Origin of the sequence: Anthropogastromicrobium aceti (genome assembly GCF_020687335.1) — a bacterium.
In the GTDB taxonomy this organism is placed as follows: Bacteria; Bacillota; Clostridia; order Lachnospirales; family Lachnospiraceae; genus Anthropogastromicrobium; species Anthropogastromicrobium aceti.
Genome location: NZ_JAJEQN010000018.1, coordinates 1 through 57,671 on the forward strand (window position 1 = coordinate 1; position 57,671 = coordinate 57,671).

55 protein-coding genes, 2 tRNA genes and 1 pseudogene (1 of these 58 running past the window's edge) are annotated in these 57,671 nt (G+C 40.0%); 52 read left to right on the top strand and 6 right to left on the bottom strand.

The annotated features are described in order from the left end of the window. The first annotated feature begins 3 nt into the window (after positions 1 to 3). The 4 genes from LKD48_RS08235 (at position 4) to nagA (ending at position 2,205) form a co-directional block, all read left to right on the top strand. Positions 4 to 76: transfer RNA gene (locus LKD48_RS08235), tRNA-Val, on the top strand. A gap of 3 nt (positions 77 to 79) precedes the next feature. Continuing rightward, a tRNA-Arg gene (locus LKD48_RS08240) sits at positions 80 to 153 on the top strand. Between the two features lie 160 nt (positions 154 to 313). Beyond that, entirely contained in the window at positions 314 to 1,045 is a 732-nt protein-coding gene (nagB, locus tag LKD48_RS08245) for a glucosamine-6-phosphate deaminase (RefSeq protein WP_308731720.1), read from the top strand. A gap of 20 nt (positions 1,046 to 1,065) precedes the next feature. Further along, positions 1,066 to 2,205, top strand: a complete 1,140-nt coding sequence (nagA, locus tag LKD48_RS08250) for an N-acetylglucosamine-6-phosphate deacetylase (protein ID WP_066559541.1) — start codon at positions 1,066 to 1,068, stop codon at positions 2,203 to 2,205. Between the two features lie 66 nt (positions 2,206 to 2,271). Here nagA and pepF read toward each other — a convergent pair whose 3' ends face one another. After that, entirely contained in the window at positions 2,272 to 4,083 is a 1,812-nt protein-coding gene (gene pepF / locus LKD48_RS08255; protein ID WP_308731721.1) for an oligoendopeptidase F, read from the bottom strand. Positions 4,084 to 4,389: 306 nt separating this feature from the next. Here pepF and LKD48_RS08260 point away from each other — a divergent pair, with 306 nt between their 5' ends. The 10 genes from LKD48_RS08260 (at position 4,390) to LKD48_RS08305 (ending at position 14,592) form a co-directional block, all read left to right on the top strand. Continuing rightward, positions 4,390 to 4,824, top strand: coding sequence for a hypothetical protein (locus tag LKD48_RS08260; RefSeq protein ID WP_308731722.1), 435 nt, complete (start codon positions 4,390 to 4,392; stop codon positions 4,822 to 4,824). A gap of 74 nt (positions 4,825 to 4,898) precedes the next feature. After that, a complete protein-coding gene (locus LKD48_RS08265) occupies positions 4,899 to 6,410 on the top strand; it encodes a flotillin family protein (RefSeq protein ID WP_308731723.1) in 1,512 nt (503 codons plus the stop codon). A 129-nt stretch (positions 6,411 to 6,539) separates the two neighbouring features. After that, a complete protein-coding gene (locus tag LKD48_RS08270; protein WP_118615718.1) occupies positions 6,540 to 6,755 on the top strand; it encodes a hypothetical protein in 216 nt (71 codons plus the stop codon). Then, positions 6,748 to 7,512 (top strand): prolipoprotein diacylglyceryl transferase, encoded by a 765-nt coding sequence (gene lgt / locus LKD48_RS08275; protein ID WP_308731724.1) that lies wholly within the window; start codon positions 6,748 to 6,750, stop codon positions 7,510 to 7,512. The genes LKD48_RS08270 and lgt overlap by 8 nt, the downstream gene beginning before the upstream one ends. Positions 7,513 to 7,570: 58 nt before the next feature. Further along, positions 7,571 to 8,056 carry a Cys-tRNA(Pro) deacylase gene (gene ybaK / locus LKD48_RS08280; RefSeq protein WP_227101467.1) on the top strand — a complete coding sequence of 162 codons (486 nt, stop codon included), beginning with the start codon at positions 7,571 to 7,573 and terminating at the stop codon, positions 8,054 to 8,056. A gap of 50 nt (positions 8,057 to 8,106) precedes the next feature. Beyond that, the gene (locus tag LKD48_RS08285; RefSeq protein WP_227101468.1) at positions 8,107 to 8,607 is read left to right on the top strand and encodes a GreA/GreB family elongation factor; all 501 of its coding nucleotides are present in this window, start codon (positions 8,107 to 8,109) and stop codon (positions 8,605 to 8,607) included. 31 nt (positions 8,608 to 8,638) lie between these two features. Beyond that, complete coding sequence (locus LKD48_RS08290) at positions 8,639 to 10,756, top strand: glycoside hydrolase family 3 C-terminal domain-containing protein (RefSeq protein WP_308731725.1); 2,118 nt, start codon at positions 8,639 to 8,641, stop codon at positions 10,754 to 10,756. 36 nt (positions 10,757 to 10,792) lie between these two features. Next, a complete protein-coding gene (gene xylB / locus LKD48_RS08295; protein ID WP_227101470.1) occupies positions 10,793 to 12,262 on the top strand; it encodes a xylulokinase in 1,470 nt (489 codons plus the stop codon). Positions 12,263 to 12,279: 17 nt separating this feature from the next. Further along, entirely contained in the window at positions 12,280 to 13,419 is a 1,140-nt protein-coding gene (locus tag LKD48_RS08300; RefSeq protein ID WP_308731726.1) for a 5-bromo-4-chloroindolyl phosphate hydrolysis family protein, read from the top strand. 18 nt (positions 13,420 to 13,437) lie between these two features. After that, positions 13,438 to 14,592: a toxic anion resistance protein gene (locus LKD48_RS08305; protein WP_118615710.1), complete on the top strand. Its 1,155-nt coding sequence runs from the start codon at positions 13,438 to 13,440 to the stop codon at positions 14,590 to 14,592. Here LKD48_RS08305 and LKD48_RS08310 read toward each other — a convergent pair. Then, complete coding sequence (locus tag LKD48_RS08310; protein ID WP_308731727.1) at positions 14,582 to 15,091, bottom strand: hypothetical protein; 510 nt, start codon at positions 15,089 to 15,091, stop codon at positions 14,582 to 14,584. The two genes, LKD48_RS08305 and LKD48_RS08310, sit on opposite strands and share 11 nt — an antisense overlap. 120 nt (positions 15,092 to 15,211) lie before the next feature. Between LKD48_RS08310 and LKD48_RS08315 the strand changes: the two genes are divergently transcribed. Then, positions 15,212 to 16,084, top strand: coding sequence for a DegV family protein (locus LKD48_RS08315; RefSeq protein WP_262538196.1), 873 nt, complete (start codon positions 15,212 to 15,214; stop codon positions 16,082 to 16,084). Positions 16,085 to 16,187: 103 nt separating this feature from the next. Here the strand turns inward: LKD48_RS08315 and LKD48_RS08320 are convergent, their stop codons facing one another. After that, positions 16,188 to 17,039: a histidinol-phosphatase HisJ family protein gene (locus tag LKD48_RS08320; protein WP_308731728.1), complete on the bottom strand. Its 852-nt coding sequence runs from the start codon at positions 17,037 to 17,039 to the stop codon at positions 16,188 to 16,190. A 231-nt stretch (positions 17,040 to 17,270) separates the two neighbouring features. Between LKD48_RS08320 and gap the strand changes: the two genes are divergently transcribed. From gap to gpmI, 4 genes are all read left to right on the top strand, one after another. Then, positions 17,271 to 18,287 carry a type I glyceraldehyde-3-phosphate dehydrogenase gene (gene gap / locus LKD48_RS08325; RefSeq protein ID WP_066559513.1) on the top strand — a complete coding sequence of 339 codons (1,017 nt, stop codon included), beginning with the start codon at positions 17,271 to 17,273 and terminating at the stop codon, positions 18,285 to 18,287. A 105-nt stretch (positions 18,288 to 18,392) separates the two neighbouring features. Further along, positions 18,393 to 19,616 carry a phosphoglycerate kinase gene (locus LKD48_RS08330; RefSeq protein ID WP_262538193.1) on the top strand — a complete coding sequence of 408 codons (1,224 nt, stop codon included), beginning with the start codon at positions 18,393 to 18,395 and terminating at the stop codon, positions 19,614 to 19,616. A 44-nt stretch (positions 19,617 to 19,660) separates the two neighbouring features. Continuing rightward, positions 19,661 to 20,413: a triose-phosphate isomerase gene (gene tpiA / locus LKD48_RS08335; protein ID WP_308731729.1), complete on the top strand. Its 753-nt coding sequence runs from the start codon at positions 19,661 to 19,663 to the stop codon at positions 20,411 to 20,413. A gap of 123 nt (positions 20,414 to 20,536) precedes the next feature. After that, positions 20,537 to 22,084 (top strand): 2,3-bisphosphoglycerate-independent phosphoglycerate mutase, encoded by a 1,548-nt coding sequence (gene gpmI, locus LKD48_RS08340; protein WP_308731730.1) that lies wholly within the window; start codon positions 20,537 to 20,539, stop codon positions 22,082 to 22,084. A 57-nt stretch (positions 22,085 to 22,141) separates the two neighbouring features. On the opposite strand, the gene LKD48_RS08345 is transcribed toward gpmI, so the two are convergent. Further along, positions 22,142 to 23,848: a carbon starvation CstA family protein gene (locus LKD48_RS08345; RefSeq protein ID WP_308731731.1), complete on the bottom strand. Its 1,707-nt coding sequence runs from the start codon at positions 23,846 to 23,848 to the stop codon at positions 22,142 to 22,144. Continuing rightward, positions 23,845 to 24,369 carry a DUF8052 family protein gene (locus tag LKD48_RS08350; RefSeq protein ID WP_066559490.1) on the bottom strand — a complete coding sequence of 175 codons (525 nt, stop codon included), beginning with the start codon at positions 24,367 to 24,369 and terminating at the stop codon, positions 23,845 to 23,847. Before LKD48_RS08350 ends, LKD48_RS08345 begins: the two co-directional genes overlap by 4 nt. A 192-nt stretch (positions 24,370 to 24,561) precedes the next feature. Between LKD48_RS08350 and LKD48_RS08355 the strand changes: the two genes are divergently transcribed. The 21 genes and pseudogenes from LKD48_RS08355 (at position 24,562) to LKD48_RS08455 (ending at position 44,856) form a co-directional block, all read left to right on the top strand. Continuing rightward, positions 24,562 to 26,007, top strand: a complete 1,446-nt coding sequence (locus tag LKD48_RS08355; RefSeq protein ID WP_308731732.1) for a DUF4832 domain-containing protein — start codon at positions 24,562 to 24,564, stop codon at positions 26,005 to 26,007. Between the two features lie 142 nt (positions 26,008 to 26,149). Then, on the top strand, positions 26,150 to 27,907 hold the full coding sequence (locus LKD48_RS08360) for an NTP transferase domain-containing protein (RefSeq protein ID WP_308731733.1): 1,758 nt from the start codon (positions 26,150 to 26,152) through the stop codon (positions 27,905 to 27,907). 24 nt (positions 27,908 to 27,931) lie between these two features. After that, positions 27,932 to 28,651, top strand: coding sequence for an NTP transferase domain-containing protein (locus LKD48_RS08365; RefSeq protein WP_308731734.1), 720 nt, complete (start codon positions 27,932 to 27,934; stop codon positions 28,649 to 28,651). A 20-nt stretch (positions 28,652 to 28,671) separates the two neighbouring features. Next, complete coding sequence (locus LKD48_RS08370; protein WP_308731735.1) at positions 28,672 to 30,183, top strand: BCCT family transporter; 1,512 nt, start codon at positions 28,672 to 28,674, stop codon at positions 30,181 to 30,183. A 70-nt stretch (positions 30,184 to 30,253) separates the two neighbouring features. Then, complete coding sequence (locus tag LKD48_RS08375) at positions 30,254 to 31,840, top strand: hypothetical protein (RefSeq protein ID WP_308731736.1); 1,587 nt, start codon at positions 30,254 to 30,256, stop codon at positions 31,838 to 31,840. A 99-nt stretch (positions 31,841 to 31,939) separates the two neighbouring features. Continuing rightward, positions 31,940 to 32,977: pseudogene (locus LKD48_RS08380) on the top strand (3-deoxy-7-phosphoheptulonate synthase); the annotation flags it as partial. Positions 32,978 to 33,200: 223 nt separating this feature from the next. Then, entirely contained in the window at positions 33,201 to 33,902 is a 702-nt protein-coding gene (locus LKD48_RS08385; RefSeq protein ID WP_308731737.1) for an L-ribulose-5-phosphate 4-epimerase, read from the top strand. Then, the gene (locus LKD48_RS08390) at positions 33,868 to 34,731 is read left to right on the top strand and encodes a hypothetical protein (protein WP_308731738.1); all 864 of its coding nucleotides are present in this window, start codon (positions 33,868 to 33,870) and stop codon (positions 34,729 to 34,731) included. The genes LKD48_RS08385 and LKD48_RS08390 overlap by 35 nt, the downstream gene beginning before the upstream one ends. A gap of 25 nt (positions 34,732 to 34,756) precedes the next feature. Further along, positions 34,757 to 35,488, top strand: a complete 732-nt coding sequence (locus tag LKD48_RS08395) for a LytR C-terminal domain-containing protein (RefSeq protein WP_308731739.1) — start codon at positions 34,757 to 34,759, stop codon at positions 35,486 to 35,488. 166 nt (positions 35,489 to 35,654) lie between these two features. After that, positions 35,655 to 35,999 (top strand): helix-turn-helix domain-containing protein, encoded by a 345-nt coding sequence (locus LKD48_RS08400; RefSeq protein ID WP_308731740.1) that lies wholly within the window; start codon positions 35,655 to 35,657, stop codon positions 35,997 to 35,999. Continuing rightward, the gene (locus LKD48_RS08405; protein WP_308731741.1) at positions 35,996 to 36,769 is read left to right on the top strand and encodes an ImmA/IrrE family metallo-endopeptidase; all 774 of its coding nucleotides are present in this window, start codon (positions 35,996 to 35,998) and stop codon (positions 36,767 to 36,769) included. Before LKD48_RS08400 ends, LKD48_RS08405 begins: the two co-directional genes overlap by 4 nt. Continuing rightward, on the top strand, positions 36,762 to 37,301 hold the full coding sequence (locus LKD48_RS08410) for a PIN domain-containing protein (protein WP_308731742.1): 540 nt from the start codon (positions 36,762 to 36,764) through the stop codon (positions 37,299 to 37,301). Before LKD48_RS08405 ends, LKD48_RS08410 begins: the two co-directional genes overlap by 8 nt. A gap of 270 nt (positions 37,302 to 37,571) precedes the next feature. After that, positions 37,572 to 37,778 carry a hypothetical protein gene (locus LKD48_RS08415; RefSeq protein WP_308731743.1) on the top strand — a complete coding sequence of 69 codons (207 nt, stop codon included), beginning with the start codon at positions 37,572 to 37,574 and terminating at the stop codon, positions 37,776 to 37,778. Between the two features lie 399 nt (positions 37,779 to 38,177). Further along, on the top strand, positions 38,178 to 38,630 hold the full coding sequence (locus LKD48_RS08420; RefSeq protein WP_308731744.1) for a DUF4869 domain-containing protein: 453 nt from the start codon (positions 38,178 to 38,180) through the stop codon (positions 38,628 to 38,630). Next, on the top strand, positions 38,620 to 39,021 hold the full coding sequence (locus LKD48_RS08425; protein WP_308731745.1) for an ATPase: 402 nt from the start codon (positions 38,620 to 38,622) through the stop codon (positions 39,019 to 39,021). The genes LKD48_RS08420 and LKD48_RS08425 overlap by 11 nt, the downstream gene beginning before the upstream one ends. 1 nt (position 39,022) lies before the next feature. After that, positions 39,023 to 39,703 carry a hypothetical protein gene (locus tag LKD48_RS08430; RefSeq protein ID WP_308731746.1) on the top strand — a complete coding sequence of 227 codons (681 nt, stop codon included), beginning with the start codon at positions 39,023 to 39,025 and terminating at the stop codon, positions 39,701 to 39,703. Between the two features lie 89 nt (positions 39,704 to 39,792). Then, positions 39,793 to 39,930, top strand: a complete 138-nt coding sequence (locus tag LKD48_RS08435; RefSeq protein ID WP_308731747.1) for a hypothetical protein — start codon at positions 39,793 to 39,795, stop codon at positions 39,928 to 39,930. A 230-nt stretch (positions 39,931 to 40,160) separates the two neighbouring features. Then, positions 40,161 to 40,430, top strand: coding sequence for a hypothetical protein (locus LKD48_RS08440; RefSeq protein WP_308731748.1), 270 nt, complete (start codon positions 40,161 to 40,163; stop codon positions 40,428 to 40,430). A 221-nt stretch (positions 40,431 to 40,651) separates the two neighbouring features. Continuing rightward, on the top strand, positions 40,652 to 42,397 hold the full coding sequence (locus LKD48_RS08445; RefSeq protein WP_308731749.1) for a DUF4062 domain-containing protein: 1,746 nt from the start codon (positions 40,652 to 40,654) through the stop codon (positions 42,395 to 42,397). Positions 42,398 to 42,466: 69 nt separating this feature from the next. Then, entirely contained in the window at positions 42,467 to 43,291 is an 825-nt protein-coding gene (locus tag LKD48_RS08450; RefSeq protein ID WP_308731750.1) for an FRG domain-containing protein, read from the top strand. A 110-nt stretch (positions 43,292 to 43,401) separates the two neighbouring features. Beyond that, positions 43,402 to 44,856, top strand: coding sequence for an SEFIR domain-containing protein (locus LKD48_RS08455; protein ID WP_308731751.1), 1,455 nt, complete (start codon positions 43,402 to 43,404; stop codon positions 44,854 to 44,856). 453 nt (positions 44,857 to 45,309) lie between these two features. Here LKD48_RS08455 and LKD48_RS16630 read toward each other — a convergent pair whose 3' ends face one another. Beyond that, complete coding sequence (locus tag LKD48_RS16630) at positions 45,310 to 45,444, bottom strand: hypothetical protein (protein WP_408628573.1); 135 nt, start codon at positions 45,442 to 45,444, stop codon at positions 45,310 to 45,312. Here LKD48_RS16630 and LKD48_RS08460 point away from each other — a divergent pair. From LKD48_RS08460 to LKD48_RS08515, 12 genes are all read left to right on the top strand, one after another. Beyond that, positions 45,426 to 46,013, top strand: coding sequence for a hypothetical protein (locus tag LKD48_RS08460; protein ID WP_308731752.1), 588 nt, complete (start codon positions 45,426 to 45,428; stop codon positions 46,011 to 46,013). The two genes, LKD48_RS16630 and LKD48_RS08460, sit on opposite strands and share 19 nt — an antisense overlap. A gap of 206 nt (positions 46,014 to 46,219) precedes the next feature. Continuing rightward, positions 46,220 to 47,671: a sugar transferase gene (locus LKD48_RS08465; RefSeq protein WP_308731753.1), complete on the top strand. Its 1,452-nt coding sequence runs from the start codon at positions 46,220 to 46,222 to the stop codon at positions 47,669 to 47,671. A gap of 168 nt (positions 47,672 to 47,839) precedes the next feature. Continuing rightward, positions 47,840 to 48,490 (top strand): hypothetical protein, encoded by a 651-nt coding sequence (locus tag LKD48_RS08470; protein ID WP_308731754.1) that lies wholly within the window; start codon positions 47,840 to 47,842, stop codon positions 48,488 to 48,490. A 38-nt stretch (positions 48,491 to 48,528) separates the two neighbouring features. Further along, positions 48,529 to 49,332, top strand: a complete 804-nt coding sequence (locus tag LKD48_RS08475) for a WecB/TagA/CpsF family glycosyltransferase (RefSeq protein WP_308731755.1) — start codon at positions 48,529 to 48,531, stop codon at positions 49,330 to 49,332. A 10-nt stretch (positions 49,333 to 49,342) separates the two neighbouring features. Continuing rightward, the gene (locus tag LKD48_RS08480) at positions 49,343 to 50,521 is read left to right on the top strand and encodes a glycosyltransferase family 4 protein (RefSeq protein ID WP_308731756.1); all 1,179 of its coding nucleotides are present in this window, start codon (positions 49,343 to 49,345) and stop codon (positions 50,519 to 50,521) included. Next, complete coding sequence (locus tag LKD48_RS08485) at positions 50,511 to 51,317, top strand: glycosyltransferase family 2 protein (RefSeq protein WP_308731757.1); 807 nt, start codon at positions 50,511 to 50,513, stop codon at positions 51,315 to 51,317. Before LKD48_RS08480 ends, LKD48_RS08485 begins: the two co-directional genes overlap by 11 nt. Positions 51,318 to 51,327: 10 nt before the next feature. After that, the gene (locus LKD48_RS08490; RefSeq protein WP_308731758.1) at positions 51,328 to 51,912 is read left to right on the top strand and encodes an acyltransferase; all 585 of its coding nucleotides are present in this window, start codon (positions 51,328 to 51,330) and stop codon (positions 51,910 to 51,912) included. A gap of 3 nt (positions 51,913 to 51,915) precedes the next feature. Then, complete coding sequence (locus LKD48_RS08495) at positions 51,916 to 52,596, top strand: CatB-related O-acetyltransferase (protein WP_308731759.1); 681 nt, start codon at positions 51,916 to 51,918, stop codon at positions 52,594 to 52,596. Beyond that, complete coding sequence (locus LKD48_RS08500) at positions 52,589 to 53,794, top strand: O-antigen ligase family protein (RefSeq protein ID WP_308731760.1); 1,206 nt, start codon at positions 52,589 to 52,591, stop codon at positions 53,792 to 53,794. Before LKD48_RS08495 ends, LKD48_RS08500 begins: the two co-directional genes overlap by 8 nt. Before the next feature lie 26 nt (positions 53,795 to 53,820). Then, entirely contained in the window at positions 53,821 to 54,648 is an 828-nt protein-coding gene (locus tag LKD48_RS08505) for a glycosyltransferase family 2 protein (RefSeq protein WP_118578344.1), read from the top strand. Positions 54,649 to 54,664: 16 nt separating this feature from the next. Continuing rightward, positions 54,665 to 56,125, top strand: a complete 1,461-nt coding sequence (locus LKD48_RS08510) for a lipopolysaccharide biosynthesis protein (protein WP_308731761.1) — start codon at positions 54,665 to 54,667, stop codon at positions 56,123 to 56,125. 34 nt (positions 56,126 to 56,159) lie between these two features. Continuing rightward, a protein-coding gene (locus LKD48_RS08515; RefSeq protein WP_308731762.1) for a polysaccharide pyruvyl transferase family protein crosses the window boundary here: on the top strand, positions 56,160 to 57,671 show its 5' portion. The gene runs 735 nt beyond the window's last position; 1,512 of the gene's 2,247 nt are visible here — the first part of the coding sequence; the start codon lies at positions 56,160 to 56,162; its stop codon lies off the right edge, out of view.

The following is a 57,671-nucleotide window of genomic DNA, read 5'->3' on the forward strand; positions in this document are numbered from 1 at the left end:
TTTGGGGTCTTAGCTCAGCTGGGAGAGCATCTGCCTTACAAGCAGAGGGTCATAGGTTCGAGCCCTATAGGCCCCATATGTACGCGTAGCTCAGCTGGATAGAGCGTCTGACTACGGATCAGAAGGCCGGGAGTTCGAATCTTCTCGCGTACATTATTGATAAGCGGTTTCTGCGAAAGCAGGAGCCGCTTTTGTAATATACCTAGTGATAAGGTTTTAGCTTTGAAAAACCGAGATATCAGTTTACTTATCTTTGTATTGATGATATAATAAAAAGACAAATATTATTTTTTTGAAAACGGAGGAAGTTTCAATGAGAATTTATTGTACCAAGGACTATAAGGAAATGAGCCGCAAGGCTGCAAATCTGATTTCTGCCCAGGTAATTATCAAGCCAGAATGTGTATTAGGTCTGGCAACCGGTTCAACACCAATCGGAATTTATGATCAGTTGGTAGAATGGTATCATAAGAATGATATCGATTTTTCCGAGGTAACAACTGTTAATCTTGATGAGTATCGCGGACTGACAAAAGAGAACGACCAGAGCTACTATTACTTTATGCATACTCATTTATTTGATCGTGTGAATATTCGCCCTGATCACTCCTTTATTCCGGACGGAACTTGTGAGGACAGCGAGTTTGAGTGCCGTCGCTATGAAAATCAGATTCGCTCTCTTGGTGGAATCGATATGCAGCTTCTTGGACTTGGACGTAATGGACATATCGGATTTAATGAGCCATCTGACAGCTTTGCACAGGTAACACATTGCGTAGATCTGACACAGAGTACAATCGATGCCAACAAGCGTTTCTTCGCGTCAGAGGCAGATGTACCGCGTCAGGCATACACAATGGGTATCGGAACTATCCTTCAGGCAAAGAAGATCCTTCTTGTAGCAAGTGGTGAGGATAAGGCAGAAGCAGTTAAGAACACATTATTTGGACCAATTACACCATATGTTCCGGCATCCATTCTTCAGATTCATCCGGACGTTACAATCGTTGCAGATGAGGCAGCATTGTCTCTTTGCAAGCTGTAAGCAAAAGAAAGGCAAACAGTATGAAAATTTTAAATGCAAAGATCTGCAGCAATGGTCAGATTTTTGATGGAGAGGTTACAGTAGACGGCGAGCGCATTGCGTCTGTTACGCCTAAAGAAACGTCGTCAAGCTCAGATGAAACAATCATTGATGCAAAAGGTATGTATGTGATTCCAGGCCTTCTCGATGTTCATTTCCATGGCTGTGTGGGATATGATACCTGTGATGCCTCAAAGGAAGCTTTTGATAAAATAGCGGAATACGAGGGCAGTGAAGGTGTTCTTGCGATCTGTCCTGCGACGATGACATATCCAGAGGATAAGCTTTCTGAGATTATGGACATTGCAGCAGATTATGAAAGTCCTGTGGGCGCAGATTTTGTTGGTCTTCATTTAGAAGGACCATTTATCAATCCTAACCGTGTTGGTGCACAGAACTCTGACTATGTACAAAAGCCAGATGCAGATATGCTTCTTCGTCTGCAGGAGCGTGCAAAGGGACGTATTCGAATCTGTGATGTTGCACCAGAGACAGAGAATGCAATTGACTTTGTAGAAAAAATCAAAGATCATGTGGCATCCGTATCTATTGCACACACTTGTACTGACTACGATACAGCAATGCAGGCATTTGAGCATGGTGCCAATCATCTGACACATGGTTTTAATGCAATGCCAGGTATTCATCATCGTAAGCCAGGTCCGCTTTCAGCAGCAGCAGATGCTGAAGCTGACGTAGAGCTGATCTGCGATAATGTTCATATTCATCCGTCAGTAGTACGTCTTGCGTTTAAACTGTTTACAGATGAGCATGTTATTTTGATCAGTGATACTATGAGAGCCTGCGGTCTTGAGGATGGCTGCTACGATTTAGGTGGTCAGCAGGTAGAGGTAAAGGGAAATCTTGCCACACTTGCATCTGATTCAGCTACAATCGCAGGAAGTGTTACTAATTTGATGAATTGTCTTCGCTGTGCAGTTAAGACAATGAAAATTCCATTTGCGAGTGCAGTAAAAGCTGCTACTCACAATCCGGCAAGAAGCATCGGCGTATTAGATGATTACGGCGATGTAGAAGCAGGAAAGTATGCAAATTTGCTTATTCTTGATGAAGAGCTTAATATTGTTCACATGATTAAGCGCGGAAAACTAGTGCGCTAATCAAAATAATTATAATTAAAAACGGACTGGCTGCAGATTATTTATCTGTTAGCCAGTCCATTTTATTTATTTGTCTTCTTCCTCTAGCTCATCAGTCAAACGGCAGATTTCATCAATCATGTCGCCAATTGTCTCAATAGTATCAAGAAGAGGTGCATCTGTTGTGATATCTACCTTTGCAAGTGCGGCAAGCTCAACAGGGGTCAGTGTGCTTCCAGCTGCAAGTACTTTCTTCCAGTCATCCACAGCAGTCTGACCTTCCTTTTCAATTCGCTTGCAGACCTGTGTGGCAACAGTCAGTCCAGCGCTGTATGTGTAGGAGTAAAGACCCATATAGTAGTGCGGCTGGCGCATCCATGTAAGCTCGGCTCCATCACAGATTTCTACATCATCGCCCCAGAAATCCTGAAGAGTTTTTTTCATGATGCTGCTTAATGTATCAGCCTGAACGCTGCCACCGTTGTCGATAATACGGTATACCTCGCGCTGATAAGCAGCCTCCATCAGATGTGTAACAAAGTTGTGATAGTAGGTGTTGCTGATCTGGCAGGAGAGTACCCAGCGGCGGAAACGCTTGTCATCATTTGACTGCAGCAGATAATGCGCCATTAAAAGCTCGTTCATAGTGGACGGGGCCTCAACAAAATATGAAGATACATCAGTGTCAAAGATGGACTGTGCGCTGTTGCAGGCACGGAAATGTCCAGCATGACCAAGCTCGTGAGCCAGTGTAAATACATCGGCCATGCGGTCGTTCCAGCTTAACAAAATAAAGGAATTAGTTCCGTAGGGGCTTGCGCAGAAACCACCAGTTGACTTGCCTTGATTTTTTGCAAAATCAACCCAGCGGTCACGATAAGCTTCACGCACCATATCTACATACTCTGGTCCAAGGATGGAAAGACCTTTTTCGATATATTCCTTAGAACCCTCAATAGTTACCTTTGGATCATATTCAGGGTCAACGGAAATTTTTAAATCAGCAAAGGTCATACGATCCAGCTTGTGAATTTTCTTTAACAGACGTGCATACTTGCGCATATGAACAGAGAGCTTTGTTGTAATCAGATCGATCTGACGGTCATAAAGCTCGCGGCTTACCTTCTGGTCAAACAAAAGACTGTCAAATACGCTTTCAAAACCGCGCAGTGTAGCCATTGTCTTTTCAGTCTGAACCTGTGAATTATAAGCGGCAGCAGTTGTGTTCTCATACTGAGCCAGTTTCTTGCTGAATGCATCAAAAGCACTGCGGCGGATTTGTGTGTCAGATTCATATTCATAGTCATCTTCAAACAGGGAGTAGCCAAGCGGATAATCCTTGTTATTAGCATGGAAGGAATCAAACTTCATGTCTGCAAGCTTAGTCATGTTGTAAATCTGATAAGGCGTGTTTAAGGTCTGAGAAAGTGCAGACAAGGCGCGCTCTGTCTCAGGATGCAGCTGATGCGGCTTACGGCGAAGTATGTCTTCAAGATAGATGCGGCTGCCGCCGGCAATTGCAATAGAAGCCTTCAGTGTTTCTTCGCTCTGCTCGGTAATTTCGCTGTTGATAAAACTTAAACGGCTGTTGATGTCAGAAATTATATTCATTACACGGTCATTTCTCTCTTGATTGTGGCTGTCATAATAATCAACCGAAACAGCCAGATCAGTATAATTGCCAGTCAGTGTCATCAGGCGAGTCATCTCCTGAAGATCATTTAAGCAGTCACAAATAGTTTCAGGCGTTGTCAGCTTTCCCTTAAAGCGTTCCTCCATAGAAGCACATAGAGCCTTCATTTTTTCAACATCCCTGTACATCGCTTCCTCAGTCGGATAAATCAGGGAAAGATCCCATGTCAGTTCAACAGGGACTTCATTTCTCATTGCTAAACTCATAAAATTTCACCTTTCTCTCAAACTATTGGCTAGTGCCGTGATTGAGCGTAGTCATCTTAAGTATATACATTTTTTAATAAAGAAGCAATCTCTTGACAGAAAATAAAAAGTATGATAATATTTTGTCAAGCAAATAAAGGGGAGTAGTGAAACGCCCATATATCTATATTTGGGGTGGGTTTGAAACCGTCAGCCGATGCGATAAGCATCCGTATCAAATGAGAAAGCGAGACTTTTATTGCGGTGTGTGCCGTGGTAGAGGTCTCTTTTTTATTATCCTAACCGTGGCACACGGAAAGGAGAGACATGAATGATTTCATGATGGAAAGAGAGATTCAAGAAGCTCTCACAGCAGGAGAAAATGCCCTGCAAAGCCTGTATGCAGCGAGTGAGCAACTAGACAGTGCAAGAAACTGGGGAATTGTCGATTTATTGGGAGGCGGATTTTTTACCGATTTAATTAAGCATTCCAAAATGGGAAAAGCAGAGAAGTATCTTTCACAGGCAAGATATTATCTTCAACAGTTCCAAAAAGAATTGCGTAATGTCGCAGCAGATGATACAATACAGTTACAGACGGGTGATTTTTTAAGCTTTGCAGATTTCTTTTTTGACGGAGTGGTAGCCGACTATCTGGTCCAGTCAAGGATCAATGAGACAAGAAGAAAAGTAGCCGAGGCAATCAGAAGAGTCGAAGAACTTACAGCAAAGTTGCGTGCAAAATATAGTTACTTCAACTAAGACAAAAATCACCAGATCAGACACATCAGTTGGGCATAGCAGCAAAGAGGATTCTAGAAAGAGAGGACAACAGTATGAAAACAGCATTGGCAGCAGTACAGCAATCATCATTTTTGGACACGGCAGCACTTCCTATTATTATCGTCGTGATCGCAATCATAGCCATTCTTGCAATATTAGCGAGCGGCTACGTTAAGGCACCGCCGGATCAGGCATACATAATTTCCGGTTTGAAAAAGGAAAGCAAGATACTTATTGGACGTGCCGGCATTAAGATTCCATTTTTAGAGAGAATGGATAAGCTGTATCTTGGACAGATGACAGTTGATATTAAGACAGAGCAGTCTGTTCCGACAAACGATTTCATTAATGTAAATGTGGATGCAGTTGCAAAGGTAAGAATCAATCCAACAACAGATGGAATTAAGCTGGCAGCAAAGAACTTCTTAAATAAAAAGCCAGGCGATATTGCACTTGATCTTCAGGATTCCCTTCAGGGTAATATGCGTGAGATCATCGGTACCTTGTCATTAAAAGTAATTAATACTGACAGAGACTCATTCTCCGATCAGGTTATGATGAAGGCGTCAAAGGATATGGATAAGCTTGGAATTGAGATCATTTCATGCAACATCCAGAATGTAACAGACGAAAATGGTTTGATCAAGGATCTTGGTGCTGACAATACATCACTCATTAAGAAAAATGCAGCCATAGCTAAGGCACAGGCCGACAGAGATATAGCTATCGCGCAGGCTGAGGCAGATAAGGCGGCAAATGAGGCGAGAGTTCTTTCAGATACGCAGATTGCACAGAAAAACAATGAGCTGGAGATTCGCAGGGCAGAACTTAAGATTATATCTGATAATAAAAAGGCTGAGGCAGATGCTGCTTACAAGATTCAGGCACAGTCACAGCAAAAGAGTATTGAGACAGAGACTGTGAACGCGCAGATTGCAAGAGCAGAGCGTGATGCCGAGTTAAAGAAGCAAGAGGTTGAGATTGCAAGACAGCGCCTTGATGCAGAAATCCGAGCAAAGGCAGATGCAGATCGTTACCGTGAAGAGCAGCAGGCACAGGCAGAGCTGTTCAAGCGCCAGAAAGAGGCAGAAGCAAAGAAGTTCGAGCAGCAGCAGGATGCAGAGGCAAAGAAAGCCATGGCAGAGGCAGTTCGATTTGCCAGAGAGCAGGAAGCAGAAGGTATCCGTGCAACTGGTCTTGCAGAGGCAGAAGCAATTCGTGCAAAGGCAACAGCAGAGGCCGAAGGTATAGATAAGAAGGCAGAGGCAATGAAAAAATATGGAGAGGCCGCAATTATCGAGATGATCATGCAGGCACTTCCAGAAATTGCAAAGAACGTTGCAGAGCCGCTGTCCAAGGTAGATAAGATCACCATGTATGGTGAAGGAAACAGTGCAAAGATGCTCCAGGATATCATAAACAGTACTACACAGGTAACAGAAGGACTGGCACAGGGAATGGGAATCGATGTAAAGGCATTATTATCAAGCATTGTCGGTGCAAAGATAGCATCAAATACACCAGAGGATCCACAAAAATCTGATTCAGACGAATACGAACAGTAAAAATTAAGGGCAGACAGCACATTGTCTGCCTTTAATTTACAACCTTTTTCATGTTGCCTTGACGGTTGAAAGATGCTGTGCTATTATGAGACTAGTCAAAAAAGAAAGGAATTGTGAAAGGAATTGTGTATGAAAGATCGTTTTGAAGCGAAGCTTATACTGTTTATCATACCGGCACTTGCCATCTGGGAAGTATTATATCAGCTTGTCATAATCAGGTTAATTCCAGCGGCAAAAAATGATACCGTTCATGGTGTAGGATTTGTCGTTTTAGTAGCTGCTGCCTGGCTGATATACCGCAAAAAAGCAGGAACAGAGTATGAGGAGGAAGATCAGGATGCATAGTATTTTATTTTCCATAGGGCCGTTTCACGTTTATGGATATGGCTTTATGATTGCAGTAGGAATTATCTGTGCATTTACGATAGGCTGTTTCCTTGCAAAGCGCTCCGGTCTTGATGATGATGCACTTTTTTCCATGGGACTAGTAGGAATAGTGGGCGGTATTATAGGTGCAAAGCTGCTTTACTATATTGTAGAGTTTCCTTCAATTATTGCAGATCCTTCTATTCTTCTTAATTTTGGAGAAGGATTTGTTGTGTACGGAGGCCTGATTGCAGGCTTTTTAAGCCCGTTAATTTACACCAGAATAAAGAAGCTTTCCTTCTTACCTTATCTTGACTGTGCAGTGCCAGGTGTAGCATTTGCACAAGGGTGCGGACGCATCGGCTGTTTTCTTGCAGGCTGCTGCTATGGAAAAGAGACATCCGCATGGTATGGTGTCACATTTCCGGCAGATTGTCTTGCACCGGCAGGTGTATCGCTTATTCCAACACAGCTGTTTTCAGCAGCAGGAGACTTTATATTTGCAATAATTCTTTTTATTTTGCAGAGAACGCTTTACAAAAAGAAGAAAAAGACATCAGGAATTGTTACAGCCGTATATTTGATGCTTTATGCAGTGGGCCGTTTTCTTATTGAATTTTTAAGAAACGATCCAAGAGGATCTGTTGGTGTATTGTCAACATCACAGTTTATCGCGATCTTTATGTTTGCAGCAGGCGCTGTTATGCTAAGCAGATTTGTAAAAAACAGCAACTGATTAAATATTTTGCCTACGGGACTACGACAGAAATATATAAGCAGAAAGGAAGACAACAATGGCAAAAGAAAAGATACCAAAAACGAATGCAATGCGCATACTTGACCGCCTCAAGATTTCTTATGAGGTGCTGTCATACCAGTGTGATGAATTTATAGATGGAATACACACAGCAGATACACTTGGGATTCCACATGAGAACTGCTTTAAGACACTCGTTCTTCAGGGAAAGAGCAAGGGATATAGTGTATTTGTTCTTCCAATCGAGGAAGAACTAAACTTAAAGGAGTGTGCAAAGGCAGTGAATGAAAAGTCAGTTGAGATGATCCATGTGAAGGACATCAACGCCGTCACAGGCTATATTCGCGGTTGCTGTACTGCCCTTGGCATGAAAAAGGAATATCCAACCATTATCCACGAGAGTGCGCTTGACTGCCCATATATATGCGTCAGTGCCGGAAAGCTTGGAGTTCAGCTAAAGCTTTCACCGCAGGATTTTATCAAGGCGACAGGTGCAAAAGCACTGAATATTATTCATGAGTAGGAAATTTAATAATACGCCAACTCGGTGTATAGAAAGGACATGAAATTCACATGGGAGAACGTTTAACGCAGGGAGATATCGATAAAATCAAAAAAGAGATAGAGTACCGCACACTCGTTGTAAGAAAAGAGGCGATTGAAGCTGTTTCAGAGGCAAGAGCGCAGGGCGATCTCAGTGAGAATTTTGAGTATTATGCGGCAAAAAAGGATAAAAACAAAAATGAGAGTCGCATTCGCTATTTAGAGAGAATGTTAAAAAACGCTACCGTTATTTCTGATGAATCACAGGAAGGCGTCGTAGGTTTAAATAAAACAATTGAGCTTTACATCGAAGAAATGGAAGAAGTACAGAAGTTTAAACTTGTGACTTCTGTGCGTTGTGATTCTATTGAGGGAAAAATCAGCATTGAATCACCACTCGGAAAAGCAATTAATGGTCATAGAGAGGGTGATCGTGTCTATGTAAAGGTCAATGAAAAGATGGGTTACTACGCAGTGATACGTTCAATCACTGACGGGGATGACAGCGAAGATGAAATCCGCCCATATTAATTACTATTAAATATGAAAGGGGTATATGAAAATGAACGATTTAGTACACAATGAGGAACGTCTTAAACAGCTTCGCGAACGCGCGAAAGAGCTGATTGGACAAATGACACTTGAGGAGAAGGTATATCAGACACTTTATAACGCACCAGCAATTGAACGCCTTGGAATTGCTTCTTACAACTGGTGGAATGAGGCTCTGCACGGTGTTGCAAGAGCCGGCACAGCAACAGTTTTTCCACAGGCAATCGGTTTGGCAGCAACGTTTGATGAAGATTTCATGGAGCAGATTGGTGATGCCGTATCTACAGAGGCGCGTGCAAAATTTAACATGCAGCAGGAGTTTGGAGATCATGATATTTACAAGGGCCTGACCTTCTGGGCACCAAACGTAAATATTTTCCGTGATCCAAGATGGGGCAGAGGCCATGAAACATTCGGTGAGGATCCGTATTTGACATCACGTCTTGGAGTGCGTTACATCGAGGGAATGCAGGGCCATGACGAAAAATATCTAAAGACGGCAGCATGTGCAAAGCATTTTGCTGTTCACAGCGGACCAGAGGGTATGCGTCATTATTTTAATGCAGAGGTGTCTAAGAAAGATCTCTATGAGACATATCTTCCAGCCTTCAAAGCATGTGTACAAGAGGGTAAAGTCGAGGCTGTCATGGGCGCTTATAACCGTACAAACGGAGAGCCATGCTGTGGAAGCAAGACTTTATTAAAAGATATTTTGCGTGATGAGTGGGGCTTTGAGGGTCACGTTACATCAGACTGCTGGGCAATTAAAGATTTCTATGAAGGTCATAATGTAACAAAGAATGCAGAGGAATCTGTTGCATTGGCAATGAATAATGGCTGTGATTTAAACTGCGGTACGCTGTTTGTTTATCTTCTTGATGCTGTTCGCGACGGTCTTGTAAAGGAAGAACGTCTTGACGAGGCACTTGTCAATCTTTTTACAACACGCATGAAGCTTGGCGTATTTGACAAGGCAGACGATAATCCATACAATAAGATTTCTTATTCAGTAGTTGATTCACCGAAGATGCAGGAATTAAACCTCACAGCAGCAAAAAGATGTCTGACGCTGTTAAAAAATGATCAGATGCTTCCGCTTGATAAAGAAAAGATCCATACAATCGGTGTCATTGGACCGAATGCCGACAATCGCATGGCATTAGTAGGAAATTATGAGGGAACTGCATCACGCTATGTGACAGTCTTGGAAGGCCTTGAGGATTATGCAAAGGAGCATCCAAGAGCAGACGGCGAGAAGATGCGCATTGTTTATTCAGAAGGATGCCATCTTTACAAGGACAGAAGCAGCAATCTGACTCAGAGCCGTGACCGTTTTGCAGAGGTGAAGGGTGTTTGCAAGGAAAGTGATGTAGTAGTTGTCTGCCTTGGTCTTGATGCCAGCCTTGAAGGCGAGGAAGGCGATACAGGAAATGAGTTTTCAAGCGGTGATAAGCTTGATCTGCGTTTCCCAGGTCTTCAAAATGAAGTACTTGAAGTGGCATACGAGAGCGGCAAGCCAGTAATCCTTCTTGTTCTGACAGGAAGTGCAATGGATCTGACATGGGCAGATGAGCATGTAAATGCCATTATGCAGTGCTGGTATCCTGGTGCACAAGGCGGAAATGCAATCGCACAGGTACTCTTTGGCGATGCATGCCCAGAAGGACGTCTTCCGGTTACTTTCTACCGCACAAGCGAAGAACTGCCGGAATTTACAGATTACAGCATGGAAGGTCGCACATACCGTTACATGAAAAATAAGCCGCTTTATCCGTTTGGATATGGTTTGTCATATACAGAGTTTTCGCTTGACAATGTGAAGCTTAGCACACAAAAGGTTACACCAGATGGTGTTGAAGTCACAGCAGATGTAACTAATATTGGACAGATGGATGGTACTCAGACCGTCTTAGTATATGTAAAGGCAGAACGCGAAGGAACACCAAATCCGCAGTTAAAGGGAATCGCAAAGGCAGCTCTTAAAAAAGGTGAGACAAAGACAGTTCACATTACGCTGCCAGAGGAAGCATTTGGACTTTGTGATGATGATGGCGTAAAGCGTGTTCATCAAGGCAGCTATACGATTTATATCGGTGAAAAGGCAGCAGGCACTGTTGTCAAAGATTAAAATAAAAAGGGAACAAAGTATTTGGAGGAAACGATTATGTATTATATTGGAATTGATCTTGGAACATCAGCTATCAAGCTTCTTTTGATGGAAGGAAACGGCAAAATCTGCAACATCGTATCAAAGGAGTATCCGCTCTCATTCCCAAATCCGGGATGGTCTGAGCAAAATCCATATGATTGGTATGATCAGATGATCGCAGGAATCAAGGAACTTGTAAACGGCTTCGACACAACAAAGGTTGCAGGAATCAGCTTTGGCGGACAGATGCACGGTCTTGTTATTCTTGATGAAAACGACAATGTTATCCGTCCGGCTATTCTTTGGAATGATGGACGTACAACAGAAGAAACTGATTATTTAAATAATGTAATCGGAAAGGATAAGCTTTCTGAGTACACAGCCAATATTGCATTCGCAGGCTTTACAGCACCGAAGATTCTGTGGGTGAAGAAGCATGAGCCAGAGAATTTTGCACGCATCAAAAAGATTATGCTGCCAAAGGATTACCTGGCATATCGTCTGACAGGCGTATTCTGCACCGATGTATCAGATGCATCAGGTATGCTTTTATTTGATGTAAAGAATCGCTGCTGGTCAAAAGAAATGTGTGAAATCTGTGGAATTACAGAGGACATGTTAGCTGGAATTTACGAGAGCTACGAGAAGGTAGGCTGTGTTAAGGAAGATCTGGCAAAAGAGCTTGGCCTTACAGATCATGTAGCAGTTGCAGCAGGAGCAGGAGACAATGCGGCAGCGGCAGTTGGAACAGGAACAGTAGGAGAGGGCAGATGCAACATTTCCCTTGGAACAAGCGGAACTATTTTTATCTCCTCTAAAAACTTCCGTGTGGACAGCAACAATGCGCTTCACGCATTTGCACACGCAGACGGCACATACCATCTGATGGGCTGCATGTTAAGTGCAGCATCATGCAACAAGTGGTGGATGGAAGAAATTCTTCAGACAAAAGAATTTGCAAAAGAGCAGGCTGATATTACAAAGCTTGGAGAAAACCATGTATACTTTTTGCCATATCTGATGGGCGAGCGTTCACCGCACAACAATCCAAAGGCAAGAGGAACATTTATCGGCATGACAATGGACACTACAAGAGCCGATATGACACAGGCAGTTTTAGAGGGTGTTGCATTTGCACTTAGAGATTCCTTTGAGGTAGCAAAATCACTTGGAATCGACATTAAGCGCACAAAGATCTGCGGAGGCGGAGCAAAGAGCCCACTGTGGAAGAAGATGATCGCTAATATTTTAAATATCAGCGTAGATGTCATCGAGAGCGAGGAAGGTCCAGGCCTTGGCGGTGCAATGCTTGCAGCAGTTGCATGCGGTGAGTACGCATCTGTAGAGGAAGCAGCAGGAAAGATCGTAAAGGTAATCGATACTGTAGAGCCAGATCCGGTACTTGCAGCAAAATACGAGGAGCGTTATCAGCAGTTTAAGCAGATCTATCCGGCATGCAAACCGCTCTTTGATATCATTGCGTAAATGAAGGGAAAATAAGTATGGACGAGAATGACTTCTCAAAGTTTGGACAAAGTATATGTGATACCGTCACAGATGCCGTGAACTCGGCTATGGAATCAATGGATTTTTCAGGATTAAGCGAGAAAATTTCATCGACAGCCGATCATATCATGCAGGAGACGGTAGGAGCATTTACCGGAAAAAATGGTCAGGGAAATAAAAAGGGAAATGTTTATGAAAAGACCGACAAAGAAAAGCTAGAGCTTAGGTTTACCAAAAAGACACCTGGAAAGGTATCAGGCATACTGATGTGCACCTTTGGCGGAATTGGCACAGCAGGCTTCGGCCTGCCGGCATTTATACTGCTTGTACTAGGACTGATCGGAAGACAGCCGCTTGTGACAAGCTGTGGCTTTTTAGGTTTCCTGCCGTTTGCCATTGCCTTTGGCATATTGTTAAAAAATGGCTGCGACCGCTTAGGACGTATAAGTCGCTTTGAGCGCTATAAAAGGTGCATTGGCACAAAGGCACTTTGCGCCGTGCGAAGCTTAAGCGGTGCTGTCGGTCTTCCTGAGAAAAAGGTGCAGAAGGAACTAGAGCGCATGATTTCACAGGGATATTTTCTGCAGGGCCATATGGATGATGAGAAGTCATGTCTGATTCTTGATGATGAGACTTATGAACTGTATTTGCATTCAAAACAGCAGATGGAGAATGCCAGACGCGAGGAAGAGCAGCAGGCAGGCAATAAAGAGGTGAGAGAAGCAGTTAGAGTGGGAATGGAATATATAAAGCAGATTCGCCAGATAAACGATGAACTGCCGCAGCCAGTGATAAGTGAAAAGTTAAGTCACTTAGAGGAGGTCATTGGACTGATTTATCTGAGTGTCCAAAAGACACCAGAGAAGATTGGCTCCATAAAGAGATTTACCGAATATTACCTGCCAAATACGATGAGCCTTGTAACAAGATACCGTGATCTTGACAGGATTGATACAGACAAAGCAAGAGAGTCCAAGGCGCAGATAGAGAATGCGCTAGACACAATCAACGACGCGTTTGACAAGCTTCTCGACAGCCTTTACGAAGATGACCGCATGAAGATTCAGACAGATATTGCTGTGCTGAAGACTCTGCTGTCACAAGAGGGGTTAGTCGATGACGGGCTTCATATGTAACCAGATGGGAGGATACTTATGGAAGAAGAGTTAAAATTAGATCAGGCAGTGCCAACGCTGACATTTGAACCATTTACAGAGACAAAAAAAGAAGCGCCGGCGCCACAGCAGGAAATGCCAAAGCCAGAGCCAATTTACGAAGAAGAAGCATTGTTAAGCGAGCAGGAAAAAAAGCAGGTAGAGGCATTTGCAGAGAAAATAGATTTGAATAATTCAACACTTGTACTTCAGTACGGTGCAGGTGCACAAAAAAAGATCGCAGATTTTTCTGACAAAACGCTTGAGAATGTCCGTTCAAAGGATCTTGGCGAGACAGGAACCATGCTGGCAAGCTTAGTAAGCGAGTTAAAGCAGACAGGAGAGCCAGAGGAAGAAAAAGGATTTTTTGCAAGTTTTTTCAAGAAATCAACTGGAAAGTTAGAGGCGCTTAAGGCACGCTACGAGAAGGCAGAGGGAAAGGTTGATGAGATTGTTGATATCCTCACAAAGCATCAGGTACAGCTTATTCAGGATGCCGCAATGCTTGATCAGATGTATCAGCTAAATCAGACCTACTTCAAGGAGCTTTCAATGTACATCCTTGCCGGAAAAAAGAAGGTCGATAAGGCAAGACAGACAGAGTTAGAGACTCTGCGCCAAAAGGCCATTGCAAGCGGCACACAGGAGGATGCACAGGCAGTAAGCGACTATTCATCTATGATCGAGCGCTTTGAAAAGAAAGTTCATGATCTTGAGCTGACTCGCATGGTTGCACTGCAGATGGCACCTCAGATTCGTATGGTTCAAAGCAACGACACCGTCATGGCGGAAAAGATTCAGTCCACTATTGTAAATACAATCCCACTCTGGAAAAATCAGATGGTCATTGCAATGGGAGAGAATCATTCCGCACAGGCGGCAAAGGCTCAAAAGGAAGTAACGGATATGACAAATCAGCTGCTGCTTTCTAATGCGCAAAAGCTAAAGCAGACAACTGTTGATATCCGAAGAGAATCAGAGCGCGGCATCGTCGATATCGAGACGCTTAGACAGACAAATGGCATCTTAATCGACACGATGAACGAGATCTTAAAGATTCAGCAGGAAGGCCGTGAACAGCGCAGACAGGCACAGGCACAGCTTGCACAGATGGAGCAGCAGATGAAAGAAAAACTGCTAGAGATCAGTAAGTAACTGACTTTTTAAGTGCGCGTGTAATTGCATCAATAAGAAGCGAAGCCGTGTACTGTGAGGAGTCAGAGTAGGTTACGCCCTGCAAGCTCTGCGAAGAAAGAATCTGTGATTCCAGACTTTGCAGTACGGAAGGGACGAGCGGATACAGCGTGGCAACTGATTGAGCAAGGTTGTGGGCACGAATCGAATTAATGTGATTTTTGTCCACACACACGACAATATCAACTGTATCACCGCCCAGAACAACAGATGCGGCGTATCTTCCAGGTATGTAAGAACCAGAAAGTGTGAAGCTTTCTGTATCCGAAAAAGACTGACTTGATACTATTGCAGAAGAAGCAGATTCAGTTATGTCTTTCGGAAAAGAACGACTCTGGTTTTTATCCAGATGCAGGGCGCTTGCGAGCAAAATAGCAAGAAGAATAACAATTACAACGATCACGGCAGTCCAGATTAAATTTCTGGATTTAAGGACAAAGATTTTTGTCTTAGAACTCATGGAAGGCTCCTGAAACTGATTGTTACAATTTATGAGGCCATTGACTGGTTTATACATGAATACATCAGCAAACAGGAGTTCGAAATAGAGAAATGCAAAATCAGACAGGAGTAGAAAACTATGAAAATAGCTATTGTTACAGACAGTAACAGCGGAATTACACAAAAACAGGCACAGGAGTTAGGCGTATTTGTACTTGCAATGCCATTTCAGATTGATGGTGAGACTTATTATGAGGACATTACGCTGACACAGGAAGAATTTTACAAGAAACTGCGTGAGGGCGGAAATATTTCTACCTCTCAGCCATCACCAGGCAGTGTAACAGATCTGTGGGATAAAATTTTGCAAGAATATGACCAGATCGTTCATATTCCGATGTCAAGTGGACTTTCCGGCTCCTGCCAGACTGCAATTATGTTGGCTCAGGAAGAAGAGTATGATGGAAAGGTCTATGTAGTCAACAATCAGCGTATCTCCGTTACGCAGCGTCAGTCAGTTATTGATGCAAAGAGTATGGCAGAGGCAGGATACGATGCAGCGGCAATTCAGAAACGCTTAGAGGAGACAAAATTTGACTCAACCATCTACATCACGCTTGATACGCTGCATTATCTTAAAAAAGGCGGAAGAATTACACCGGCAGCGGCAGCATTAGGAACAATTCTTCGATTAAAGCCAGTTTTACAGATTCAGGGTGAAAAGCTTGATGCCTACTCAAAGGCACGTACCTACAAGATTGCAAAGAACACTATGCTCGATGCCATTGCAAAGGATATTGAGGAGCGCTTCGATGGAAAGTCATCACCAGAAGATATATATATCGCAATAGCTCATACCGATAATTTAGCAGCAGCAGAGGAATTTCGTGATGAAGTAAAGGCAATCTACCCAGAACATGATATCTACATCGACCATCTGTCCTTAAGTGTAGCATGCCATATCGGACCAGGAGCACTTGCTATCACAGCAACAAAAGTATTAAAATACTGATAAGCAATCTGGTACCACGATATCTTAAAACGCAGTAAAAAACTCAGGAACAGATCATCTTGTGATCACTCCTGAGTTTTTTATGTAAAGCTTATAACAAGACTTATAATGGCAGCATTATCGGTTTTCTGTCATGAAATACTGTGTAGTAGCGGATACCGCATGATTCTAGAATAGCAGGAACCTTATCAAAAGCATATGCCGTGTGTTCAGGCTTGTGACCGTCAGAGCCGATAGTAAGAATCTCACCGCCAAGCTCATGATAGCGCTTTAACACATAATTTTCTGGATTTGGAACGCCAAGTCCATATTTAAAGCCAGCCGTATTACATTCAATTCCCTTTCCATTTTGAATCAAAAGCTTCAAAATCTCATCAATGATATCCTTATAATCAAGAATCGAATAATTCTCACGCTGATTAGGCGCATAGCGCACAATATAATCAATATGACCATACACATCAAAACAGTCAAGCTTGCGGATATTGGCAAGAGTAGCCTCATAATATTCCATAATGCCCTGTTGCTTTGACTTGCCCTCCCAGTACTGCGGATAATAAGGGTCAAGTCCATTCACTACATGAGTAGATCCAATAATAAAATCCCATGCACAAACCTCAGCAAAATCCTCAATACTGTGGTGATAATCAGTGCGAAGACCAAGCTCCACGCCAATTGAGATACGGGCACGGTCAGAATACTCAGGAATCAGGCCAAGAATCGCCTCATAATAGGCAAAAGGATTAATACGAAACGGACGAGACTCAATATTTGTATTTGTACTTTCAGATGTATTCACATCAGCCTTCTCAATCGCAGTGTAGCCAATATCGTGATGGTCAGTAATGCAAATCTCAGTAATCCCCTTATTAATAAGCGCTTCAATTTGCTCCCTGGCAGGCGTATCCGAGTCAGTAGAAAAAGATGTATGAACATGAAAATCAGATTTTATCATAATAAATGCTCCTTGCAATTCAGTTTAACGTAAGTTTCAGTAAAAAGAATACGCTGTCTACATATAAAAGTCAATCCAAACCAACTAATTAAAAAAAAAACAAGAAAAAGAAAGAAAAACACTTGATATATTTGTCGGGATAAGGTAAAATATCAGTAATTGATTATATTTTAACAAAGCAATTATGTGATAATATAATCTAATAAATTTCTTTAGGAGGAATTAAAAATCATGGCAGTAAAAGTTGCAATTAATGGTTTTGGCCGTATTGGCCGTCTTGCTTTCAGACAGATGTTCAACGCTGAAGGTTATGAGGTAGTAGCAATCAACGATTTAACAAGCCCGGCTATGCTGGCTCACCTGTTAAAGTATGATACAGCACAGGGAAAGTATCAGTACGCTGATTCTGTAGTAGCAGGAGACGATTACATCGAAGTTTGCGGAAAGAAGATCACTATCTATAAGATGGCAAACGCAGCTGAGCTTCCGTGGGGAGAGATCGGTGTAGATGTAGTTCTTGAGTGTACTGGATTCTATACTTCCAAGGCTAAGGCACAGGCTCATATCGACGCTGGTGCAAAGAAGGTTGTTATCTCCGCTCCGGCTGGAAACGATCTGAAGACTATCGTTTACTCTGTAAATGAGAAGACTCTGACCGCTGAGGATAACATCATCTCCGCAGCTTCCTGTACAACAAACTGCTTAGCACCAATGGCTAAGGCTCTGAACGATTACGCTCCAATCCAGAGCGGTATCATGTCCACCATCCATGCTTACACCGGAGATCAGATGATCCTTGATGGACCGCACAGAAAGGGTGACTTAAGAAGAGCACGTGCTGGTGCAGCTAACATCGTTCCAAACTCTACTGGTGCAGCTAAGGCAATCGGCCTGGTTATCCCAGAGTTAAACGGCAAGCTGATCGGTTCCGCACAGCGTGTTCCGGTTCCGACAGGTTCCACCACTATCCTTGTTGCAGTTGTTAAGGGCAGCGACGTTACCGTTGAGGGTATCAACGCAGCTATGAAGGCAGCAGCTTCCGAGTCCTTCGGTTACAACACTGATCCGATCGTATCTTCCGACGTTATCGGTATGAGATTTGGTTCTCTGTTCGATGCTACCCAGACTATGGTTTCCAAGCTTGGTGATGATCTGTATCAGGTACAGGTTGTTTCTTGGTATGACAACGAGAACTCCTATACTAGCCAGATGGTTCGTACAATTAAGTACTTCGCTGAGTTAGCATAAGTTTCGCTTAAGCGCAAAGACCTACGGGGTCCGGTCTGAAAGGACCGGGCCTCTTTTTAATACGAGGGCAGCAAACTGCCCCGTAATCAGAAGGGAGAAAATTCCATGTTAAAGAAGACTGTTGACGATCTTAAGAACCTTCAGGGAAGAAGAGTTCTTGTTCGTTGTGATTTCAATGTACCGTTAAAGGACGGCAAGATTACTGATGATACCCGTATTAAGGCTGCACTGCCGACCATCCAGAAGCTGATCGACGGCGGCGCAAAGGTAATCCTTTGCTCTCACTTAGGCAAGGTAAAGAATGGCCCGAATGAGAAGGAGTCCTTAGCTCCAGTAGCAGAGAGACTGTCCGAGAAGTTAGGAAAGCCGGTTGTATTCGTATCCGATTACCACGTAACTGGCGAGGCTGCAACAAAGGCTGTAGCTGAAATGAAGGACGGAGATGTAGTTCTTCTTCAGAATACCCGTTTCCGCGGTGCTGAGGAGACAAAGAACGGTGAGGAGTTCTCCAAGGAGTTAGCAGATTTAGCAGACGATTATGTATGTGACGCATTTGGTTCCGCACACAGAGCACACGCATCTGTAGCAGGCGTTACCAAGTTCATCAGCGCTAAGGGCGGCACAAACGCAGTTGGTTATCTGATGGAGAAGGAAATCGCATTCTTAGGAAATGCTGTAGAGAATCCGGTTCGTCCGTTTGTAGCAATCCTTGGTGGAGCAAAGGTAGCAGATAAGTTAAACGTTATCTCCAACCTGCTTGAGAAGTGCGATACCTTAATCATCGGTGGTGGTATGGCATTCACCTTCTTAAAGGCTCAGGGCAAGGAAATTGGTAAGTCCTTAGTAGACGATACCAAGCTTGAGTACTGCAAGGAGATGATGGAGAAGGCAGAGAAGCTTGGCAAGAAGCTGCTTCTTCCGGTAGACAGCACTGTAGCTGACAACTTCCCGGATCCAATCGATGGACCAATCGATGTAACTGTAGTACCGTCTGATCAGATTCCGGCTGACAAGGAAGGTCTTGATATCGGAACTAAGACAGCAGAGCTTTACGCAGAGGCTGTTAAGTCCGCAAAGACTGTTGTTTGGAACGGACCGATGGGCGTATTCGAGAACCCGACTCTTGCAAAGGGTACCATTGCAGTAGCAAAGGCTCTGGCAGAGACAGATGCAATCACCATCATCGGCGGCGGAGATTCCGCAGCAGCAGTAAATCAGTTAGGATTTGCTGATAAGATGAGCCACATTTCTACCGGCGGCGGCGCTTCCCTTGAGTACCTTGAGGGTAAGGAGCTTCCAGGCGTAGCAGCAGCTGACGATAAGGATTGATAAGCTTAAGAAAATCAAAGAAAAGAAATGTGAGGAACAAAAAAATGGCAAGAAAGAAGATTATTGCCGGCAACTGGAAGATGAACATGACACCTTCTCAGGCAGTAGAGCTGGTAAACACATTAAAGCCTTTAGTAGTAAATGACGAAGTAGATGTTGTATTCTGCGTACCGGCTATCGATTTAGTACCGGTTATGGAAGCAACAAAGGGAACCAACATTCAGGTTGGTGCTGAGAACATGTACTTTGAGAATAAGGGTGCATACACAGGAGAGATCGCTCCGGCTATGCTTACCGATATCGGTGTAAAGTATGTCATCATCGGACATTCCGAGAGAAGAGAGTACTTTGCAGAGACAGATGAGACTGTAAACAAGAAGGTTTTAAAGGCTTTCGAGTACGGTCTTACACCAATCATCTGCTGTGGAGAGACTCTGACTCAGAGAGAGCAGGGTATCACCCTCGACTGGATCCGTCAGCAGATCAAGATCGCTTTCCAGAACGTAACTGCAGAGCAGGCAGCAAGCGCAGTAATCGCTTACGAGCCAATCTGGGCAATCGGAACTGGTAAGGTTGCAACAACCGAGCAGGCACAGGAAGTTTGCGGCGCAATCCGCGCATGCATCGCAGAGGTGTATGACGAGGCAACTGCAGCAGCAATCCGTATCCAGTACGGCGGCAGCGTAAGTGCAGCAAGTGCACCAGAGCTGTTCGCACAGCCGGATATCGATGGCGGTCTTGTAGGCGGCGCATCCTTAAAGCCGGATTTTGGAAAGATTGTAAATTACAACAAGTAATTAATAAGTAAATATTTCCGGCTCTGGCTCTGCTTTTTGTAAGGCAGAGCCAGCGCTTTCTAAGGCTTTTTTTGAAATGAGTAAAAGCTTTTTGAAAGCGAATGCCGGCACGAAAGGAATATTATGAGCAAGAAGAAACCAACCGTATTAATGATTCTTGACGGCTATGGCCTGAATGACAAAGTAGAAGGCAATGCTGTAAAGCAGGCAAATACACCTGTTATGGACGATCTGATGGCAAACTGCCCATTCGTAGAGGGACAGGCAAGCGGAATGGCAGTAGGTCTTCCAGAAGGCCAGATGGGTAACTCCGAGGTAGGTCATTTAAATATGGGTGCAGGCCGCATCGTATATCAGGAGCTGACCCGCATTACAAAGTCCATTCAGGACGGCGATTTCTTTGAAAACGAGGCATTCCTCGCAGCAGCGAAGAACTGCAAGGAGAATGGTTCAGCACTTCACTTGATGGGTCTTGTATCAGATGGCGGTGTTCATAGCCACATCAACCACATCTATGGTCTGCTTGAGTTTGCAAAGCGTCAGGGCTTAGACAAGGTATTTATTCACTGCTTCTTAGACGGCCGTGACACACCGCCGGCATCAGGCAAGGAATATGTAACTGCACTTATGGACAAGTGCGAAGAGCTTGGCGTAGGTCAGGTAGCATCCGTTATGGGTCGTTATTACGCAATGGATAGAGATAACCGTTGGGATCGTGTCGAGAAGGCTTACCGTGCACTTCGTTTCGGCGAGGGCAAGCAGGCAAAGTGCGGCGCATGCGCAATTCAGGCATCCTACGATGAGGGTGTTACAGACGAGTTCGTTGTACCGACAGTAGTAGCAAAGGACGGCGAGGCAGTAGGCAAGATTCAGGATAAGGATTCCGTAATCTTCTTCAACTTCCGCCCAGACCGTGCAAGAGAGATGACACACGTATTCTGCGACAACGAGTTTACAGGATTTGATCGTGGACCGGCAAGACCAGACGTAACCTACGTTTGCTTCACCGATTACGATACAACAATCCCGAACAAGCTTGTAGCATTCAATAAGGAAGAAATCACCCATACCTTCGGTGAGTTTTTAGCAGAGAATGGCTTAAAGCAGGCAAGAATCGCAGAGACCGAGAAGTATGCACACGTTACCTTCTTCTTCAATGGCGGTGTAGAGCAGCCAAACGAGGGCGAGGATCGTATCCTTGTAAAGTCCCCGAAGGTTGCAACATACGATTTACAGCCAGAGATGAGCGCATATCAGGTATGCGATAAGCTTGTAGAGGCAATCAAGTCAGAGAAATATGACGTGATCATCATCAACTTCGCAAACCCGGATATGGTAGGTCATACTGGTGTACAGGCTGCAGCAATCAAGGCAGTAGAGACAGTAGACGAGTGCGTAGGAAAGGCAGTAGCAGCAATCAAGGAAGTAAACGGACAGCTCTTCATCTGTGCAGACCACGGAAACGCAGAGCAGTTAATCGACTATGAGACAGGCGAGCCATTCACCGCTCATACAACAAACCCAGTACCGTTCATCCTTGTAAATGCAGATCCAAAGTACACCTTACGCGAAGGCGGCTGCTTAGCAGATATCGCACCGACACTGATCGAGCTGATGGGAATGAAACAGCCAAAAGAAATGACAGGAAAGAGCTTGTTAATCAAGAAGTAATTTGTAATACAAAAAAGACCTCCCTCGGGAGGTCTTTTTTTAACATACACGAAGCAATTACGCCTTCTTCTTGAACAATGTCTGGCAGCCTTCTTTTGCAAGAACGAGTGACAGAAGAACAAGTAAGCTTCCGATTATTGCACGGATCCAGCTCCACATATCGACTGCGTTTGTGACGTTTGCGTAGATGGTCTGAAGAAGTGAGATTACTGTTACGATAAGCATAAATGCCATTGGGAAGATGAGCATCTTATTGTTTTTGCCGACTTTGCCAAGCCATGCAGCTACAGCTAACAGACCAAGTGCAGCAAGCAGCTGGTTGGATGCACCAAACAATGCCCAAATCTTTGCATAACCTGTCATACCAAGTGCAATGCCAAGAACTACTGTAATAATTGTAGCAAAATATGGATCTGTTAAAACTCTCTTAATGCCTGTAGCGTCCTTGTATGTCTCACCAGGTGCTAACCAGAACTCCTGGAACATATATCTAGCAAGACGAGTTGCAGTATCAAGTGAAGTCAGACAGAATGCAGAAACAGCAAGGATTAACAGTGAGTAGATAACACTCTCTGCACCAGCTAAAAATGGAATCTTTGCGCACATACGTGAGATACCAGTAGCAAATACAGCGGTAGGAGTTACGATTCCGCCTGGAACATACTCACTCCAGATATAGCCAACAGCACATACAGAGATGATTGCAAGTACACACTCAATTAACATGCCGCCGTATGCAATCGGAAGAGCATCATTTTCCTTATCAAGCTGCTTAGAAGTAGTACCAGAAGCAACTAATGAATGGAAACCAGAGATTGCACCACATGCAATAGTAACAAACAATGCCGGGAACATAGTTCCAAGAGAAACACCAGAACCAACAGTACCCTTATCAACGAAGCTGGTAAAAGCCGGAATATCAATAGTCGGATGAGCACCGAAGATTCCAATAACAGCGACGATCATCATGCCATACAGTAAGAAAGAGCTTAAATAATCTCTTGGCTGAAGTAAAATCCATACAGGTGTAACAGATGCGATAGCAATATAGATACCAACAATGATCATCCATGTATCACCGCTTAAATAAAGCGGATGCCAGTTAAGACCAATTGCCATACATGCAATGATAACAGCAACACCGATTACAGTAGCGATTGCGATATGTACATTTTTTCTGTAAACAAAGAAACCAAAAGCAATGGCGACTAAGATAAACAGAATAGAAATCATAGCAGTAGAAGCATTTGCGGAGCTGGCTGCAACATCAACTGCACCATCAGCGGTGTATGTAGCTTTAAAAGTATTTGCAACGATAGAAGCAAATGCAGCTACAACAAGAATAAGTGTCAGGTAAGCAAATGTTAAGAAAAGTCTCTTTGCACGCTTGCCAATAGAAGTTTCGATGATCTCACCGATTGACTGGCCCTTATTTCTTAAGGATGCAAATAATGCACCAAAGTCATGAGTAGCACCGAAGAAGATACCGCCGATCAAAACCCACAGCATAACAGGAATCCAGCCAAAAACAGCGGCCTGAATAGGTCCGTTTATAGGTCCTGCACCAGCGATAGATGAAAAGTGATGTCCCATAAGGACAGGAGCCTTAGCCGGAACATAATCCTGACCATCCTCCATTGTGTGAGCAGGAGTCTCTTCCTTATTCTCACCAAGTCCCCACTGCTTTGCCAGCCATCCGCCATAGAAGATGTAACCAGCAACTAAAATGGCAACGCCTACTACGAGAAGTACAACTGCGTTCATTTGTGTTTCCTCCTTTTTTTAGTGACAGAGAGGAGGGTCTGCTTTAGCGGTCGTCCCGCCCAGTTTGTGTAAATCCTTTTCGAAGTACAGTCATATGCTGCGATACGGTAATCCATCCAACCATAAAGCGACATGCGATAGTCTCTGTGACAGCGTGTCTTTTTAATAAGCTTAGGCACTTCAGGGGCTATAGACTCTGCCAGAAAAACGACAGACACATAGGTGTACATGTGGTCCTTTTTCGGTTCCACACGTGACAAGCCTTCCTCAAGCAGTGCATCGTTGTAAGTGCGAAAAGTCTCCTCATCCAAATGGCCAGTTCGTATAAAGAAGACATATTCGTGAGCTTCAGCGGCCCACAGCTGAGCTTTTTTGACCAAGACATACTTTTCAGAAAAAGAATGAAAAGCAGCCTCAGCCGCAACTGAAAGATCCTTGTAAGAGGTATCACGGATGATGTCAAAGTAGTCGCTGTAAGATAACAGCAGCCTCTCAAAAAATTCGTCTGAAGTCAATTCCATAATAACCTCCCAGCCTCTGTCAATGATAAATGTGATAAAGAAATTTTTATCCTGCTAAGCGTATCACAAAAAAAATCAAACGACAAGGTGTGAATTTAATCTAAACTTAACATATTTTATCCTTTTTTTATAAATAGCATAATTAAAATCATAATTTGTTGATTAAAAAAAGTAAGTATGGTATCCTTCTTCATGGAAAAAAAGATATCCGGGGGAAAGAAAGTGATAAAATGGCTGAAAAAACATCTTGCCTTTGACAAAAACAAAGACGCAGACATACAACTAAAAGAGAGCACGCGTGCTCTTAAAAATCCAGGCTGTGGCTGGTATCATATTTACACCTTTGATCTCTCAAAAGAAAACTTTCTTTACATAGATTGTGAGGAAGAAGAACTTGTTCTTCTTCTCATTGATATTCATGCGTTTCGTGGCTGTGAGCAAATTCCAAAAGAAGCACTTGAATATTTTTCTAGTATCCTCACCTTCTTTGAGCAGCATGACAAAGGAATAATCCTTCGCATCGTCTACGATACAAACGGACGAGGAATGGAAAATGAGCCATCATCAATCAAAATCGTCAAAAGTCACATGAAGCAGTTAGGAAGCATCATATGTGAGCACATGAGCAAAAAGGAGAGTCTGCCTGGAAAGATTCTAGTTCATCAGGGACTTTTTGTCGGCAGCTGGGGCGAGATGCATGGCTCCAAATTTCTAAGTGAAGCACGAATGAAAGAACTATCTGATACATTTTTAGAGGCCACTAAAGGCAGTTGCCCTATCGCAGTCAGAAAGCCGGTACAATTAAGGCAGCTTAGCTGCCAAAAGACAGCATCTAATACAAACTTCACACTCTTTAATGACGCTATATTTGGCTCAGAGACAGATCTAGGCACATACGGCACAATACGCAAAAGTGCATTGTCTGAAAACAGCGAAAGAGAAAAGACACCTTGGGCACGTGAAGACGAGCTTTCATGGCAGCAAAGCTTTATGCAGCAAAGCTTTTGCGGAGGAGAGGTGCTTGGCGGGATGAACACGGTATCAGAAAGCCCAGGCAATACAGATTACCCACAAAGGACACTTGACTGGAATCAGGTAGTGGCAGACCTTGCAAAGATGCATGTCAGCTACCTAAATAGTATCTACAGTAAAGAAGTACTAGATGACTGGAAGGCACATCGTATTATGTGGAATGGCGAAGAGATAAGCGAATATGACTATATTGGACGTCATATGGGATACCGATTTACTGTCACACAGGTTAAGATATCATGTGTCAGTCCGGAAAAGAAAAAGCAGACACAAGATACACAAAACCAGATCTCTGAAAACGTCATTACATTCACAATTAAAAATACCGGCTTTGCCAATATGTGCGAAGAGGTAGTTTGCAGACTGATTCTTACAAAAAACAACAAAAACATCAGAGCCTTCGAAATCAAAAGTGATCCGAGCACATGGAACAGCGGCACAGATACTGTTATAGAATGTCACATTCCGAAAGAAGTATGGACGCAGAAATCACAGCAAACAAAATTATTTCTTCAGCTCACACGAAAAAGAGACGGCCGCATAATCGAATGGGCAAACGAAGAATATGACTGCCAATTTGGTGTTTTATTATCATCCGTTGATTAGTTTTGAAATTAGTATTGACAAGAAGACAAAAAAGAGATATGCTTACAACCGTATTGCGGTTACAGGCCGATAAACGAATGATGGTAGTCTGTAACCGTAATTTAAAACCAATTTGTTCACGAAAATAGAAAGGACAAATAATATGAACAAACAAGAATGCGATATTTTAGAGGCGCTTCACGCAGAGCCATATATCAATCAGCGTGTATTATCGGATCTAAGTGGTCATTCGCTTGGAATTGTAAACCGTTCGCTGCGTCAGCTGCTAAAGGAAGGATATATTGACGATAATATTCGATTGACAAAGAAGGCTGAGAATGAATTTGCAGATAAGGCACCAAAGCAGGCTATTATTCTTGCAGCGGGATTTGGTATGCGTATGGTGCCGATTAATCTTGAATCATCGAAGGCTTTTTTACAGGTAAATGGCGAGTATCTGATTGAGCGTTTGATTCGCCAGCTGCACGAGGTAGGAATAAAAAAAATCTACGTCGTTGTCGGTTTTATGAAGGAGCAGTTTGAATATTTGATTGACGAATTTGGAGTAGAGCTTGTAATCAATACAGAGTATGCTGGAAAAAATAACCTGCATTCTATGAAATTGGTATCAGACCATCTCGCGAATGCGTATGTTGTTCCATGTGATATCTGGTGTGACAAGAACCCATTTCGCACAGCTGAGCTGTATTCCTGGTATATGGTCAGTGATCTGGTAGATGAGCAGAGTGATGTTCGTGTCAATCGAAAGATGGAGCTTGTGCGCACATCGCAGACGGCAGGAAATGCTATGATTGGCATTGCCTATCTGACGGCAGAAGATGCAGCGCTTGTGACAGAACGGATTGTACAGCTAGTCGAAAAAGCGGCATATGATGATTCCTTCTGGGAAGAGGCTCTTTACAAGAAAGATCGTATGATTGTGGCGGCGCGTGTTGTCCATGCATGCGATGTTGTTGAGATAAACACCTACGAGCAGCTGCGAGACTTAGATAGCGATTCTGAACAGCTAAAATCCGATGCGATCGCTGTCATTGCAAAACAGCTGCAGGCCGATCCAAAAGAGATCGTCGAGATTTCTGTTCTAAAAAAAGGCATGACCAATCGTTCATTTTTGTTCTCATGCAAGGGCAAAAAGTATATCATGCGTATTCCGGGAGAAGGCACCTCACAGTTGATTAGCCGCAAGGAAGAAGCCGATGTGTATCGTGCAATTTCTGGAAAAGGCATTTGTGATGATCCAGTTTACATTAATCCAGCAAACGGCTACAAGATTACCGCATTTTTAGAGGGAGTTCGTCCATGTGATCCATTAAACGTAAGTGATCTGAAGAAATGCATGAAGCTGTTGAAAAAATTTCATCAGATGGAACTTACAGTTGATCATGAGTTTGACATTTTTAAGCAGATTGCGTTTTATGAGAGTCTATGGGAGGGTGCACCATCAATCTATCGGGATTATGAGAAGACAAAAGAAAATGTTTTGTCGCTGAAGCCCTATATAGAGGCAAATGCAGGGAAGAAGGTGTTAACTCATATTGATGCTGTTCCAGATAATTTTTTATTCTATTCAGGGGCAGATGGTGAACAGCTTCAGCTAACCGACTGGGAGTATGCTGGTATGCAGGATCCACATGTTGACATCGCAATGTTCTGTATCTATTCAATGTATAATAAGCGTCAGGTTGATCGTTTGATTTCTATCTATTTTGATGGGGAATGTCCGAAAGAAACACGCATCAAGATATATTGCTATATTGCTGTCTGTGGTCTTCTTTGGAGCAATTGGTGTGAGTACAAGCGAAGTCTTGGCGTGGAGTTTGGTGAGTACAGCCTACGTCAGTATCGTTTTGCAAAAGAATATTATCGTATTGCATCTGAAGAGATTATAAATATCCAGTAATGAAATGAAAAAGAGGGAGATACTATGCATAAAGTAAAAAGAGCCATCATCATGGCAGCAGGAATTGGAAAACGTATGCAACCAGTCAGTTTACATACGCCAAAGCCACTAATCAAAGTAAATGGAGTGCGAATGATCGATACAGTAATTTCGGGACTTCATCAAAATGGAATCACTGAAATCTATATTGTAGTCGGCTATTTAAAGGAGGCATTTGCAGAGCTGCCAAAGCAGTATCCAGGAGTTGTATTGATCGAAAACATGCTATATGAAACCTGCAATAATATTTCTTCCCTGTATGCAGCAAGAGAGCATCTTGAGGACGTAATTATCCTTGATGGTGATCAAATCATTTACAATCCGACGATTTTAACGCCAGAGTTTGAACGGTCTGGTTACAACTGCGTCTGGTGTGAGGGAAAGACTGACGAGTGGCTTCTTACCGTGGAAAATGGTGTTGTTACACACTGTGGCAGAAATGGTGGAGAACATGGTTGGCAGCTGTTTAGCATTTCACGTTGGAATAAAGAAGACGGTGCTAAATTAAAACGTCATCTTGAGATTGAGTTTGAAGAAAAGAAGAATCGTCAGATCTACTGGGATGATGTTGCAATGTTTTGCTACCCGGATGAGTACAAACTTGGAATTCATCCGATGGAGTATCGAGATATCATTGAGATCGACAACTTAAGTGAACTTGTTGCGCTCGATCCGTCCTACAAGAATTATCTGGAAAACCAGTAAAAAGAGAGGGGAATATTATTATGAAAAATGAAAAAAAGAAAATTGATTGGCTTATCACACTACTTCCACTCATTATTGTAGTTGTATTGTGCATCGTGTTTTTTGTGGCGCCGTCACAGTCTAACGAAGTATTAAGTAAAATTCGTTTTTTCTTTGGTGACACCATGGGAACCTATTACCTGATTATCGGACTTGGCATCTTTTTACTTTCCATCTATATTGCTTGTTCCAAATATGGTACGATTGTTCTTGGTGAGAAGGACGAAAAGCCAAAATACTCCTTCTTTGCCTGGGGATCAATGATGTTTACCTGCGGTCTTGCAGCTGATATTTTGTTTTACTCTTTTTCTGAGTGGTTTATGTATGCGACCGATCCTCATATCGCAGAAATGGGAAGCATTCAGGACTGGGCAAGTGTTTACCCAATTTTCCATTGGAGCCTGATTCCGTGGGGATTTTATCTGGTGCTGGCAGCAGCGTTTGGTTTTATGCTGCATGTGCGCAAAAGAGACCGTCAGAAATATTCCGAGGCATGTCGCCCGATTCTTGGAAAGCATACTGATGGTATTGCTGGACGAATCATCGATTTGCTCGCTGTATTTGCGCTTCTTGCTGGAACTGCTACTACATTCAGTGTGGCTACCCCGCTTATGGCAAAAATCATTAACACTTTGTTTGGTGTGCAGCTAAATGAGACTGCTGTTACAATTGTGATTATTGTAATCACTTGTGTTATTTATACATACTCACTTCTTCATGGCTTTAAGGGAATTAGTGTGTTGGCAAATGCCTGTATTTATCTGTTCTTTGGCTTATTGATTTATGTCCTCTTATTTGGTGGTGAGACAAAATACATAATTGAAACTGGATTTTCTGCAATTGGAAGAATGGTTCAGAACTTCTTCACACTTGCCACTGCAACTGACCCACAACGTACTACTTCTTTCCCACAGAACTGGACGATCTACTATTGGGCATACTGGATGGTATGGTGCGTGGCAGCACCATTCTTCATCGGAAATATTTCGAGAGGCCGAACTGTGCGTCAGACCATTTTAGGTGGATATGTATTCGGTATTGGATCTACCATCATGAGTTTCATCATCCTTGGCAACTATTCTCTTGGAAAACAGATGAGTGGTGCAGCTGATTTTTTGGCAACCTATATTGAGACAGGCGATGCATATGGCCTTATTACCGATATTATCGGAACACTTCCGTGCGCACCATTCGTGCTGGTTCTTGTGCTTGTAACGATGATTGCATTCTATGCGACTTCTTTTGATTCTATTGCATTGACAGCTTCTTGCTATAGCTATCATCGTCTCGGTGCAAATGAGCAGCCGCACAAGCTGATCCAGTTTATGTGGTGTATTCTGTTGGTGCTTCTCCCGATTGCACTGGTGTTTGCACAGAGTTCCATGAGCAATCTACAGTCTGTCAGCATTATCGCAGCATTTCCGATTGGTTTTGTAATGATCCTCATTGTAGTAAGCTTTTTAAAGGATGCTAAGCAATATCTTAAAAAATAGACTTGAAGAGGCTATTGATTGCGATTATAATGATAATAGATCAATTTGTAATAGGAAGGGAGAGCAATCAATGAGGCATACAAAGAAAAAAAATAGACAGTTAACTGTTGCGATGGCGGCAGTTGCGTTTAGTCTTTCGGCAGCGGCGGTGGATGCTTATGCTAGCAGTGTAACTGATACGCAGGAGCAGGTAATGATCGAGGACGAGGAAACAATTGAGATTGATCCAAATAATACCTATGTAAGCGGCACAACTGGCTGGGTTATGGAAGGGGGGTATTGGTGCTACTACATAAATGGTATAAAGCAGACCGGCAGTATTTATATGCAAGAGGGTGAATACCTGCTCGATGCGAATGGCCATATGGTTACAGGCTGGTACCGCGAGAGCGCAGATGCACCGTATTTTTACTATGATCCGCTAAAGGGTGGAGTAAAGGCAAATGGTCTTACAACAGTTAATGGTGTTACCTATTATTTCTATGGTTATATGAGAACCGACTTTGTAGCTGTAGAAAATGGCATATTCTACTATTTTGGATCAGATGGTGCGCTTGCGAGTCAGAGAGGTGGCATTTCTGATGGATGGTTGCTGTTTGGTAGTGATTGGTATTATGTGGAAAATGGCGAATTGTGTGGTGGATTAAAGACTATTGGAAACGAAACCTACTATTTTGAAATTGGAAAAATGGTCACAGGTGAGAGACGTATGGTACATGACTGGGCATCTGGTATAAACAACTGGTATCAGTTTGATGCGAGTGGCAAGATGGTAACAGGCTGGTATTTGGATAGTGATAATGTTTGGTATTATTATGGCTCTGATGGAAAAGCAGTATCTGGTATAACTACAATTGGTTCAGCAACCTATTATCTGGCATCTGATGGTCGTATGTGTACAAATTACTCGGTATCCATTGGTGGAATTATGTATTATTTTGGGGCAGATGGTGTGCTTTCCAGTACGCAGGGTCAGCCATCAAATGGTTGGAAGAGAATGACAGATGGTTGGTATTATTTTAGAAATAATACCATGATAAAGAATGAGTTTTTAGTCGATGGCGGTCATACATATTATCTGGATGAGAACGGAAAGATGTGTACTGATACGGTAAAATTGATTAATGACTCTTGGTATCGTTTTAATTCCGATGGTTACATGATTACTGGCTGGTATAATGACAGCGATGGCAGTTGGTATTATTATGATGGCAACGGAAAAGCAGGAAGTGATTTTACTAAGATTAATGGTGCTTGGTATTACCTTGAGTATAATGGTTATATGACCACTTCTACATGGGTGCAGAGTAACGGTTATTGGTACTACATCACACCATCAGGAGTTATGGCAACTAGCTGGTATGTGGTAGATGGCTGCTATTATTATTTTGAAGCATCTGGAGAGATGGTGACCGGCTGGAAAAATCTTGGCGGCATCTGGTACTATATGCAGCCAGGTGGAAAGATGGTTACTGGCTGGCAAGTGATTGATGGAAGCTATTATTACTTTGATGCGTCAGGAGCTATGACAACCAACTGGCAAAATGTTGGTGGCGCCTGGTACTATATGCAGCTAAGTGGAAAGATGGTTACTGGCTGGCAAGTGATTGATGGAAGATATTATTATTTTGATGCTAACGGAGTCTGGTCTGCCTGAGAAAATGGGGGTTGCTTTTTGTGGAAAAATGTGATAAACTTTAATACTTGAAAGCGCCAACGCGTAAAAGCAAAAACGGGCAAGACAAAGAAAAAGGAGACCACCACTATGAACATGGAATTTTACAGAAAGCTTCCGACTCCAAAGGAGTTAAAGGAAGAATTTCCTGCCAGCGATAAAATCCAGAAAATCAAAGCAGAAAGAGACGCAGAGATCCGCGCCATCTTCGAAGGCAAAAACGATAAGCTGATCCTCGTCATCGGACCATGCTCAGCTGACAGAGAAGATGCCGTATTAGAATATATTGGACGCTTAGTAAACGTACAGGAAAAGGTAAAGGATAAGATCTTTATCATCCCGCGTATCTATACAAATAAGCCGCGTACAGTAGGTACAGGTTACAAGGGCATGCTTCATCAGCCAGACCCGGAGAAAAAAGAAGATATGTTAAAAGGCATCATCGCAATCCGTGAGATGCATAAGCGTGCAATCGAAGAGACTGGCTTTACATGTGCAGACGAAATGCTCTATCCGGAAAATCATCGTTATCTGTCAGATCTTCTTTCATATGTTGCCGTAGGTGCACGTTCAGTAGAAAACCAACAGCATCGTCTTACAGCATCAGGACTTGAGATTCCTGTCGGCATGAAAAACCCTACAGGCGGTGACATCAGCGTCATGTTAAATTCCATCGTGGCAGCACAAAACAGCCACACCTTCCTCTACAGAGGCTGGGAGGTCAAGAGCCATGGTAATCCATATACCCATGCAATCCTTCGCGGCTATGTCGATAAATTTGGAAACAACATGCCAAATTATCACTATGAGGATATCAGAAATCTCTACGAGCAGTATCAAAAGAGAAATCTGCCAAACATGGGAGTAATCGTAGATACAAACCATTCAAACTCCGGAAAGCAGTACGAAGAGCAGATTCGAATCAGCAAAGACGTTATGCACAGCTGCCACGTATCACCAGATCTTCATAAGTTTGTAAAGGGACTCATGATCGAAAGTTATTTAGAGGATGGCAGCCAGAAGGTAGAAGAACACTGTTATGGAAAATCCATCACCGATCCATGCCTTGGATGGGACAAGACAGAAAAGCTGATTTATGATCTGGCTGATTTATGGTAAGAAAAACAAGAAAATTAGCCGATTTCTAACTTGACAGAACATTAGCAATATGCGAAAATTAAAGAGATATCCATTTCGCCTTAGAGGGACACAGCGCAAAGGGAATGGATATCTTTTTTTGAGCAGAAAACTTCAGCAATATTGACAGAATGTGCCAAAAGTAGCATAATTATAATTAGCTGTATATTTACGCCAAAAGACGCATAAAGACAGGAGGAGAAAGATGTTAGAACAGCTGAAAAAAGAAGTTTACGAAGCAAACATGGATCTTGTTGCTAAGGGTATGGTTATTTATACATGGGGCAATGTCAGCGGAATTGACCGCGAAAAGGGTCTTGTTGTAATTAAGCCAAGCGGTGTCGACTATGCGACTATGACATGGGAAGATATGGTTGTAGTAGACATGGAAGGCAATGTAGTCGAGGGCAAGTATAAGCCATCATCAGACACACCGACACATCTTGTCATCTACAAGGCATTTCCAGAGACAGGAGGCGTTGTACATACGCATTCTACTTATGGTGTTACATTCGCACAGGCAGGACTTGACATTCCGGCATTTGGTACCACACATGCCGATTATTTCTATGGTGATATTCCGTGCACCAGAGATTTGACTGCACAGGAGATCGAGGAAGCATACGAGCTAAATACTGGTAATGTTATCGTTGAGACCTTTGCAGGAAAGGATCCGATGGCAGTTCCAGGTGTAGTAGTAAAGAATCACGGACCATTTGCATGGGGACGCACACCGGCAGGAGCAGTATATAATGCAGTTGTTCTCGATAAGGTTGCTGAGATGGCTTATAACACAATGACCTTAAACCCGAGAACCAAGCGTGTTCAACAGTATCTGCTCGACAAGCACTATTTCCGTAAGCATGGTGCAAATGCATATTACGGACAGGGCAGCGAGGATCATTGATCTGTATACGAGCTTACCAAGTGTCATCGTTAAGGAGTTAAAGGAAGCATTAAAAGCTGAGGATGTCGAGACTACCGAAGTAGCCACCAACAAAGAGAACACCATCAACTTAAGCGAGTACAAGGCAATGTTCGCATTCGCTGATATGTTAGTAGATGATTCTAAGGAGCTTCAGATTAAGGAGACCGGCGAGTTCACCATGACAATGACATTTGATGCATTAAAGGGCATGAACACAGAGGATCTGGTATTTGTAGTTGTTAATCCAGAGGATGGAACCATCTCCTATGTTGAGCCGGATGAGTTTGATCCAGAGACCGGTGCAATCACCGCTACTTTTGATCATGTTGGACCATTCACCATCGCAACCAAGGCTGAGTTAGAGGACGAAGTACAGAAGACCAACAAGGACAACGAGATTCTGCCGCAGCAGTATGAGGCACTGACTTCCTTTGTTGATCTGGCAATCGAGGATCTGGACAAGATTTCCTACGATATGGATGGCAATGCACAGGTAAGCTTTACCTGCGAGGCTACTGTTGATATGGACGAGGAAGACATTGTTATCATGACAGTTGACCCAGAGACCAAGGAGAAGAAGTACTTAGAGTTAGACGCATTTGATCCAAAGACTGGTGAGCTGACTGTTACCTTCGAGAACCTTGGACCGTTCACTGTTTTAACTAAGGTAATCCAAGATGAGGATATCACCGTAATCGACGAGGAAGAGGAGACTTCTGAGGCAGCTACAGAGGAAGCAACTGAAGTTGAGACTGAAGTAGCTACAGAGGAAGCTACTGAGGCTGAGTCTACTTCTGCTGCAAAGTAATTGTGAATGACAAAGGAGTTTTTTAATGGCAGGCAATAGACGACGTAAGCAGGATAATTCAGGTGTGCATGCGTTTTTGTATGTACTGGTTGTACTGGTACTGCTTTGCGGTATGGGCTACCTGTTTTACTACTCCCGTTCACAGGCAAAGGAACGTCAGGAGTACATAAGAGTGTTAGAAAGTAAGGAAGCGGCAACTAAGGATGTGGTGCAGGTAACTGTGCCAGAGGAGCCAGAGAGCGAGACAATAAGCGAGGCAGAAAGCAGTACGCCAGAGGTTCAGACAGACACTCAGACCGAGATTGAGTCGGAATCTGAGACTGAAAGTCATCTGGAAAGTGAGTCAGAGACGAAGAGCGAGACAGAGTCACAAAGTATCGCATCAGAGTCAGCTAAAAGTACAGAAGCAGATTTATTTTCTGCAGAGAACCCACGGATTATTGTGTTAAATGGAACCGGCAAAGCTGGTGTTGCTGCTTACTGGAAGCGCTTCCTTCAGGGAAAGGGTTTCACAAATGTTGTAATGGCAGATTATAAGGGAGAGATTAATGATCACACCGTTGTCTATGTGACAGCAGGTGGAAATGCACCGAAAGGCGTATATGACCTTTTCCCAAATGCGGAATACCGTGAGGAAGGACTTGATAGTGCCGACCCTAATGCCGATACAAACGTGAAGATACCAGACAGCCAGAAGAAATTTGATTCCTACGATATATGGATTGTAGTCGGAAAAGACGACGCGCTGCATGATTAAGACAAGATAAGAGAAAGACCGCAGAAGCTGTGTGAAAGCATGGTGGAAGCGGTCTTTTAATTTATAGTGTTTTACTTGAGAATGTCATATTTTCTGATGCAAAACCAGTTGAAATTATGACAAAATAAGGATATAATATAAGTAAAGCAAAAGGAGGAATACTGATATGATGAATGAAAAATTTATTGGAGAAAACATTAAAGCACTTAGAGATAAAATGGGTTTTAGCCAGACTAGTATTGCTCGCTTTCTCAATGTTGACCAGAGTTTAATTTCAAAAGTTGAGAAGGGTGAACGCACGTTATCTGCTGATATGCTAGAAAAACTTGCATGTTTGTTTGGAATTTCCGTCAATGATATGGAAAGTAATGTAATTGAAGCATCTGAGTTATCAGTTGCTTTCAGAGCGAATGATCTCACAAATGAGGATATGGAGACCATTAGTGTTATTAACCGAATTGCACTTAATTCAGAAGTTATGGGAAAATTATTGAAAGAGGCAAACGAATGATTGATTACGCAGATTTGATGACAAAAGCAGAACGTTTAAGAAAAAGGCTAGGTGAGGATAACAATTCGCCTGTTGATATTTTTTCATTGGCGCAGGAAATTGAAAAATTGACAATTGTATATTATCCAATGGGAAATAAACTTAGTGGAATGTGTATAAAGGGGTCTGATGAAAGATATACGATTGCATTGAACTCATCCATGACATTAGGGCGTCGGAGATTTTCTCTAGCACATGAATTTTATCATTTGTTTTATGACGATAATATGAGGGCTATTTGTGCAAAACAGATTGGTTCAGGAAGTGAAATTGAAAAGAATGCGGATGCATTTGCGGCGTATTTTTTAATGCCGCGCGCGGCATTGGTAGATAAAGCAGACAGCCTTCTGGAAAAACATGCAGATAAAATAGATAAACTTACTATTCAAGATATTATTAGGATCGAACAGTATTTTGGAGTAAGTCATCAGGCGGCTGTCTATCAATTAAACCATTGTGGGCATGGACGTTATATAAATAAAAATGAATTAGATGCAATATTGAATACTGGTGTCAGAAGGAAAGCAGAGGAAATGGGATTTTATTCAGCTTTGTATCGTCCCTTACCAGAGAAAAAACAGTATTATACGTATGGTCATTATATTGATCAGGCAGAGCAGCTATTAAATAAAGAAATTATTTCAAATGGAAAATATGAGGAATTACTATTGGATGCCTTTCGAGATGATCTTGTGTACGGTATTGAGGAGGGTGGTGAGGTAATTGACTGAGCCATTATTCTTCGATACTGACTGTATTTCGGCATTCCTTTGGGTTGACAATGAGAGTATCCTTTCAAAGTTATTTCCGGGAAGAATTATTATTCCAAAGGAAGTATATAGCGAACTATCTCATCCTGGTGTCAATCATGTTAAGGGTTTAAAAGCACAGATTGATATAATGATTGAAAACAAAGAGGCAATAGTTGAGACTATTATGACAGGGACAGATACATATGAACTGTATAGACAGCTTACGAATAATCCAGAACCCGGACATAAAATTATAGGCCGTGGAGAAGCTGCCTCTATTGCGTTAGCAAAAGAGAAGCAAGGGATTCTCGCCAGTAATAATTTGAAAGATATATCAATATATGTCAGGGAATATGGACTTACTCATGTTACAACAGGTGATATAATGAAAATGGCATTCGATGCTGGATATATCAATGAAGAACAAGGAAATACTATTTGGAAAAATATGATTGCGCGGCGGAGAAAATTAGGGTACGCAACATTTTCTGAATATCTGGCAGAACACTAATATTTTCTGTTAGAAATGATGAAAAAGATGGAGATGAGTAGAAGTTAATATAGAAAATATTGGTGAGCGACAGCCTCCCCTGAAAGGATATCGTTTCAAGTGAAATGTCATATTGCCACAGCCTCACCTGAAAGGGAAGGTGGCTGTGCCGAAGGCACAGACGGAGGGGTAATTGAGACCTACCATAGTAAAATGACAATAATGTTGTGTTTGCCTTCAATAGTATCAAGCTTTATATTTTTCTATCTCAAATTACTTGAAGAATGTGTTATGGCAGCCTGTGATGCAAAAAATCGAAGCGGCTTTCAGCAGATTCGTTCACAGGGAAGTACAGAACCGATAAAATTTGAATTATATTATAGAGAAAGCAGCAATACAAGACCAATCACGTATGAACTTGAGATTGATGAGGATAATATGGGACGCCCATATGTAAAAGAAGAACGTCTTCGCCAGAGAGTAGCAAAAGTTGGATGACCGCTTTCATTTTTATTTCTTCAAAATGGAAAAGGATATGCCTATGAGGGAAAAGAAGGCGGAGCAGATGATACAGGCCGCAGTGTTAGTGGTGAAAAAATAGAAGTGGAATTGACAGACATTCGAAAGCTTTGAATTGTTACGCTAGGAGCGATGAAACAATATGAGAGAATTGAACGATTTTTAAATTTTCTCAAGAGTTGGTATTTATTTGTTGCCGGTGCCTGGTGCGTGCCCCCGCGGCGTGCTGGAAAGGCGGTAGAAGGTAATGTCGAGAGCTAAAAAGGTTGTTTTTGTTATCGTGGAAGGACCTACTGATGAGGTTGCTATTAGTTCTGTGCTGAAAGGAATATTTACATTACATGAGATCAATTTTCAAGAAATAAGGAGTGATATAAAATGATTGATATTTATACAGAAAAGAAAAATTCAAAGAATTGGATTCTTAAAAATGATTTGTATTTTAATTTAAATACAGCAAATGAAGAAATGTCTGAAAAGGAAGTCAAACTGATTCAGCAGGTTGATGAGGCAAGATTGACCACAGATAAGCATATTGAAACCAAATATGGATTGGGAACAATTCGCAATTTGTCGTCAGGCTGTAAGACGTTGCTTAATATTATCAAGCATCCGGACAAAGTAGTGTGTGTAGAGGAATGTGGACCCAATGTGCTTAAATTTATATTTGCTATGGATCATATAAAGATTTATATGTCTAGACCATCGTTAGCTGATATTCCAGATGATGCCCAAATTCGATTCAATGATTCGGATGTAGTAGTAGGCAGCAGAGGATATAGTGCATGGTGGAGCAAGGAATATGAGAGGAGAGAAGAAAATGATTTATAATAGGATCGCATTTCAGGCGGCTCCGTTTTCATATGATCTGATATTTGATGACAGGATAACACTCGTAGGTGGAGACAGTGGTACAGGAAAAACAGTTCTCTACGAAATGCTAGAGGATTTAAGATTAACGGAAGATTACCAAGCAATTCGATTGTTCAATTACAAGACTGACGATTTCTCAAAATCATTAATGCAGTGTAGAAATAGTTTTATTGTGATTGATAATGCAGATATCTTGATAGATGATGAGGATCGAAGATTTATCAATTTCGAGTGCTCGAATCAGTATATGCTTTTTTCAAGAAACTGTGATGGGCTTAATGTGTCGGATAAGAGTTTTAAGGTATTGAAGTTTGATGAAAATCAGATAACACTGGAAGACGAGGTGTGAGATGAGGTATTTGTGGACAGAGGATATAGGGGCAGGACTTCATTTCTGGAGATTGATGAACCTGTTGATTTTTGACGGTGAATTTGTTGTTGAAAGTAAAGGAAGCAATCAAGGAATATTGGACGCATTGTCGGAGGTGGAGATATCGGATAGTAATAGGTATTATATCGCGTTTGATTATGTAGTTGATAATCAGGATATCCGTAATAAATATCGGGTATTAAAATCGATAGCGAGCAGATCTGAAGGGAAGGTTGTAATTCTGGATATGATTTGTTTTGAGTATCTGATTTTGGCGTTTGATCAATTGGCAAGTTGGACAGGAACAGGCAAGAGGGATAAGATTGAGATCAGACAAGTGTTATTGTCAGCAATGGAAAATCATAGCATTAATTTAGCAAAGATTGCTGATAAAAATACATTGAGATATTTATCTGGATTTAAGCGATATTCGACAGAACGAGTAATGAAATCATTAGCAGGAGAACTTACAGCAAATGAGAAGTGGTCGATAAAAGGATCTTCAATGGGCGAATGCTGGTACAAAGATTGCTGTATATCAGATTATCCAAATAGTATTAGGTGCGGAAAACCCGAGCTTAGAATAGGGAAAGAGAGAATGAGGTGTCTGCTAGAGTCTAAAGAAATAAAGAAGTTGGTAGATGTTTTAGAGAGAAAATAAAACTGTCAAACAAAGAAAGTGATGGAGCTGGAGCAGAAAGAGAAACTTTTAGAGAATTTTAAGAAAGGTTAAAGAGTTGCCATGAGGAAATGGATGAAGATAAAGCAGTAGGAATTGATGGGGTAACCAAAGAAGAATACAGCAGAAATCTTTACATTTCTTGGCTTTACGCACTACTGTTCCAAAGGAAGGAACGGAAAGTTCAGAGTAAAGAGGAAAACCAGTAAGAAGAAGTTTGCCAAGAAATGCAAGGAGGTTCACCGACTGATAGGAAGTATGCGCACTCTAACAATCAAAGAAATAACATCGAGGCTAAACCGAAGAAGCCAAGCCCTAAGCTATACATGGAATAACTTTCTAAACATGATAGATACGAATTACCCGTTGGTAGTTCCAAGGACATATGTTAGTGTATACGAATGATAAATGTTGAACAATACGTTTCGTAAGGAGCCGGATGCGGGAAAACCGCACGTCCGGATTTTTAGAGGGGCGTGCCTTGAAAGGGGTGCGTCTACTCGACCTTCTTATAAGAGATATAGCTGCCTATGTTACAGAATATGGTCTTTCTCATCTTACGACAGGTGACATTATGAAAATGGCATTTGATGCTGGATATATCGATGAATCGCAGGGAAATACCATATGGGCAAATATGATTGCACGAAAGAGAAAATTTGGATATGCATCATTTTTGGATTATCTTGCAGAGCATCAGAGTGAGTAGTTAACGACTACAATTCTGCTTTTCTGGTATAGAATCAACTATTGTTGCAAAGCAGAAAGTTTATTTTGAGTAAATTAAAACGAAAGTGCAAAGTCGCTTGAAAGATGATAGTCATTGTGCTAGAATGTGTTTGTGAAACAAAAAATTGAATTGTAAATATTAATGCGTAGAACAATTCGAAAAAATAAAAGTTTGGTGAAAAATACGGAAGGAGAATATGGATGGAGAAGAAATTTCAGATTTTTATTAGTTCAACATATGAAGATTTAAAAGAAGAACGTGCTAAATTGGTTGCAACTATTCTGAAGGATTATCATTTTCCGATAGGAATGGAAATGTTTAGTGCAGATAACGTGGAGCAGTGGGAACAGATAAGAAGAACTATTGATAGCTCAGATTATTATGTCTTAGTAATTAAGCGTAGATACGGTTCAATGACAAAGGATGGAATTAGTTATACAGAAAAAGAGTATAATTATGCAAAGGAAAAGAAAATTCCAGTATTAGCATTCGTTGCGGCTAGAGATGCAGCAATAACAAATAGCGATATTGAAGATGATCCAGAAAAATTGTTTTTGTTAAAGAAATTTACCGAGAGGGTACTAGTTGAAAATCCAAGTGAGTTTTGGAAAAATCCAGATGATCTGTGTACGAAAGTTAGTCAAGCATTGCATAAGCAATTTGAGACGAATCAAAGAAGAGGATGGATAAAAAACAATGAGGTGGGTGGCAATGATGATATTGAAAAAATGAATATCCAGACGCTTATTGATATAAAAAGAAAAGTTGAATATGAAATAATCAGAAAAAATAAAGATATTCGTTTGGCATATGATTTTGTAGATAATATTGATGATAAAATACTTCACAGTATTACAAAACAGACGTATATTGATAATTTTAATCGCGAAATCGTTTTGGAAATTATTGGAGATCAATTGAGAGTTGGAATAACGACTCGAATAGAATTTTTGAATGTTAAAAATGATATAAATTATTATTCATCCTCGCCTAGGTTTGAAACACTTGAGCAAGCTAAGAGTTATAAACATGAGGACTTTACAATAAATGGAGTTGATTATCGCGATAAAATTGTATCAGAAATTGAATGCACTCACGAAAATCGACAGTTTCCATATCTTTTAAGAAATGCAATGCCATTGGTGTATGATAGCAATAGTATTACAGTTGTACATAAGACTTCACATAAAATACCAGTGAATCAATTTTTTCATGTGTATCAATTGGTTTTTCCGTGTAGAAGTTTTTTGACAACTATTATAATTAGTGGAAATCAGGATAATAAGTATAAGTTAAAAACAGGAACATTTTCTTCATTTAATGTGCATACATATGAAAAGCATACTTCAGAATATCGTAAAGATGGTGTTAATACAATAACAATAGGAAAGTGGGCATTGCCTGGTTCTGGTTATACGGTTACATTACAAAAAGATATCCCAGAAGGAAAGACCGAAAAGAGTTTGATGCATTCAGCAAGGATGGGGGTATTCTTTGACGACAGTGTTTTTGTACTAAAACCTGAAGATCTGATTAAATATCGTGCTGCAAATGAAGAAGTGAGTATTGATTTTAATCTAAATCCATATGAAAGAAGTCAAACACTTTATCCCAAATTTTTGAGTTTTGTTTTAAAATATATTGATAAAATGGATTTGGAAGTATATCTGAATGCCAATGAGAATGCGCAGCTTGTAGTGTGTATTAATAATGTAACTGATTCATTAACAGGAGTATCTGTGGAATTTAAGTATTCAGATTTAAATATGATACTTCAAACGTTTGAATTTGTGTTGAATAAAGGAGAGAATCTTTTGAGGATACCGTTGAAGGATATGTATAGCATGGCGTTAAGCACAATTTCAGAGATTTGCTTTGTTATACATCCGGATGAGATTAAGCAGAATCAGGGAACGTTCCAAATTAGTAATATGAGAATTGAGTAATAAGGTGAATTAGTACGACAGTAATTCGACAATGAAATAAATGAAAATAAAGCAGAGGGAGAATTATGAATGGATACAATTAAAATAGAGAAAATAAATCAAATAAGCGACTTGATTTGGGATCAGAAATATGAAACTGGAATTAAGCGACACAGATCTCCATATTTGTACAGAGGGTTATCAAATTCAGCTTTTAATTTAGCAACAACACTTCAAAGAAATTGTAAGGAAAAGAAGGACATAATGGAGCCAGTTATACTTCGTAATTTTACGAAGTATGCAACGATAGAGGATCCTAAGTTAGGGGAATCTGTATGGAGACAAATGATAGTTGGGCAACATCATGGCCTTCCGACTCGTTTGTTAGACTGGTCGTATTCTGTGTTGGTGGCGCTTCATTTTGCAACAAGTGGAGAGCCACTAGATACAATGGGGGATCATGACTGTGCAATGTGGAGAATCGATATTGAAGAACTGAATCAAAAACTTCCTGATCGGTATCAGAAGATACTCAAAAATGAGAATGCGCATTTATTAACTGTAGATATGATGGACAAGTTGATTCCGGAAAATACGGATGTACTACAAACATATGATGGAGAAATGAAAGCAAGTGCGTTGGCATTGATTGAACCATTATCAATTGATCAGCGAATTGTTAGTCAGTATTCATATTTTTCTGTAATACCATCGCAGATGGAGCATGGAGATGATGCGTTAGGAATTGAGGAATTTTTAAAAACTACAGACAATACTATTAAGTATGTAATTGATAAAAGTCTGAAATGGCGTATAAGAGATATGTTGGATCAGATGAATATGAATGAAAGAACTGTTTTTCCTGGGATGGATGGAGTGACGAAATGGCTAGCACGGCATTATTATGTGAGATAGTTGTTGGAATGAGTTTTCTATACATCTTGTTGATAGAATTAAATAGACTAAGAGGAAATTGAGAATTAGTAGCACGTAAATAATAGAGGAAATAACTAGGAGGAGACAAAATGCTAGACAGAATACCGCAAGTGTTTATATCCTATTCATGGACAAATGAATTGTTTAAACAAAGTGTTGAAGAATTGGCACAGAAATTAATGCATGATGGCGTAAATGTTAAATTGGATATTTGGGATTTAAAAGATGGACAAGATAAGTACATGTTTATGGAAGAGTGTGTGACAAACTCAGATATTGATAAAGTTCTTATAATTTGTGATAAGGGGTATGCATCTAAAGCAGATAAGCGCCAAGGTGGTGTAGGAACCGAAACTGCGATAATATCTGCTGAGGTTTATCAGAATGCTAGACAGGAAAAATTTATTCCTGTGATTATGGAGAGAGATGAAAACGGAGATCCATATATGCCAGCATACTTGAAAAGTAGAATTTATAAAGACCTTACGGGTGATAATTATGAAAAAGAATATGAATCTCTTTTGAGAAATATTTATGAGAAGCCTGCAAGAAGAAAGCCAGAACTTGGTAGTAGACCTAAATGGCTTGATGAGGAAGCTCCAGCAGGATTGTATCCAGTGAAAGAAGCAGAATTGAGAGTTGCAGGGATATCAGTAAATAGGTTGAAATCTACTACACTTCAAGAATTTATTGATGTTTATATTGAAGCTCTCAACCCTTTTTTTAGGAAGACAATTGACGAGAATACATATTTAGAAGATTTTGTTTCATTAAAAGAGTACCGAAACATCTTTTTAGATTATTTAAAACAGGTTGCGCTAAAAGCGGATTGCTTTGGAGAAAGTATGGCTGATACATTTGAAAAAATGTATAATACATTATACAATGTTCAAACGTTTGTTCCGAATGCATTTAGTGTGAATCCTGATTTGTTTGATATCTTTAGAGTGCATATTTGGGAACTCTTTGTTTGCACAGTAACTTACATGTTACATGCTGAGCTATATTCAGATATTAATAAATTATTAGTGCATACATACTTTCTACGTATGTCTCCGGTAGGTAGCGACATACGCCCTGTAAGTTACAATGGTTTCTATCATTATTCTAATGTTCTAGAAGAAAAAGTCAAACCAACATTGTCGGGAGAACTCAAAAATAAACTCACTTTGACAGGACATTATTTATGCAATGAAAGGGAGTATTTGCCTATTTATTCAGGTAAAAAGTTAGCTGAAGCCGATTTATTTTTGCACCAGGTGTATAATGGTCTGGGGTTAGAAGAACTTACATCATATTTTACATGGTTTCCTATTTGTTATATTTATGCAGAGGAATATAGTTCAATGTGGGTTAAGTTAAGGTCAAAAAGATTTTGTGAAAAGATAATGCTGATTTTTGGTGTTGATACGGTAGAAAAGCTGAAAGGCTGCTTGGTAAAATGTATTCAAGATAAAAATGCGCGTTATAGACAGGGATTTGTTCTTCCGGCAAGGGCAATTTTGGATTGTATTAAAGAAAATGAAATAGCAACGTTACCGTGATAGCTTTCCGATTGAGACTATGAGAAAAAGCAGAAGTTACTTGATGGAATACAAGAACTTCTGCTTTTCGCTGATTGTCAAGATAGTTGACAGGTGCGAGCTGAGAAATCGGAAGATTTCCACTTGCTTGAAATAGAGCATTTGTAAGCTGATTTTAATATAGCGGAGAAACTCCGTCGGGTAAGACCTAGCCAGTCACCCGTACCGAGTCCTTGGAATCAAAATGGTAACATTAGGTTTAAGCGTAGGACAGGGAGCAACAGAGCCGAAACGAAAGTAAAGCTAATGAGCCGGGAAAATATTGATAATGGAATAGGTCGACATGCTCTGACACATGGCAGGCAATATTCAATTATTCGATAAGGCGAGAATAATTGGACATCCCCCGGTCAAAGGGCTTGGCGAGGTTGATGATAAATATTAAATCGGAACAGCTGAGATCTGGCTATCTCCTCAAAAAAAGCGATCTGAAAATTGAGATAAAGCTTCAATAAAACAAATTAAAAAAGAATTTCCAGAAAGTTCGGCAATTTTGCGATGAAAATCAATATCATATTTTTGAGATATAGATGTATCCGCCAGTTTCATTTTTTCAACACAGTCAGATAAGTAGTGAAAATGATGGAAATGTGTATGTTCCTCAGGACTCAATGAATACTATATTCAATACGACAAAGAAGAGAGGGCAATTCATTTATGATAATCAATTAGACGATGAGGATAAGAGAAACTTCAATGGAGTAAGCGCAATTAAATCCTCGGGTGTTGTGGGACTTCTAGATAAACGCTCTCATGAAACAAGAGATGCAGAAGATGCAGATCTAGATAGGTATACTAGAGATAGCTTGATTAGAATTGGTGATTCTGATCAGGCGGAGACTGTCAGAAGAAAACTGGATACACATACAAGTAAGGAACTTCCTAAATTAAAAAAACAGAGAGGTACTAAGTATGATGAGATAACTGGCGAGCCGTTAGGCAAAAATTCTGCATTTCATCATTTAAATGAGAAAGAACTTTTTACAGATCCGGTAGATGTTCTTGACGAAAACAGAGGTATTAATGTAAATCTTGATACGCATAAAAAAATTCATAAGCAGGGTATAGGAGCTGCTTTGGTACCTGGTGGAGTTTGCAACTTTAATAAAATGTTTTAGGCGCTCCCCACTAAGTGACAATCGCTGACACTCCCCTACAAACTTTGTTGTATTTTGGCAAAAATGGTTCTTGACTTGTTTGTAAGAATGTAGGATAATAATAGACAAGCAAAAAAAATTAGACTTTCGAGGAAGACAGCCGCAGAATCACTCTCGAGTTTCGGGGGGGGGTGCTGCGGCTGTATAAGTGAGGGCAAAAAGAAGTAATGTACAGAAAAGAATCTGAAGGCTGGTTTAAACACACCGATTTTATCTTGCTTGACATGATCTGCCTGCAGATAGCGTTTTATCTCGCATATCTGATCAAGGGACTGGGTATAAATCCCTACAATGATCTTGTTTACCGCAATATGGCAATTGTGTTGGAGTTTGCTGATCTGGCAACGATGTTTATGCTTGATATGCTGCATCATGTAACACAGAGAGGACGCTACCGGGAACTGATAGCAACGGCTGGAAATGTTGCTGTTGTTGGTCTTTTGGGAATTGCGTACTTGTTTGTTATGCAGGAGGGCGCAGCTTACTCAAGAATGACATTTGGCATTACACTTGTATTATATTTTATATTATCCTACACTACAAGATTGGGTTGGAAGCGTGTATTGGCAAGTGGCAAGTGGGATAAAAACTGCAGATCACTGTTGATCGTAACAACAAAGGCAGAGGCAAAAAAGGTTGTTGAGACAGTTCAGTCCAATAATTATGGAAAGTTCTTAATTAGCGGCTTGGTTATCGTTGATAAAGATATGACTGGTCAGAGCATTGCCGGTGTGAATGTAATAGCAAACAGCGAGGATGCTCCGATGTATGTGTGTCAGCAGTGGATAGATGAGGTGCTTATCGTTGTTCCAGATGATAAGCCATATCCAAATGAGCTTATTAAAAAGCTAGAAGAAACTGGCGTAACGATGCATCTTAGAATGTCAAAGATTGCAGAAGTGGAGGATCGTCCTCAGTTTGTGGAAAAGATTGGTTCCTACACAGTGCTTACAACCAGTTTAAACTATGCATCACCAAAGCAGCTTTTATTTAAGCGTGTAATGGATATTGCAGGCGGACTTGTTGGGTGTCTGCTTACAGTTATCATTTTCATATTTGTAGCTCCGGTTATTTATATCAGCTCTCCGGGACCGATATTCTTCTCTCAGGAGCGTATAGGAAAGAATGGAAAGAAGTTTAAGATCTATAAGTTCCGCAGTATGTACATGGATGCAGAAGCAAGAAAAGCTGAGCTGATGAAGCAAAACCGTGTAGCAGACGGAAAGATGTTTAAGCTTGATTTCGATCCGCGAGTTATAGGAAATAAGATCCTGCCAGATGGAACAAAGAAAACTGGTGTTGGTAATTTCATTAGAGTAACGAGTCTGGATGAATTTCCACAGTTCTTTAATGTACTTAAAGGTGATATGAGTCTTGTGGGAACACGACCACCGCTTCCGGGAGAGGTTTCTGAGTATGAGATTCATCACCGTGCAAGACTTGCAATCAAGCCAGGTATCACCGGCATGTGGCAGGTCAGCGGCAGAAGTGATATCACGGACTTTGAGGAAGTCGTAAGACTTGATACAAAGTATATAAAGGAATGGACACCTGCACTTGATATCAAGATCTTGTTTAAGACAGTGAAGACTGTTCTTGGCAAGGAAGGATCAATGTAAGGGAAAATAAAAAGACTTGGTGAAAGGAAAATCGTCGCGTTGCCGCGTTTTCCGTAGCCAATGACAGAGTAGCGCTTCGACAGCCCACATGAATGAAGGTGGGATGGCGAAGCGCTAGGTTGTGAGAGGGGAAAGTACTGGGTTATAAAATATAAGTAAGGGGATTATATGAAAGATTTTTTAGAAATAGCGCCAGAATTTTTAGCTGCTCTTGGTGGAGGAAGCATAGTGATTGCAGCAATGATAAAGTATTCTGCTAATAACATTGCAACTGCGCTTCAAAAACGATATCAACTCGAGTTAGATGAAAGATTTGAGACATATAAATCACAATTGAATAAACAATTAGCAGAAGATAAATCTAGGATGGCAGGAAAGCGATATGTAAGTAAGGCGTACTTTGATAGAGAAATAGAAATTAATCAACAAGTTTCGAAAGCTATGTGTAATATGGTGAGGGACATATCTTTGATGATTCCTAGTGGCTGTAGTAGTACACCTATTGATAAGAATGAGGCATACAAAGAGAATCTTCAACTTTACCATGCAGCGAATAATTCAACAGGTGCATTGCAGAATGTTGTTGAGCAAAATGCACCATTTATAACGGAAGAAATTTATGAAATGGTTAATGAAATACGAAGATTATGTAAAATGCAATTGGAGGAATTTGTAGAATTGTTTGACAACACTGATCTGGGTGATCGGCATAAAAAAATTTCTCATGATGCATATGAACGTACAGAAGAGATAAATAAGATGTATAAAGAGTATGTAAAACTGGTTAGAGACTATTTGAAAACACTTGAAATTGCTTGAAAGTAATAAAGAAAAATAGAGATAGAGGAGTTTGAAGAATGAAGAAAGGTACTAAAGGAAAAGGGCAAGAGAAAATAGTATATAAGAGAACTGTAGATAAGGCTCAGATCCCGACATGCAATATTTTAGGCGTAAACATTGCGGCGATTAACATGGAATGGTTAGTGGAGTACCTTGATAAAAATCTTTCAGACATAAAGGGAGATTATATTTGTGTCTCTAATGTACATACAACAGTGACAAGCTATGAGGATGCATCATATTGTGCAGTCCAGAATGGCGGATTAATGGCAATTCCAGATGGCGGTCCTCTTTCTACTGTTGGACGTAGACGTGGCTGTAAAAACATGGCGCGAACTACTGGTCCAAGTTTAATGGGAGAAATTTTTAAAATTTCTGCAAAGAAAGGGTATCGTCATTATTTTTATGGAAGTAAGGAAGAAACTCTTGAACTGCTTGAGAAAAAACTGAAAGAACACTATCCAGGAATTGAAATTGCTGGAATGTATAGTCCACCGTTTAGACCTCTGACGGAAGAGGAAGATAAAGCAGTTATAGAAAGAATAAACGAAACCAAGCCGGACTTTGTCTGGGTCGGACTTGGAGCACCAAAACAGGAAAAGTGGATGGCAGCACATCAGGGAAAAATTGATGGACTGATGCTTGGTGTCGGAGCTGGATTTGACTATTATGCAGAGAATATTAAGCGTGCTCCGATGTGGATGCAGAAACATAACCTGGAATGGGTGTATCGCTTAGTACAAGATCCGAAGAGACTGTTTAAGAGATACTGGAGCACTAATACGAAGTTTATTTGGAATGCAATGATAAGGGGAAAGTGAGGTAATGACTGTGGACAATGCAAAAAAAAAGAATATTTTGATTGTACATAATTATTACCAGATTCCAGGTGGAGAAGATACAGTTGTTGCCAATGAAAAGAAAATGCTTGAGAAGCATGGCCATAAAGTAATCTTATATAGCCGTAATAATGCAGAATTGAAGCAAATGTCAAAACTTCAGAAAGTTTTTCTTCCAATTACAACAGTGTTTAATCCAAGAACATACCGAGACATCAAGAAGTTGATAAGAGATGAGAAGATAGAAATCGTTCATGTTCATAACACACTTAATCTGGTGAGTCCAGCGGTCTATTATGCGGCAAGACGCATGAAGGTTCCAGTGGTTCAGACGATACATAATTTTCGGCTACTCTGTCCCGGTGCGACTTTTTATAGAGATGGGCATATTTGTGAAGATTGCGTAAAGTATGGTTTGAAATGCGCAGTAAAACACCGTTGCTATCGAGGAAGTAAAATTCAGACATTGGCATGTGTACTTAGTACTGCATTCCATCGAATGACAGGAATTTACGGAAAAATCAATTATATTTGCTTGACTGATTTTAATAAGCAAAAACTGTTGGGATTAAAGCAAATTAAACCGGAAAGGGTATTTGTAAAGCCTAATTTCGTTGAATGCAAAAATGAATATATTCCAGAAAAGGATAGAAAAGATCAATTTGTTTTTGCAGGAAGATTAGATAAGCTAAAAGGAATTGACTTACTTTTTGAAGCCTGGAAACGTATGGGAGAAGAAGCCCCAAAGTTAATTGTTTGTGGTACCGGTCCAATGGAAGATTGGTGTAAGTCGTTCATTAGAAAAAACGATGTGAACATTGAAATGCGTGGATTTGTGCCAAATGATGAGGCTCTAAAGATAATAGCAAACAGCAAAGCACTTGTATTGCCTACCCAGTGGTATGAAGGATTTCCGATGAGCATTGTGGAAGCGTTTAGTGTTGGAACGCCTGTCATTTGTTCTGATTTGGGAAATGCTGGAAGTGTTGTTGAAGAGGGAATAACAGGTTATAAATTTCAATTTGACTCTATAGAAGATATGATTACTTGCGTAATGAAATGCAATAGTATATGTGAAAGTACAGCATCTAAATATTATGAAAAATACACAGAAAAAAGAAACTATGCAATGCTTATTGATGTCTATGAAAGCCTAAAGAATGAAATATGAGGAGAAATATAATATGAAATTGTCAATTGTTACTGTTTGCTATAATGCTGAACAGTGTATAGATAGAACTATAAAATCAGTTTTAAATCAGACATGTCCAGTATATGAATACATTATTATTGATGGAGGGTCAAAAGACAAAACGTACAATCGAGTTTGTAGTTACGAGAAATCTTTTGCAGAAAAGGGAATACTATTTAAGCACATTTCAGAAAGAGACAAAGGGATTAGTGATGCGTTTAATAAAGGAATAAAAATGGCATCTGGAACATTAATTGGGTTGATTAATGCAGATGATGAATTGCTTCCGGAAACATCGGAGATATTGAAAAATGAATGTAAAAAAATAGATGTGGATATATACTATGGGAATTGCTATTGGGTTGATAGCGAAAGAAATTTAGAGTATGTGTTTAAACCTAAACATGATTTAAGTAAACTGTTGTATAACATGATTTTGATTCATCCATCTACATTTGTAAAGAAAAAAGCTTATGAGGAATGTGGTTTGTTTGATGTGACTTATAAATACTGCATGGATAAAGAATTACTTTATAGAATGTATAAAGCAGGGAAAAAGTTTGATTATATTGACCAATGTTTGACAAAATTTAAAGCTGGAGGAGTGAGTGATACACATTCTAAGGCTGTATTTAAAGAAGGAAGCAGAATGGCGTTATCTTATGGAGAACCCCAAATAAAAGTAAAAAGTATAGAGATTATAAAAACAGTTAGAAATCAAATGGTCAATATGATTAAGGGAACGAGAGTGTATCGAGTTTTGAAAGGAATATGATTTAATAAATATGGGACTAAAGAGAACAATTATAGCAATTAAATGGTTTCCAAGTCATGTCATCAATCTTTTGACGCTGAGATTGAGAAAAATTAATTGTGGAAAAAGGCTATCCACACATGGGACATTATTTGTTAGAGGAACAGGTACAATCACTATAGGCGAAAATGTATCAATCACTTCTTGCAGAGAAACTAATCCGATTGGTGGTGACGTGAAAACTATTTTATTTGCAAAAAATAATGCAACTATAACAATTGGGGATAATACCGGAATATCAAATAGTGCTCTTGTTGCGGTAGATTCGATTGCAATAGGAAATAATGTTTTGATAGGAGGAAATTGCAAAATTTATGATAATGATTTTCATTCTTTGGATTTTAATGAGAGAATGGGAACTGTAGATTTAGGAGTAAAACATGCCCCCGTTGTAATAAAAGATGGTGCATTCATCGGTGCTCACACCATAGTTCTTAAAGGAGTTACAATTGGTGAAAGAAGCATTGTGGGAGCGGGATCTGTTGTTGCTAGATCTATTCCAGATTATGAAATATGGGCGGGGAATCCTGCTAAATTTATAAAAAAGGTTGAGTAGAATATGAGTGCAATTCGAGAAAGTATTGAAAGTACTATAAAAAAAATAAAATTAAAAAAAAGAAAATGTAGGTTTGCACGATGCTCAAAAGTATCTTTTGACTGCAAATTTGAAGGAAATAATTTTATAGACAGATATGCAAAAATAGTATCATCGAGTTTGGGGTATGCAACTTATGTTGGACATAATAGCAGCATAGAAGGTTGCAATGTAGGAAGATATACGTGTATTGGGCCAAATGTGCGAATTATTCACGGAAATCATCCGGTTCATGAATTTGTATCGATACATCCGGCTTTTTTTTCTTTGCAGAAACAAGCTGGTTTTACATATGTGGAAAAACAAAAATACTGTGAAGAATCTTATGTTGATCCAGATAATCAGTATTATGTGAAGATTGAAAATGATGTTTGGATTTGTGATGGTGCCTCAATTCTTGCTGGTGTGACAATTGGAAATGGAGCAGTTGTTGCTGCGAATGCTTTAGTTACGAAAGATGTACCTCCATATGCGATTGTAGCAGGTGTTCCGGCAAAAATAATTGGAAAAAGGTTTGAAGAAGAACAAATTAATTATTTACTGTCAATCAAATGGTGGGAGAGAGATAAGAAATGGTTAAAAAATAACTGTGATTTATTTGCAGATATTTCTACAATGATGAAGGAGTTAAAAAAAAATGAGTAAGAAAGCGATACAAAAATATCTGTTATATGGTGAACTGGTTTGCGTATTGCTTATGTCTTGCTTTTTTGCATATAGAATTTTAACATTTTCAAATAGCGAACCTATGGGATACTTATTAGCTAGACTTATTTGCTTTGTATTTGCGCTATTAATTATTCTTCAAAATATCAAGAGTAAGGTAACAATATGGGGTTCTACATTTTTGGCAGTATCTTATGTGCTGATAGTGACACTTAATATTCTTATTGTTACCAAAACTTCTATAAATGATTTTACAGATGCAGCTTTATGGCCTCTTCTATTTCTTACTGCTTATGAGGTCACGGCTCAAAATTGTATTTCAGAGGTATCTCTTTTTAGAATTCTAAAGATAACAAAAATTGTATGTTTGGGATATTCATTTGTTTTGGTCATTGAACATATTTTGGGGATAATTCCAGGAACGAGTGAAATGTTTCCAACATATGTGCTTTTAGCACTGGTCCCATTTTCATTATATGAAATGGATATGGAGCATGGCATTAAGTTTAATGTAATTTATTTAATATGTACATTTCTTATCATGCTAATGACAAGTAAGCGGAGTTGTATCCTTGTTTTAGCTGTCGGAATAATGGGGTATTTCCTTGTAAAAGCTAAAGTTCAAGGAAGAAATGTTAAAGCTATAGTTAATAGAATGGCAAAATATATTCTTGCAATTTTTGTAATTTTTTTGGCAATGTATTTTGTGACAAAGCTAATGAAATTGGATATAGTTGAAAGATTAAATGAAATGTTGAATGGTGATACAAATGGGCGCAGCGCAATTTGGGAAAATGTTTTGGAGGCATTTAATGCATCGACATTGAGCGAAAAATTGATAGGACATGGTTATCATGCGTTTAGATTTTATAAATACCGTGGTTATATGTACATTTTAAATGGAAATCTAGCACATAATGATTATCTTAATACTCTATATGATTATGGAATTATTGGTGTAACTGTTTATGTATCTTTTTTACTTAGTATGATAAAAGAATTATTGCTTCTAATAAAAAAGAAAAGCGAAATAGCACCAGCATTTACTTTTTCAATTGTACTATTAGGATTTTTGACTTTTGTTAGCTATTTTGGAATAGAATCAAGAATTATTAATTATGTTGCAATTTTTTGGGGATATACGCTTGCAATAAAACGTTTTAATATAGAAAATTAATATCCAGGAAGTGAGGAAGTGGGTTTATGGAAGGGATTTCAATAATAATTCCTAACTATAATAAAGAGAAATATATAGAAAAATGCGTAAATAGTGTGCTAGAGCAAAGCTATATGCCAAAAGAAATAATAATAGTAGATGATTGTTCAACGGACAATTCAAGAAGAATTATTGAAAAATTGGCAAAGGAAAATGAAACTATAAAGCTCATATATCCAAAAACAAATGGTGGAGTTTCAAAGGCAAGAAATTTAGGACTACAGAACGCAAGTTATGATTATGTGACATTCATTGACTCAGATGATTTTTATATCAATGTGGATAAATTAAAAAATGAAATGAAACAGCTTGAATTATTGGAGGAAAAAGGTTATCAGGGACTTGCTTATTCTACTACTGTTTTGGTAGATGAGGATGGAAAGGTAATTCCGTGTAGAACTAACAGAAGACGGAGAAAAAATGAATTTATGAAAGGAAATAGAGTATTAAAAACACTTATTTCTTTATCTAAACAAAAAAGAGTACCTAGAGATTATTGTATTAGAAAAGAAACCGTTCTTAAAGTTGGAGCTTATAATTATCCTCGCAATTTTTATGAAGATTTGGATTTGTTGATGAGATTAGCAAGAATTGGAGTCTTTTTTCAGCCGACATATGAAACGGGGACTGCTTATCGACAACTACACAATGGCCTTTCGGGGAAAAAAGCTACTGATCATAGTAAGGAGATTAGAATTATTTGTGATCAGTATATGAAAAATTTGAAATTGATTGATAGGGTTATAGCAATTTTTGAACGGTATAAAACTGAGTTGAAGAAAAAAATAGTTGACATTATAAGGGAAATCGCATGAAGAATCGGAGAAATAAATGAAAACTAATTTAAAAAAAATAAGCCAGTTGTATACCAATATGACATTGCCAGTAAAGGCGTCTATGTGGTATTTAGCATGTAGTGTGCTACAAAAAGCCATAGGCTTTCTAACTACTCCAATTTTTACGAGAGTTATGGGAACAAGCGATTTTGGAGTTGTTTCAATGTACAATTCATGGGAGGCCATTCTTACTGTCCTTTGCACACTTTATTTATATAATGGCGTATATAATAACGCCATGATTGAGTACAAGAGTGATAAAGACGGATTTACATCTTCTATGCAGACATTAACTACAATACTTTCTTTGATTGTATTTAGTGTATTATTTGTATTCTATAGACAATTGGCAGATGTAATTGGCTTGTCAAAACCAATTATGCTTTTGATGATGATAGACATTGTTTTTTCAGCAGGTATGTCATTTTGGTCAATAAGAAATAGATATGAATATAAATATAAGAGTGTGGCCGTTTTTACAATATTGTCTTCGCTGTTAATGCCAGCTTTAAGTGTAATACTTGTATTAAATTCGGCAGAACATAAGGCAGAAGCAAGAATCCTAGGTACAGTTATTACGCATGTTATTGTATATGGCATTGTTTACTTTTTGAATTTAACCAGAGGAAAGAAAGCTGTTGATTTAAAATACTGGAAATATGGTATAAAGTTTAATCTGCCTTTAATACCGCATTATTTATCTAGCACAATAATGACACAATCGGATCGAGTTCTTATAAATACTCTTTGTGGATCTTCAGCAGCTGGAATCTATAGTATATCTACAAATGTAACAAGCATTATGAATATAGTAACAGTAAGTATCAACCAAGCGGTGACTCCATGGATTTATGAGATGCTGGAAGCAAAAAAAATGAAGGAAATTGGGAAGAATGTCTACAAGATAGTTTCATTAGTAGGAGTAGGATTTGTATTAACATCATTTATTGTTCCAGAAGTTATTGGTGTTTTGGCACCTTCTGAATACAAATCAGCAATTTGGGCGACACCACCGTTGCTGATCGGTATGTTTATGTATTTTATTTATTGTAATTTTGGAAATGTTGAAATTTATTTTCATAAGCAGAATGCAATGTTGTTTTCATCTGTGACAGTTGCAGTAATAAACATTATTCTTGATTATATTTTGATTCAAAAATACGGTTATATAGCAGCAAGTTATGCAACAATGGTTTCTTACTATATTTATGCAGGACTGCATTATATGTTTATGAGCAGAGTATGCAAAGAGAAGAAAGTAGAAAACCCGTTTAATGCATCTGTAATAATCGTGATGACAATTGTTTTCTCAGTATTAATTATGTGCCCAGCTCTTTTCTATCGAGTTGTATTATTGCGATACAGCATTCTGGCAGTTCTCTGTATAATTTGTTTGTTGTGGGCAATAAAAAATAGGGATTTTATTTTGCAGTTGATCAGTAAAAAACGTGTATAAGTATTACATTCATTATTAAAGAGTAGGAGGGTGTATGAAGAAAGTTGGAATTATCACGTTGACCAAAAATGCTAATTATGGAAATGTGCTTCAAAATATAGCTATGCAAAAAATTGTTAATGAACTTGGATTTGAGGCAGAAACCATTTTGAATCTTACAAATTCACCACTATTTAATAAAAAAATTTTTTCATTTACAAATTTGGTGAAATGGATACTGAATTATAACGGTTACAGAGAAAATGAAAAGCGAAATGAAAATTTTCGGAAATGTTGTTCGAAAAATTTGCAATATAGCAATGTAACATATAATAATGGAAGATTCAGCAAAGAACCGACGGGATATGAATATTTCATTACGGGAAGCGACCAGGTGTGGAATCCAACTTTTGGATTTGCAACAGAGTTTGAACTTTTGGGCTTTGTGCCGAAAAATAGAAAAATTTCGTATGCTGCAAGTTTTGGAGTTGATAATCTTGATATGCTGTCTGATTCTAGAAAGGACGATATAAGGCATTACTTAGCAGAATTTTCTTCGATTTCAGTGAGAGAGGATAGTGGAGAAAGAATAGTTAGAAATCTCTGTTCGACTCCAGTCGAAACGCATGTAGATCCTACATTATTATTAAAAAGGCAAGAGTGGGAAATGTTGGCCATTAAGCCTAAATTTAATTTAAAGAAGCCATATATTCTGGTTTATATGTTAGGAGAAATAAGTGCTGAATATCAAACGGCTATAAAAAAAATAGCAAAGCAAAATAATGCAGAGATTATAAATGCCTTAAAAGGAAAATGTAAAGTTATTAATCCTTTAGAGTTTATATGGTTAATAAATAACGCTACCTATGTTTGCACAGATTCGTTTCATGCTTCTGTTTTTTCGATTATATTTCATACGAAGTTGTATATTTTTAACAGAAGGGATCAGCATGCAAACCAAAATTCACGCTTTACTTCACTACTGAGACAATGTGGAATACAAAAAGATAAAGTAATTTATAAAAAAAATCTTGAAGATAGCAGCATTGATTGGGAATGTGTTGATAAATACATAGAAAAAGAAAGAGAACGTTCATTTGAATATCTAAAAAAAGCACTATCTAAAGAAAAAGTAGTTGTTAATCAAATAGAAATTTTGAATAAAAAAGACTGCTGCGGATGCTCTGCTTGCGCGCAGGCATGTGTCAAAAAATGCATCACAATGAGAACGGACTATGAAGGATTCACATATCCGGAAGTTGATTTAAGCACATGTGTACAATGTGGATTGTGTAAAAAAGCATGTCCAATTATTAACGCAGACTCTAATAGCAATGAAATGTTACACTATCCTGCATATGCGGCATTTGCGGATATAGAAGATGTTAGGCTTAGAAGTTCATCGGGAGGAATATTTACTCTATTAGCAGAAAATGTATTACATAAAGGTGGTATGGTATTTGGTGCGGCTTTTGATGATGAATTTATGGTGTCGCATATAGGTATTGAGCATATTGAAGAAATAACAAGATTGCAAGGAAGTAAATATTTACAAAGTAGGATAGAA

What these genes read in the sequence shown, in the direction of transcription:
- LKD48_RS08435 (WP_308731747.1), top strand. Translation starts at nt 39,793, where the DNA reads ATGGATGAAGATAAAGCAGTAGGAATTGATGGGGTAACCAAAGAAGAA.
- LKD48_RS08450 (WP_308731750.1), top strand. Translation starts at nt 42,467, where the DNA reads ATGGATACAATTAAAATAGAGAAAATAAATCAAATAAGCGACTTGATT.
- LKD48_RS08510 (WP_308731761.1), top strand. Translation starts at nt 54,665, where the DNA reads ATGAAAACTAATTTAAAAAAAATAAGCCAGTTGTATACCAATATGACA.
- LKD48_RS08405 (WP_308731741.1), top strand. Translation starts at nt 35,996, where the DNA reads ATGATTGATTACGCAGATTTGATGACAAAAGCAGAACGTTTAAGAAAA.
- LKD48_RS08265 (WP_308731723.1), top strand. Translation starts at nt 4,899, where the DNA reads ATGAAAACAGCATTGGCAGCAGTACAGCAATCATCATTTTTGGACACG.
- LKD48_RS08360 (WP_308731733.1), top strand. Translation starts at nt 26,150, where the DNA reads ATGAACAAACAAGAATGCGATATTTTAGAGGCGCTTCACGCAGAGCCA.
- LKD48_RS08460 (WP_308731752.1), top strand. Translation starts at nt 45,426, where the DNA reads ATGTATCCGCCAGTTTCATTTTTTCAACACAGTCAGATAAGTAGTGAA.
- LKD48_RS08475 (WP_308731755.1), top strand. Translation starts at nt 48,529, where the DNA reads ATGAAGAAAGGTACTAAAGGAAAAGGGCAAGAGAAAATAGTATATAAG.
- LKD48_RS08385 (WP_308731737.1), top strand. Translation starts at nt 33,201, where the DNA reads ATGTTAGAACAGCTGAAAAAAGAAGTTTACGAAGCAAACATGGATCTT.
- LKD48_RS08420 (WP_308731744.1), top strand. Translation starts at nt 38,178, where the DNA reads ATGATTGATATTTATACAGAAAAGAAAAATTCAAAGAATTGGATTCTT.
- LKD48_RS08365 (WP_308731734.1), top strand. Translation starts at nt 27,932, where the DNA reads ATGCATAAAGTAAAAAGAGCCATCATCATGGCAGCAGGAATTGGAAAA.
- LKD48_RS08315 (WP_262538196.1), top strand. Translation starts at nt 15,212, where the DNA reads ATGAAAATAGCTATTGTTACAGACAGTAACAGCGGAATTACACAAAAA.
- LKD48_RS08500 (WP_308731760.1), top strand. Translation starts at nt 52,589, where the DNA reads ATGAGTAAGAAAGCGATACAAAAATATCTGTTATATGGTGAACTGGTT.
- LKD48_RS08260 (WP_308731722.1), top strand. Translation starts at nt 4,390, where the DNA reads ATGAATGATTTCATGATGGAAAGAGAGATTCAAGAAGCTCTCACAGCA.
- pepF (WP_308731721.1), bottom strand. Translation starts at nt 4,083, where the DNA reads ATGAGTTTAGCAATGAGAAATGAAGTCCCTGTTGAACTGACATGGGAT.
- ybaK (WP_227101467.1), top strand. Translation starts at nt 7,571, where the DNA reads ATGGCAAAAGAAAAGATACCAAAAACGAATGCAATGCGCATACTTGAC.
- nagA (WP_066559541.1), top strand. Translation starts at nt 1,066, where the DNA reads ATGAAAATTTTAAATGCAAAGATCTGCAGCAATGGTCAGATTTTTGAT.
- nagB (WP_308731720.1), top strand. Translation starts at nt 314, where the DNA reads ATGAGAATTTATTGTACCAAGGACTATAAGGAAATGAGCCGCAAGGCT.
- LKD48_RS08350 (WP_066559490.1), bottom strand. Translation starts at nt 24,369, where the DNA reads ATGGAATTGACTTCAGACGAATTTTTTGAGAGGCTGCTGTTATCTTAC.
- LKD48_RS08320 (WP_308731728.1), bottom strand. Translation starts at nt 17,039, where the DNA reads ATGATAAAATCTGATTTTCATGTTCATACATCTTTTTCTACTGACTCG.
- LKD48_RS08345 (WP_308731731.1), bottom strand. Translation starts at nt 23,848, where the DNA reads ATGAACGCAGTTGTACTTCTCGTAGTAGGCGTTGCCATTTTAGTTGCT.
- LKD48_RS08445 (WP_308731749.1), top strand. Translation starts at nt 40,652, where the DNA reads ATGGAGAAGAAATTTCAGATTTTTATTAGTTCAACATATGAAGATTTA.
- LKD48_RS08485 (WP_308731757.1), top strand. Translation starts at nt 50,511, where the DNA reads ATGAAATATGAGGAGAAATATAATATGAAATTGTCAATTGTTACTGTT.
- LKD48_RS08455 (WP_308731751.1), top strand. Translation starts at nt 43,402, where the DNA reads ATGCTAGACAGAATACCGCAAGTGTTTATATCCTATTCATGGACAAAT.
- LKD48_RS08290 (WP_308731725.1), top strand. Translation starts at nt 8,639, where the DNA reads ATGAACGATTTAGTACACAATGAGGAACGTCTTAAACAGCTTCGCGAA.
- LKD48_RS16630 (WP_408628573.1), bottom strand. Translation starts at nt 45,444, where the DNA reads ATGAAACTGGCGGATACATCTATATCTCAAAAATATGATATTGATTTT.
- LKD48_RS08305 (WP_118615710.1), top strand. Translation starts at nt 13,438, where the DNA reads ATGGAAGAAGAGTTAAAATTAGATCAGGCAGTGCCAACGCTGACATTT.
- LKD48_RS08375 (WP_308731736.1), top strand. Translation starts at nt 30,254, where the DNA reads ATGAGGCATACAAAGAAAAAAAATAGACAGTTAACTGTTGCGATGGCG.
- LKD48_RS08355 (WP_308731732.1), top strand. Translation starts at nt 24,562, where the DNA reads ATGGAAAAAAAGATATCCGGGGGAAAGAAAGTGATAAAATGGCTGAAA.
- LKD48_RS08390 (WP_308731738.1), top strand. Translation starts at nt 33,868, where the DNA reads ATGCATATTACGGACAGGGCAGCGAGGATCATTGATCTGTATACGAGC.
- LKD48_RS08495 (WP_308731759.1), top strand. Translation starts at nt 51,916, where the DNA reads ATGAGTGCAATTCGAGAAAGTATTGAAAGTACTATAAAAAAAATAAAA.
- LKD48_RS08465 (WP_308731753.1), top strand. Translation starts at nt 46,220, where the DNA reads ATGTACAGAAAAGAATCTGAAGGCTGGTTTAAACACACCGATTTTATC.
- LKD48_RS08470 (WP_308731754.1), top strand. Translation starts at nt 47,840, where the DNA reads ATGAAAGATTTTTTAGAAATAGCGCCAGAATTTTTAGCTGCTCTTGGT.
- LKD48_RS08430 (WP_308731746.1), top strand. Translation starts at nt 39,023, where the DNA reads ATGAGGTATTTGTGGACAGAGGATATAGGGGCAGGACTTCATTTCTGG.
- xylB (WP_227101470.1), top strand. Translation starts at nt 10,793, where the DNA reads ATGTATTATATTGGAATTGATCTTGGAACATCAGCTATCAAGCTTCTT.
- LKD48_RS08330 (WP_262538193.1), top strand. Translation starts at nt 18,393, where the DNA reads ATGTTAAAGAAGACTGTTGACGATCTTAAGAACCTTCAGGGAAGAAGA.
- tpiA (WP_308731729.1), top strand. Translation starts at nt 19,661, where the DNA reads ATGGCAAGAAAGAAGATTATTGCCGGCAACTGGAAGATGAACATGACA.
- LKD48_RS08425 (WP_308731745.1), top strand. Translation starts at nt 38,620, where the DNA reads ATGATTTATAATAGGATCGCATTTCAGGCGGCTCCGTTTTCATATGAT.
- LKD48_RS08400 (WP_308731740.1), top strand. Translation starts at nt 35,655, where the DNA reads ATGATGAATGAAAAATTTATTGGAGAAAACATTAAAGCACTTAGAGAT.
- LKD48_RS08370 (WP_308731735.1), top strand. Translation starts at nt 28,672, where the DNA reads ATGAAAAATGAAAAAAAGAAAATTGATTGGCTTATCACACTACTTCCA.
- lgt (WP_308731724.1), top strand. Translation starts at nt 6,748, where the DNA reads ATGCATAGTATTTTATTTTCCATAGGGCCGTTTCACGTTTATGGATAT.
- gpmI (WP_308731730.1), top strand. Translation starts at nt 20,537, where the DNA reads ATGAGCAAGAAGAAACCAACCGTATTAATGATTCTTGACGGCTATGGC.
- LKD48_RS08415 (WP_308731743.1), top strand. Translation starts at nt 37,572, where the DNA reads ATGGCAGCCTGTGATGCAAAAAATCGAAGCGGCTTTCAGCAGATTCGT.
- LKD48_RS08270 (WP_118615718.1), top strand. Translation starts at nt 6,540, where the DNA reads ATGAAAGATCGTTTTGAAGCGAAGCTTATACTGTTTATCATACCGGCA.
- LKD48_RS08440 (WP_308731748.1), top strand. Translation starts at nt 40,161, where the DNA reads ATGCGGGAAAACCGCACGTCCGGATTTTTAGAGGGGCGTGCCTTGAAA.
- LKD48_RS08310 (WP_308731727.1), bottom strand. Translation starts at nt 15,091, where the DNA reads ATGAGTTCTAAGACAAAAATCTTTGTCCTTAAATCCAGAAATTTAATC.
- gap (WP_066559513.1), top strand. Translation starts at nt 17,271, where the DNA reads ATGGCAGTAAAAGTTGCAATTAATGGTTTTGGCCGTATTGGCCGTCTT.
- LKD48_RS08490 (WP_308731758.1), top strand. Translation starts at nt 51,328, where the DNA reads ATGGGACTAAAGAGAACAATTATAGCAATTAAATGGTTTCCAAGTCAT.
- LKD48_RS08300 (WP_308731726.1), top strand. Translation starts at nt 12,280, where the DNA reads ATGGACGAGAATGACTTCTCAAAGTTTGGACAAAGTATATGTGATACC.
- LKD48_RS08505 (WP_118578344.1), top strand. Translation starts at nt 53,821, where the DNA reads ATGGAAGGGATTTCAATAATAATTCCTAACTATAATAAAGAGAAATAT.
- LKD48_RS08395 (WP_308731739.1), top strand. Translation starts at nt 34,757, where the DNA reads ATGGCAGGCAATAGACGACGTAAGCAGGATAATTCAGGTGTGCATGCG.
- LKD48_RS08285 (WP_227101468.1), top strand. Translation starts at nt 8,107, where the DNA reads ATGGGAGAACGTTTAACGCAGGGAGATATCGATAAAATCAAAAAAGAG.